This window comes from Methylomonas koyamae (genome assembly GCF_006483455.1).
GTDB lineage: Bacteria > Pseudomonadota > Gammaproteobacteria > Methylococcales > Methylomonadaceae > Methylomonas > Methylomonas koyamae_B.
In genome coordinates this window covers 1-57,671 of sequence record NZ_PPPU01000011.1, presented here as the reverse complement: position 1 = coordinate 57,671, position 57,671 = coordinate 1, and the positions used below count along the sequence as shown (strand labels likewise).

Annotated in this window: 45 protein-coding genes and 1 tRNA gene (1 of these 46 running past the window's edge); 29 read left to right on the top strand and 17 right to left on the bottom strand. The window is 55.5% G+C overall.

Going from position 1 to position 57,671, the window contains the following annotated elements; genetic code table 11:
• Positions 1–2,259: the 3' portion of a PAS domain S-box protein gene (locus C2U68_RS05760; protein WP_140911564.1), read on the top strand. Its footprint begins 2,199 nt before the window's first position; the window shows 2,259 of its 4,458 coding nt (coding positions 2,200–4,458); the start codon falls outside the window, past its left edge; it ends in the stop codon at positions 2,257–2,259.
• Positions 2,260–2,303: 44 nt separating this feature from the next.
• Here C2U68_RS05760 and C2U68_RS05755 read toward each other — a convergent pair whose 3' ends face one another.
• The 4 genes from C2U68_RS05755 to C2U68_RS05740 form a co-directional block, all read right to left on the bottom strand.
• On the bottom strand, positions 2,304–3,371 hold the full coding sequence (locus tag C2U68_RS05755; protein WP_140911563.1) for an SGNH/GDSL hydrolase family protein: 1,068 nt from the start codon (positions 3,369–3,371) through the stop codon (positions 2,304–2,306).
• Positions 3,372–3,495: 124 nt separating this feature from the next.
• Positions 3,496–4,704 (bottom strand): glycolate oxidase subunit GlcF, encoded by a 1,209-nt coding sequence (gene glcF, locus C2U68_RS05750; protein ID WP_140911562.1) that lies wholly within the window; start codon positions 4,702–4,704, stop codon positions 3,496–3,498.
• A 4-nt stretch (positions 4,705–4,708) separates the two neighbouring features.
• On the bottom strand, positions 4,709–5,758 hold the full coding sequence (gene glcE, locus C2U68_RS05745; RefSeq protein ID WP_140911561.1) for a glycolate oxidase subunit GlcE: 1,050 nt from the start codon (positions 5,756–5,758) through the stop codon (positions 4,709–4,711).
• Entirely contained in the window at positions 5,758–7,215 is a 1,458-nt protein-coding gene (locus tag C2U68_RS05740) for an FAD-linked oxidase C-terminal domain-containing protein (RefSeq protein WP_140911560.1), read from the bottom strand. Before C2U68_RS05740 ends, glcE begins: the two co-directional genes overlap by 1 nt.
• On the opposite strand from C2U68_RS05740, the gene C2U68_RS21525 reads away from it, so the two are divergent.
• The gene (locus C2U68_RS21525) at positions 7,214–7,345 is read left to right on the top strand and encodes a hypothetical protein (RefSeq protein WP_260839229.1); all 132 of its coding nucleotides are present in this window, start codon (positions 7,214–7,216) and stop codon (positions 7,343–7,345) included. The two genes, C2U68_RS05740 and C2U68_RS21525, sit on opposite strands and share 2 nt — an antisense overlap.
• Positions 7,346–7,471: 126 nt before the next feature.
• Here C2U68_RS21525 and C2U68_RS05735 read toward each other — a convergent pair whose 3' ends face one another.
• A complete protein-coding gene (locus C2U68_RS05735; RefSeq protein WP_140911559.1) occupies positions 7,472–8,470 on the bottom strand; it encodes an HD domain-containing phosphohydrolase in 999 nt (332 codons plus the stop codon).
• Between the two features lie 3 nt (positions 8,471–8,473).
• The gene (locus C2U68_RS05730; RefSeq protein ID WP_140911558.1) at positions 8,474–14,554 is read right to left on the bottom strand and encodes a PAS domain S-box protein; all 6,081 of its coding nucleotides are present in this window, start codon (positions 14,552–14,554) and stop codon (positions 8,474–8,476) included.
• Positions 14,555–15,245: 691 nt separating this feature from the next.
• On the opposite strand from C2U68_RS05730, the gene C2U68_RS05725 reads away from it, so the two are divergent.
• The 3 genes from C2U68_RS05725 to C2U68_RS05715 all read left to right on the top strand — a co-directional run bounded on the left by C2U68_RS05725 (position 15,246) and on the right by C2U68_RS05715 (position 17,268).
• Complete coding sequence (locus tag C2U68_RS05725) at positions 15,246–15,701, top strand: hypothetical protein (protein WP_140911557.1); 456 nt, start codon at positions 15,246–15,248, stop codon at positions 15,699–15,701.
• Between the two features lie 488 nt (positions 15,702–16,189).
• Positions 16,190–16,651, top strand: coding sequence for an amine oxidase (locus tag C2U68_RS05720; RefSeq protein ID WP_140911556.1), 462 nt, complete (start codon positions 16,190–16,192; stop codon positions 16,649–16,651).
• Positions 16,648–17,268, top strand: coding sequence for a glutathione S-transferase (locus C2U68_RS05715; protein ID WP_222101872.1), 621 nt, complete (start codon positions 16,648–16,650; stop codon positions 17,266–17,268). Before C2U68_RS05720 ends, C2U68_RS05715 begins: the two co-directional genes overlap by 4 nt.
• Before the next feature lie 310 nt (positions 17,269–17,578).
• Here C2U68_RS05715 and C2U68_RS05710 read toward each other — a convergent pair whose 3' ends face one another.
• From C2U68_RS05710 to C2U68_RS05700, 3 genes are read right to left on the bottom strand one after another with little or no spacing between them, the layout of a single operon-like run.
• On the bottom strand, positions 17,579–18,541 hold the full coding sequence (locus tag C2U68_RS05710; protein WP_140911600.1) for a GNAT family N-acetyltransferase: 963 nt from the start codon (positions 18,539–18,541) through the stop codon (positions 17,579–17,581).
• 42 nt (positions 18,542–18,583) lie between these two features.
• A complete protein-coding gene (locus C2U68_RS05705; protein WP_140911554.1) occupies positions 18,584–19,582 on the bottom strand; it encodes an HD domain-containing phosphohydrolase in 999 nt (332 codons plus the stop codon).
• A 23-nt stretch (positions 19,583–19,605) separates the two neighbouring features.
• Positions 19,606–21,378, bottom strand: a complete 1,773-nt coding sequence (locus tag C2U68_RS05700; RefSeq protein WP_140911553.1) for an ATP-binding protein — start codon at positions 21,376–21,378, stop codon at positions 19,606–19,608.
• A 372-nt stretch (positions 21,379–21,750) separates the two neighbouring features.
• On the opposite strand from C2U68_RS05700, the gene C2U68_RS05695 reads away from it, so the two are divergent.
• From C2U68_RS05695 to C2U68_RS05685, 3 genes are all read left to right on the top strand, one after another.
• Entirely contained in the window at positions 21,751–23,649 is a 1,899-nt protein-coding gene (locus tag C2U68_RS05695; protein WP_140911552.1) for a GspE/PulE family protein, read from the top strand.
• An 18-nt stretch (positions 23,650–23,667) separates the two neighbouring features.
• Entirely contained in the window at positions 23,668–24,504 is an 837-nt protein-coding gene (locus C2U68_RS05690; RefSeq protein WP_140911551.1) for an HDOD domain-containing protein, read from the top strand.
• Positions 24,505–24,605: 101 nt separating this feature from the next.
• Positions 24,606–26,135: a hypothetical protein gene (locus tag C2U68_RS05685; RefSeq protein WP_140911550.1), complete on the top strand. Its 1,530-nt coding sequence runs from the start codon at positions 24,606–24,608 to the stop codon at positions 26,133–26,135.
• Positions 26,136–26,253: 118 nt separating this feature from the next.
• Here the strand turns inward: C2U68_RS05685 and gpmI are convergent, their stop codons facing one another.
• Complete coding sequence (gpmI, locus tag C2U68_RS05680; protein ID WP_140911549.1) at positions 26,254–27,897, bottom strand: 2,3-bisphosphoglycerate-independent phosphoglycerate mutase; 1,644 nt, start codon at positions 27,895–27,897, stop codon at positions 26,254–26,256.
• A 583-nt stretch (positions 27,898–28,480) separates the two neighbouring features.
• Here gpmI and C2U68_RS05675 point away from each other — a divergent pair.
• Together C2U68_RS05675 and C2U68_RS05670 are read left to right on the top strand one after the other, a co-directional pair.
• A complete protein-coding gene (locus tag C2U68_RS05675) occupies positions 28,481–29,563 on the top strand; it encodes a DUF4297 domain-containing protein (RefSeq protein WP_140911548.1) in 1,083 nt (360 codons plus the stop codon).
• A gap of 54 nt (positions 29,564–29,617) precedes the next feature.
• Positions 29,618–31,339, top strand: coding sequence for a hypothetical protein (locus C2U68_RS05670; protein WP_140911547.1), 1,722 nt, complete (start codon positions 29,618–29,620; stop codon positions 31,337–31,339).
• 195 nt (positions 31,340–31,534) lie between these two features.
• On the opposite strand, the gene C2U68_RS05665 is transcribed toward C2U68_RS05670, so the two are convergent.
• Together C2U68_RS05665 and C2U68_RS05660 are read right to left on the bottom strand one after the other, a co-directional pair.
• Positions 31,535–32,116 (bottom strand): ANTAR domain-containing response regulator, encoded by a 582-nt coding sequence (locus C2U68_RS05665; RefSeq protein ID WP_140911546.1) that lies wholly within the window; start codon positions 32,114–32,116, stop codon positions 31,535–31,537.
• A gap of 2 nt (positions 32,117–32,118) precedes the next feature.
• Positions 32,119–33,597, bottom strand: coding sequence for an MFS transporter (locus tag C2U68_RS05660; RefSeq protein WP_260839228.1), 1,479 nt, complete (start codon positions 33,595–33,597; stop codon positions 32,119–32,121).
• A 429-nt stretch (positions 33,598–34,026) separates the two neighbouring features.
• Here C2U68_RS05660 and nirB point away from each other — a divergent pair, with 429 nt between their 5' ends.
• The 3 genes from nirB to C2U68_RS05645 are packed head-to-tail and all read left to right on the top strand — an operon-like array spanning position 34,027 to position 37,821.
• Entirely contained in the window at positions 34,027–36,567 is a 2,541-nt protein-coding gene (gene nirB / locus C2U68_RS05655; RefSeq protein WP_140911545.1) for a nitrite reductase large subunit NirB, read from the top strand.
• Positions 36,567–36,899 carry a nitrite reductase small subunit NirD gene (gene nirD / locus C2U68_RS05650; protein WP_140911544.1) on the top strand — a complete coding sequence of 111 codons (333 nt, stop codon included), beginning with the start codon at positions 36,567–36,569 and terminating at the stop codon, positions 36,897–36,899. The genes nirB and nirD overlap by 1 nt, the downstream gene beginning before the upstream one ends.
• A gap of 4 nt (positions 36,900–36,903) precedes the next feature.
• Positions 36,904–37,821, top strand: a complete 918-nt coding sequence (locus C2U68_RS05645) for a PhzF family phenazine biosynthesis protein (protein ID WP_140911543.1) — start codon at positions 36,904–36,906, stop codon at positions 37,819–37,821.
• Between the two features lie 50 nt (positions 37,822–37,871).
• Here C2U68_RS05645 and C2U68_RS05640 read toward each other — a convergent pair whose 3' ends face one another.
• The 4 genes from C2U68_RS05640 to C2U68_RS05625 all read right to left on the bottom strand — a co-directional run bounded on the left by C2U68_RS05640 (position 37,872) and on the right by C2U68_RS05625 (position 42,508).
• A complete protein-coding gene (locus tag C2U68_RS05640; RefSeq protein ID WP_140911542.1) occupies positions 37,872–39,602 on the bottom strand; it encodes a DEAD/DEAH box helicase in 1,731 nt (576 codons plus the stop codon).
• 121 nt (positions 39,603–39,723) lie between these two features.
• Positions 39,724–40,698 (bottom strand): COX15/CtaA family protein, encoded by a 975-nt coding sequence (locus C2U68_RS05635; RefSeq protein WP_140911541.1) that lies wholly within the window; start codon positions 40,696–40,698, stop codon positions 39,724–39,726.
• A 12-nt stretch (positions 40,699–40,710) separates the two neighbouring features.
• Positions 40,711–41,553: an HDOD domain-containing protein gene (locus C2U68_RS05630; protein WP_140911540.1), complete on the bottom strand. Its 843-nt coding sequence runs from the start codon at positions 41,551–41,553 to the stop codon at positions 40,711–40,713.
• A gap of 13 nt (positions 41,554–41,566) precedes the next feature.
• On the bottom strand, positions 41,567–42,508 hold the full coding sequence (locus C2U68_RS05625; protein ID WP_140911539.1) for a YgfZ/GcvT domain-containing protein: 942 nt from the start codon (positions 42,506–42,508) through the stop codon (positions 41,567–41,569).
• Between the two features lie 63 nt (positions 42,509–42,571).
• Between C2U68_RS05625 and C2U68_RS05620 the strand changes: the two genes are divergently transcribed.
• From C2U68_RS05620 to C2U68_RS05590, 7 genes are all read left to right on the top strand, one after another.
• A complete protein-coding gene (locus C2U68_RS05620) occupies positions 42,572–43,006 on the top strand; it encodes a protein YgfX (protein ID WP_140911538.1) in 435 nt (144 codons plus the stop codon).
• Positions 43,003–43,872 (top strand): HDOD domain-containing protein, encoded by an 870-nt coding sequence (locus tag C2U68_RS05615; RefSeq protein WP_140911537.1) that lies wholly within the window; start codon positions 43,003–43,005, stop codon positions 43,870–43,872. Before C2U68_RS05620 ends, C2U68_RS05615 begins: the two co-directional genes overlap by 4 nt.
• On the top strand, positions 43,869–45,062 hold the full coding sequence (locus C2U68_RS05610) for a sensor domain-containing diguanylate cyclase (protein ID WP_140911536.1): 1,194 nt from the start codon (positions 43,869–43,871) through the stop codon (positions 45,060–45,062). The genes C2U68_RS05615 and C2U68_RS05610 overlap by 4 nt, the downstream gene beginning before the upstream one ends.
• Positions 45,063–45,174: 112 nt before the next feature.
• The gene (locus C2U68_RS05605) at positions 45,175–45,492 is read left to right on the top strand and encodes a hypothetical protein (RefSeq protein ID WP_140911535.1); all 318 of its coding nucleotides are present in this window, start codon (positions 45,175–45,177) and stop codon (positions 45,490–45,492) included.
• A 41-nt stretch (positions 45,493–45,533) separates the two neighbouring features.
• Positions 45,534–46,295, top strand: a complete 762-nt coding sequence (locus C2U68_RS05600; protein WP_186289506.1) for a complement resistance protein TraT — start codon at positions 45,534–45,536, stop codon at positions 46,293–46,295.
• A 153-nt stretch (positions 46,296–46,448) separates the two neighbouring features.
• Positions 46,449–47,540 carry a redox-regulated ATPase YchF gene (gene ychF / locus C2U68_RS05595; protein ID WP_140911534.1) on the top strand — a complete coding sequence of 364 codons (1,092 nt, stop codon included), beginning with the start codon at positions 46,449–46,451 and terminating at the stop codon, positions 47,538–47,540.
• A 54-nt stretch (positions 47,541–47,594) separates the two neighbouring features.
• Positions 47,595–47,671: transfer RNA gene (locus C2U68_RS05590), tRNA-Met, on the top strand.
• Between the two features lie 94 nt (positions 47,672–47,765).
• Here the strand turns inward: C2U68_RS05590 and nadB are convergent.
• Positions 47,766–49,412, bottom strand: coding sequence for an L-aspartate oxidase (gene nadB / locus C2U68_RS05585; RefSeq protein ID WP_140911533.1), 1,647 nt, complete (start codon positions 49,410–49,412; stop codon positions 47,766–47,768).
• Positions 49,413–49,541: 129 nt separating this feature from the next.
• Between nadB and rpoE the strand changes: the two genes are divergently transcribed.
• The 9 genes from rpoE to C2U68_RS05540 are packed head-to-tail and all read left to right on the top strand — an operon-like array spanning position 49,542 to position 57,577.
• Complete coding sequence (gene rpoE, locus C2U68_RS05580; RefSeq protein ID WP_140911532.1) at positions 49,542–50,132, top strand: RNA polymerase sigma factor RpoE; 591 nt, start codon at positions 49,542–49,544, stop codon at positions 50,130–50,132.
• A gap of 10 nt (positions 50,133–50,142) precedes the next feature.
• Entirely contained in the window at positions 50,143–50,646 is a 504-nt protein-coding gene (locus C2U68_RS05575; RefSeq protein ID WP_140911531.1) for a sigma-E factor negative regulatory protein, read from the top strand.
• A 4-nt stretch (positions 50,647–50,650) separates the two neighbouring features.
• Complete coding sequence (locus C2U68_RS05570) at positions 50,651–51,592, top strand: MucB/RseB C-terminal domain-containing protein (RefSeq protein ID WP_140911530.1); 942 nt, start codon at positions 50,651–50,653, stop codon at positions 51,590–51,592.
• 38 nt (positions 51,593–51,630) lie between these two features.
• Positions 51,631–53,034, top strand: coding sequence for a DegQ family serine endoprotease (locus C2U68_RS05565; protein ID WP_140911529.1), 1,404 nt, complete (start codon positions 51,631–51,633; stop codon positions 53,032–53,034).
• Positions 53,035–53,047: 13 nt separating this feature from the next.
• Positions 53,048–53,956 carry a cysteine synthase A gene (gene cysK, locus C2U68_RS05560; RefSeq protein ID WP_140911528.1) on the top strand — a complete coding sequence of 303 codons (909 nt, stop codon included), beginning with the start codon at positions 53,048–53,050 and terminating at the stop codon, positions 53,954–53,956.
• A gap of 41 nt (positions 53,957–53,997) precedes the next feature.
• A complete protein-coding gene (locus tag C2U68_RS05555; protein WP_140911527.1) occupies positions 53,998–55,245 on the top strand; it encodes a hypothetical protein in 1,248 nt (415 codons plus the stop codon).
• The gene (locus C2U68_RS05550; RefSeq protein ID WP_140911526.1) at positions 55,238–56,299 is read left to right on the top strand and encodes a hypothetical protein; all 1,062 of its coding nucleotides are present in this window, start codon (positions 55,238–55,240) and stop codon (positions 56,297–56,299) included. The genes C2U68_RS05555 and C2U68_RS05550 overlap by 8 nt, the downstream gene beginning before the upstream one ends.
• Positions 56,286–57,005 (top strand): hypothetical protein, encoded by a 720-nt coding sequence (locus tag C2U68_RS05545; RefSeq protein ID WP_140911525.1) that lies wholly within the window; start codon positions 56,286–56,288, stop codon positions 57,003–57,005. The genes C2U68_RS05550 and C2U68_RS05545 overlap by 14 nt, the downstream gene beginning before the upstream one ends.
• 29 nt (positions 57,006–57,034) lie before the next feature.
• Positions 57,035–57,577: a hypothetical protein gene (locus C2U68_RS05540; RefSeq protein ID WP_260839227.1), complete on the top strand. Its 543-nt coding sequence runs from the start codon at positions 57,035–57,037 to the stop codon at positions 57,575–57,577.
• Positions 57,578–57,671: the final 94 nt, after the last annotated feature.

Below are 57,671 nucleotides of genomic sequence, written 5' to 3'. Positions count from 1 at the left end.
GGCAACGCCGCTTACGCGGATTGGTTCGGCATCGATCCCGCAGTGATGCGGGGTAGACACATGGGCCAAGTGTTGCCGGAGGGGGTTTATCCGAGCAATCTGCCTCGGGTTGCAGCGGTGTTGCGCGGCGAAAAACAGGTATTCGATACCGAATACCCGGCGCGTAACGACCGCCCGGGACGTCATGCCATGGTGCAATACATTCCCGATATCAGGGACCACGAGGTCAGGGGATTTTATGCAATCGTTTCCGATGTGACTCATCTGAAGCAGGCCGAAGCCGAACTGGAAAAACACCGGTTTCATCTGGAGCGCCTGGTCGAAGCCCGCACCGGGGAAGCCAGGCAAGCGGAACAACGCTACCGGCAAGTGGTCGAGTCGGCCGCGGAAGGCATATTCGAACTGGATGCCCAGGGTTTGGTGCGGATGGCGAATCCGGCCGCGGCGCAATTGTTGGGCTATGCGGTCGAAGACATATTGGGCCGCAACGTGCACGACGTGATTCATTACCGGCGGGCCGACGGCCGGCGTTGTGCTGCCGAAGCCTGCCCTTTGTTCCATGCGGTTGTTGCCGGTAAGGAGTTGCGGCTGGACAGCGAGGTGTTTTGGCGTGCCGGCGGCCATGCGCTGCAAGTTTCCGTTGCCACGCAGCCGGTTTGGAACGGCGACTGCTTGTCTGGCGCGGTAATGAGCTTCTACGACAATACCGAACGTTACTTGGCGGATCAGGCCAGGGAAGACGCGCGCCGGGCCGCCGAGCAATTGGCGCGGCTGAAAAGCGAGTTTTTGGCCAATATGTCGCATGAGATCCGCACGCCGCTAAACGGCGTGCTCGGTTTGGCCCAGATCGGTTACCGCGACAGTGTGGGCCGAGGCGAAACCCAGGAGATATTTTCCCGTATTCTCGATTCCGGCAAATTGTTGCTGACCATCATCAACGATATTCTGGATTTTTCCAAAATCGAAGCCGGCAAGCTGGAAATCGAAAGCGTGCCGCTCGATCCCGGCTATTTGGCCGACACCGCCTTGCAAACCTTTGCCGAGGCCGGCGCCGTTAAGGGACTGAAATTGCTAGTCCAAAACGACGCATTGCCCAAGGCCTGCCTGGGCGATCCGGTCAGAATTTCCCAGATCCTGATCAACCTGATTGCCAACGCCATCAAATTTACCCAGACCGGCGAAATCTGCCTAAGCGGCAGCTGCGAGGGCGGCGAGTTGGTGTTTCGCGTCCGCGATACCGGCATCGGTATTGCCGAATCCAATTTGGCTCGATTGTTCGAGGCGTTCGAACAGGCCGACAGCGCCACCACCCGCAAATTCGGCGGCACCGGCCTGGGCCTGGCGATTAGCCGGCGTCTGGCGCTAATGATGGGCGGTACGCTCGAGGTCGACAGCAGACTGGGTGTGGGTAGCACCTTTACTCTGCGCCTACCGCTACGGCTGATCGATCACTGCGACAATCCGGTTGCCATCACCCGCACTACCGGCGAAAGGCGTCTGGCCGGCCTGCGGATACTGGCCGCCGAGGACAATGCGATCAATCAGTTGGTGCTGGAGGATTTTCTGCGCCAGGAAGGCGCCGAGGTGCAGATGGTCGCTAACGGGCGTTTGGCCGTCGAAGCAGTGCAACACGCGGCGCAGAACTTCGATCTGGTGTTGATGGATGTACAGATGCCGGAGATGGACGGGCTCGAAGCAACTCGGCTCATCAGGCAAATTGCGCCGGCGCTGCCGGTGATCGGCCAGACCGCTCACGCCCTGAAAGAAGAACATAGGCGCTGTTTGGCGGCAGGAATGGCGGCGACTTTGACCAAACCGCTCGATATCGAAACCCTGGTGTCGGCCTTGCGCGATCAGATTGGCAATGCCGGTGCCAATCCGGGCTTGGCGCCGTTGAGTTTAGGCCAAGCGGAGCCGACGCCATTGCCGGCAGTCGATTGGCCGGCGCTTGCCAAAAAGTTTCCGAATCAAACCGATTTCGTCGACCGTTTGATTCGTATGGCGGCCGAGCACCACGCAGGCGATGCCGAACTATTGCGCCAAGCGCTGGCAAGCCGGGATTTAGAGGTAATCAAGGAGATGGCTCATAATTTAAAAGGCATGGCCGGCAATGTCTGCGCGCCGGAGTTGGAAGCGGTTGCGATTCGGGTGTTGCGTTCGGTCCGGCTTGGCGACGAGCATGCGTTGCGCCAAGCCGAAGAGTTGATCGAGGCCTTGCAGCGGGCCATCGCCGAGTTGAATCGAGGCCGTCCCGGTTGACGCCCTGCGGCCGGCTGCTTGAACCGGCCGCAACCAACTAGAGCTTATGCGCTGGCCGGCGCGGTAAACCGGAGGCGGCGACACAGCGCTAACCAGCCGGCGGCGAACAACCAGCCGGCAGCCGGCAACGGTACCTGGCTGACCATGGCGTTGGCGACCAGCGCATGCATCGCCGCCGTCGGATGGAAATCGTCCCAAAACACATGATTATTCGGATCGGCGCAGGCGTCGGGTAAGCTGACGCAGGCGCTGACCGCGTTGCCGAAGCCGAATCCGGCCGGATTGGCGACGATGGCATTGAATAAACCGAACGAGTCGAATTCGACGATGTCGGTGGCGGCGAACTGGTTGTCGACCAGACCCAATAAACTGGTCAGGGTTTGGTTGAAGGTCAACGAATATTCGCGCGCCGGGTCGATCACGTCCTGGCCTTGGCTGGTGACGAACGGCGTCAAGCCCAAATCGGGCAAGTTGGGCACCAGGATGGTTTCTGCGCCGAAAGCCGCCAACGCACCGACGTAACCGGCGATGTTGGTTGCGGCGGTTTGTGCCGCTTTTTTGGCGACCGCGCTGGGGTCGAGGCCGGATTGAGTTGCCAGCGGGATATAGACGTCGGTCAGATAGTCGTTGGCACCGCCCCAGACGAAGTGCAGCGCATTGGCGGCCGGGGCGGCGGTGTTCAGATAAAAACCGATTTGTTGGGCGATGCCCGGTAGAGCGAAACCGCCGGGGGCCGACTGCGAGCCGCCGTCGCCGAAGTTACCGATGCCGCTGGTGGCGCCGGAAACCGAGTAATTGAAAAAATTGCCGGCGTTGGCGCCACCGGGCAAAACCGCATTCGCCACCCGCTCCACGGCGGCAGGGCCGTTGGAATAGCGGCCTTCGAAATAGGGCGGGCAGGGATGGTTGGAATCGCAATTGCCGTTGGGATTGATCGGCCCCGGATAACCATTTAAAAAATTGTAAATGCTCCAGACCGACGAGGCGCTTTTGCCGCTGTCGGACAGCGAGTCGCCGAAGGCATAAACGCTGGAAAAATTTGCCGCCTCGCTTCGGCCGGCGGCGGTTGCCGCGATCAGAATCAGGGCGGCGACGGATAGTTTGTGGTTCATGGGATGCTCCCTTTTGGCAGTTTAAGTTAGGCCTTCCCGGCGGATTTTGCTCCTGAATTCGTGCGTTTTACCTCGCCGAAACGGCTGCGCTTTGATCGGCGTCAAACCTTCGCAATACACGGCTTTACCGATCCCAGCCGTCCAGCAATTCTATCCAGTGCACCACCGGCAGTTGCGCCGTTTCCCGTAAGTGCAACAGGCAGCCGATGTTGGCGCTGGCGATCAATTCCGGTTGCCCCGCTTGCAGTGCGGTAAGTTTGGCCAGGCGCAGGCGGCCGGAAAGTTCCGGTTGCAACAACGAGTAGCTGCCGGCCGAGCCGCAGCACAAGCCGGCATCGGCCACCGTCGCCAACTCGAAACCCAGGCCGGTCAGCAGACTTTCGACGACGCCGGCCAACGCTTGGCCGTGTTGCAGACTGCAAGGCGCCTGAAACGCAATTTTGCGTGGGCAGGCCGCCAATTTGGCGGTGTCCTCGGCTCGAATGATTTCGGCAATATCCTTGGCTTTGGCCGCGACTTGCGCCGCCTTTGCGGCATAGTCCGGGTCGTCGCGCAGCAGATAGCCGTAATCTTTGATCATGGTGCCGCAGCCGCTGGCGGTGATGACGATGGCTTCCGCCCCGGCCTGCAATGCCGGCCACCAGGCGTCTATCCGGCGCCGGATCGCGTCCAGTGCCGCTTCGCGCTCGTCCAGATGGTGAGCCAGCGCGCCGCAACACGCGCTTTGGCCTTGAATCACGCTGATGCCGAGACGGTCCAGCACCCGCGCCGTGGCGGCATTGATGCGCGGCGCCAGCGCCGGCTGCACGCAGCCTTCCAGGATCAGCATCCGCCGCCGGCGGCTTAGCGGCGGCCAGGTTTCCGGCGTCGGTTTGGCCGGTACCTTGGCCCGTAACGCGGCCGGTAGCAACGGTTTCGCCAGCCGCGCCAGTGCGGCCAGCGGCGACAGCCGGCGCGGGTAGGGCAGTATCGCCAGCAAGGCCCGGCGCAGCCAGCGCTGCCGCCACGGCCGCGCGATCCGGCCGGCGGCGATTTCCCGGCCCACATCGAGCAAGCGGCCGTACTCGACGCCGGACGGGCAGGCCGATTCGCAGGCGCGGCAGCCCAGACAGCGGTCCAGATGGTGTTGGCTGGAGGCGGTGGCGTTCTGGCCCTCCAGCAGTTGTTTGATCAGATAAATCCGGCCGCGCGGCCCGTCCAGTTCGTCGCCTTGCAAACGGTAGGTGGGGCAGGCGGCATTGCAAAAGCCGCAATGGACGCAGCGCTGCAACGCCGCTTGAGCGGCGTCGATACCGGGGTGGCCGGCCAGGCTTGGATCGATGCGGGTTTGCATGGGCTTAATCCGGGAGGGGGACGAACAGGCCGAGCGGATCGAAGGCCTGACGCACGCGGCGTTGCAGCGCGGCCAATTCCGGCGCGATGCGCTGCCGGTCCGCACCGGCCTCGCCGCGAAACAGCCGTGCCTGGGCGCCGGCAGCGGCGCAGGCCCGATGCACCGCTGCGGCCGATTCGCCGGTTCTCAGCCAGCGCTGGGCGCCGCCCCAATCCAGCAACCAATCGCCGGCCAGTTGGGGTTGCGATGCGGCCGGCGCCATCGCAATCCGCCACAAATTGCCCGGCTGCTGGAAAAACGGCAAACGCTGTTCGCGCAAGTCCTGCCAGAACGCGTCGCCGTCGGCGTCGATATCGCCGCCGATCTTGGTTGCGGCGGCGCTCACCGCGGCTGAGGCGCCGGACAGCCTGGCCCGGACCCGGCCGCCGGCGTAAGCCAGCGCCGACAGCGGCCAGGGCCGGCCGGCCAGACGGTTCATGAACTCGATCGCGGCGGCCGCTTCGGCCGGCGCGAATGTCACGGTCGTCTCGGTTTCCGGCCTGGGTAGCACCCGCAACGAGCACTGCAACAACAGACCCAGGCTGCCCAGGGCGCCGACCATCAGCCGCGACACGTCGAAACCGGCCACGTTTTTGATGACCTGGCCGCCGAAATTCAGCTCCTCGCCGAGGCCGTTGACGATCTGGCAACCCAACACGAAATCGCGGGCGCTGCCGGCGAATGGCCGGCGCGGGCCGGAAAAGCCGCAGGCCAGCGTGCCGCCGATGGTGGCGTCGGCGCCGAAATAAGGCGGCTCGAAGCCCAACATCTGGCCGTGTCCGGCCAGCGCCGCTTCCAGCTCGGCGAGGCGGGTGCCGGCGCGGACCGTCACCACCAGTTCGCTGGGTTCGTAACCGATGATGCCGGTGTGTCCGGCTACTTCCAATAGTTCGACGTCTGCTGCCGGTCCGGTATAAAAGGCTTTGCTGTTGCCGCCGACGATGCGCAGCGGCGTGTTGGTCGCCGCGGCCCGTTCGATGTGCTCGCGCAATTCGGCGCTGATATCGGCGGCCATCAGAATCGCTCCAGATCCGGATGCGGCAGTTCGCCGCGATGGACGTGCATCCGCCCGAGTTCGGCGCAGCGGTACAAGGTCGGCACCGCCTTGCCCGGATTCAGTAGAGCGTAAGGGTCGAAGGCGCGTTTCAAGCGCAGGAATTGCTCCAATTCGCCGCTGCTGAACTGCACGCACATATACGGGATTTTTTCGCTGCCGACGCCGTGTTCGCCGGTGATGGTACCGCCGACCGCGACGCACAGTTCCAGTATTTTGCCGCCGAAGGCCTCGGCTTTGGCAAATTCGCCGTCGACGCCGTTGTCGTACAAAATCAAAGGATGCAAATTGCCGTCGCCGGCGTGGAATACGTTGACTACCGCCAGGCCGAATTCGGCCGACATCTCGGAAATTCGGCGCAATACCTCGGCCAGGTGTTTGCGCGGAATCGTGCCGTCCATGCAGTAGTAATCGCTGGCAATGCGACCGACCGCCGGAAACGCGGCCTTGCGGCCGGCCCAGAAGCGTTTGCGTTGCGCTTCGTCGTCGGCGCTGCGGATTTCGCTGGCCCCGGCCGCCGTCAGCACCGCGATGGCGCGTTCGCTGTCGGCCGCCACCTGTTCCGGCAAACCGTCCAGCTCGCACAGTAACAATGCCGCGGCGTCGAGCGGATAGCCGGCGTGGACGAAGGCTTCGGTGGCGCGGATGGCCGGGTTGTCCATCAGCTCCAGGCCGGCCGGCAGCAAGCCGGAGCTGATCACGGCCGCCACCGCCGCGCCGGCTTGCTCGACGCTGGGAAAAGCCGACAACAGCACCCGCGTCGCCGGCGGCAACGGCAGCAGCCGGACCGTGGCTTCGACCACGATACCCAGCAAACCCTCCGAGCCGATCGCCAACGCCAGCAGGTCGTAGCCCGGCGCATCGAGGCCGGGGCCGCCCAGCGTCAGCAGTTCGCCGTCTATCGTCGCCAATTTGATCTGCAACACGTTGTGCACGGTCAAGCCGTATTTCAGGCAGTGCACGCCGCCGGCATTTTCGGCGATGTTGCCGCCGATGCTGCAGGCGATTTGCGACGAAGGGTCCGGTGCGTAAAACAAGCCGTGCGCTTTGGCGGCTTCGGAAATGGCCAGGTTTCTGACGCCGGGCTGGACCGTGGCGGTGCGGTTCAGCGGATCGAGCGCCACGATGCGGTTCATCTTGCTCAAACCAATGACGATGCCGCCGGCCACCGGCATCGCGCCGGCAGCGAGACCGGTACCGGCGCCACGCGGCACCACCGGCACCCGCTGCTCGCGGCATAAGCGCATCAACGCCAGGACTTGCTCGGCGGTTTCCGGCAGCGCCACCAGCTCCGGCAGGGTGCGGTAGGCGGACAGGCCGTCGCATTCGTAAACCCGCAAGCGCTCGGGCTCGGTGACGACGTTGGCGGCACCGAGCAAGTCGAGGCATTGGCGGGTAAAGGCGGCAGATAAAGGCATGGCCGATTATAACCACAACTCGGCGACCGGCGGCCAGGGTATGAATACCGAGCTGGGGTCTGCGGCTCCGGCAAAAATCGGTCTGGAACGGATTTGGATTACCCGCAGGGTGTCAGGCAGGACGCCCTGACATGAATCCATGCCGGAATGACGGCCTTCGGTAATTTGAAATCTGACAAAGAATTAGTCGGAATTGGTTATTTGCGGTTAGCGGAGGGCGCGCAGCGGCAGCGCCAATTCGGCTTTGGCGGAGGGATCAGGCGCCTTGCTGTGCTTCGCGGCTGTCCCAACCGGCCTTGATTTCCAAAATGCGCGGCAGGCAGGATTCGAATGCCTCGACCAGGGTAGGGTCGAAATGGCGGCCCGCGCCTTCGCGCAAGGTGTCCATAGCCCGTTCCACCGACCAAGCGTCTTTATACGGGCGTTTCATGGTCAAGGCGTCGAACACGTCGACCAGCGCGACGATGCGCGCCGATTCGGGAATCGCTTCGCCGCGCAAGCCGTCGGGATAACCGCTGCCGTCCCATTTCTCATGATGGCGAAGTGCGACCTCGGCGGCCAACACGAATACCGGCGCGTCGCTGCTGGACAGGATTTCGTAGCCTATTCGGCAATGGCTGCGCATGATGGCCCATTCGTCGGCATCCAGTTGGCCGGGTTTGCGTAACACCGAGTCGGGAATGCCGATTTTGCCGGTGTCGTGCATCGGCGCGGCTTGCTCCAGCAACACGCAATTCTCTTTGGGCCAGCCGACGGCCTCGGCCAGTTGCCGGGCGTAAGCCGCGATGCGCCAGATATGCAGCCCGGTATCGCTGTCGTTGTAATGGCCGGCTTTACCGAGCATGGCGATGGCCTCGCCGTAGGTTCTCTCCAAGCGTTTGGCCTGCACCAGCGATAGGTGGGTCCGCACCCGCGCCCGCACGATCCGGGGGTAAACCGGTTTGATCAAATAATCGACGCAGCCTGCGTCGAAGCCGGCTTCCTCTTTTTCCAATTCGGACAGCGTGGTGACGAAAATCACCGGGATGGCCTCGGTCGCCGGATTGGCTTTCAGGGCGCGGCAGACCGCATAGCCGTCCATTTCCGGCATTTGGATATCGAGCAGGATCAGACAGGGATGATGCTTGCCCGCCAGCTCGAGCGCTTCTGCACCGTTTCGAGCCAGCATTAACCGGTGCTCGTCTTTCAGCGTACGGCGTAGGATGGCCAAATTGGTGGGCTCATCGTCGACGATGAGAATAGGGCCGTAAGGCATGGCTTACTCCGGTATCGATAAATTCAGGTGCTGCACCAGGCTGCGTACGGCGGCCTCCGCCCCGCGGAAATCGAAGTCGGCCAGCAGCGCGTCCAACTCGGTCAGTTGGATGGGGTCCGGGTGCTGCCGCAGCCGGTCCAGCCAGATTTCGGAATCATCGGGATCGTTACGGTCGAGCGCTTCCAGCATGCCCGCGAACAAATCAAGCAAGCCGTCCCCAAGCGGGCCGGCAGCCGGCTCCGGCTCGACCGCGGGGTTTTCGGTTTCAGGCCAAGCGTGGACTGCCGCGCATACCTGATCTATCGCGGCTTGCAATTCTGCCGCCAGTTTAAATGCCGCTTCGCCCCCATTCAAGCGTGTTTCCAGTTTGCGGGACAGCTCGGCGACTCGGGACAGCCGCAAAGTTCCGGCCACGCCGTACAGTTTATGTGCCAGATCCCCGGCAGTTTTCAGGTCGCCGTCATGGCAGGCGGCGGCGATAGAGGTTCCGCACACCGCGTACGCGGCGACGAATTTGTCCAGATAAGTGCGATAGACGTCGAGCTGGCCCCATTGGCCGCGCGCGGCCGCCAGATCGATAGCCGGCAATTCGGGTTCTCCAGCGCCGGTCGCCGGCCGCGGCGGCGATACACTTGCCGAGCCGACGGCCACGCTTGCGCCGCTAACGCCCGAGATGGCCTTTCCTGCCGAGCATCCGGTCCAGCGTTGAATGGTTTCCATCATTTGCGCCACGTTGAACGGTTTGGCTACAAAATCGCTCATGCCGGATGCCTGCGCCGCATCGCGCAATTCCTGGAAGGCGCCGGCGGTCAGTGCGACGATGGGTAACTCCCGCCAGCGTTCATCCTCGCGGATAATGCGGGTGGCGGCATAGCCGTCCAGGCGCGGCATTTGTAAGTCCATCAATATGATATCCACCGTATCGGGGTGGACTCGCAGCCATTCCAGCGCGTCCTGGCCGTCGCAGGCCGTATCGACGATTGCGCCATCTGCTTCCAGGATGCCTTTTGCCACTTCCCGGTTGATATCGCTATCGTCGACCACCAGTACGCGCACGCCGGGAATGCGGCGATTGCCGGCGGCGGCGATCGGCGGCGGATCGGGCCGAAATAGCCCCAGACCGCGTTGGTTTAACGAGTCGGCGACGGCAGAGTAGAGCGTCGAGGCGGTGACCGGCTTGCTGAGTACCTTGGCCACTGTCTCGATACCCGGTTGGGCCAATAATTCTTCGCGCAAATGAGCGGCGACCATCAGTAGTATCGGCGGGTCCAAGTCCTGGCGTTTTTCCTGAAGCGCTTGGCGTATGGCTTTAGCGGCACTCAATCCGTCCAGCCCCGGCATTTTCCAATCTAATACGATGGCATCGTAAAAACGTTGGCTATCCATCCTGGTCAGTGCTTGCATCAGGGCGGATTCGCCGGAAGCGGCGGTATCGGCCGGCCAACCCAAAGAGTTAGCCACAACGGCCAGCGCCTCGCGCACGCTGGCGCAGTCATCTGCGATCAGCAGTTCGAGCCGAGCCAGTTCGCTAGGCCGGCGTTCCACGCGCTGGTCGCGCTGCAACGGCAACACGAACCAGAATTCGCTACCCTGGCCGACTTCGCTGGTCACTTGCAGGCTGCCGCCCATCAGTTCCACCAGTTGCATGCTGATGCTCAAGCCCAAGCCGGTGCCGCCGAATCGGCGGCTGATGCTGCTATCGGCTTGGCCGAAAGCCGAGAAAATCAGCGACTGCTGTGCGCTGGAAATGCCGATGCCGGTATCGCGCACCCCAAAACGCAGCTGACATTGTTGTTTGTCCGCAGATTCCACGCTAACGCGCAACTCGACCTCGCCGCGTTCGGTAAATTTGATCGCGTTGCTGAGCAAGTTGATTAATATTTGCTGGAGGCGCAAGGCATCGCCAACCAAGGCGTCGATTTCGGCGGGTGGGGTGATGATCAATTCCAGGTCTTTATCGTGGGCGGCCGTCGCCATGATAGCGGCAAGGTTGTCCAGCATTTCGGTCAGTTTGAACGGCGCGCGCTCAATATCCAGCCGCCCAGCCTCGATCTTGGAAAAGTCGAGGATATCGTTGATCAGGGACAATAGCGTATGCCCGGCATTGTGGACTTTGCGCACCAAGGCCAGCGATTCGCCGTCCAGATGACGTTGTTCCAATAGATAGCAAAAACCGAGCACGGCATTCATCGGCGTGCGGATTTCATGGCTCATATTGGCCAGGAAGGCGCTCTTGGCATGGTTGGCGGTGTCCGCCAAGGCCTTGGCTTTTTCCAGTTCTTCGGTGCGGCGGGCAACCAATATTTCCAACTGGTCGCGGTGTTGCTTGAGTTCTTCCTGAAAGAGTTTACTGTCGGTAATGTCTTGAATGACGCCCACGGCGACCTGGCTTTTGCCGTCCGTTCGGTGGATGCGATAGCGGCCGGCGACCATGATCCAGCGGATTTCGCCATCGGTACGCCGAATCCGGCATTCGAATTTGCCTTCGCCGCCGCTGGCAAACGCCTCTTGCAGCACTGCCGCGACCCTGGCCCGGTCTGCCGCCAGCACATGCTCCAGGAATTTGTCGACCGACCATGCCGACGCGGTGTCGGAATAGCCGAAAATACGGGCGTGTTCGATTGAGCGATACGCCGCGTGCGTTTCCAAATCCACTTCCCAGGCGCCGGTATTCGACATCTCCAAAGCAAAATGCAGCCTGGTTTCATTTTCACGGATAACGGTTTCCGCTTCTTTTAACTCCTGAATGTCGGTACAGGTGCCGTACCATTTTTCGATTTGCCCTTGTGCGTTTAACAGTGGCATGCCCCGGGCCAACCACCACCGGTATACGCCGTCTGCCCGTAGCAAGCGAAATTCCACGGAGTAGCTGTCATGATGCTGGGTCGCGCGTTGCCAGGCTTCCCAGGCACGTTGCCTATCATCAGGGTGAACTTGTTCTATCCAGCTATGACCATAACTTTCTTCAAGTGTCAGACCGGTATATTCGACCCAGCGCTGGTTATGATAGACATTCCAGCCGTCAGGGCGTGTCGCCCAGACAATTTGCGGCATGGCCTCGGTTAGAACTCGAAATTCGCGCTCGCTCTCGCGCAAGGCATTTTCAGTCTGCTTCAGCTGGGTAATGTCATAGATGATGACAATGATGCCATCAATTTCTTCGCCATCACGTATCGGCTCGTAGATGACGGTGTATTGTCTTGGCGCGGCCTCAGAGGCAAGTGGCCGAATCAATTCGTATACCACCTTTTCACCGGCGAAGGCTCGGTCGAGGCGTGGCGAAATCTGCGTCGCATAGCTGGATGCAAGTACCTCGGACGGCGACCTGCCAATCAGCTCGTCGGCTGACTGAGCAAGGCCAAGAATACGGACATAGGCAGGGTTAACGAACCTGTATTGCCGATGGCGATCAAGCGTGACAATACCGATGGATATGTTATCCGTAACAGACCGCAGCCGCGACTCGCTCTCGCGCAGCGCCGCCTCTGCTTGTCTGCGTTCGGTTATATTGCGGCTGACAGTTGCCCAGCCGATGGGCATGCCGGCGGCGTCGTAGACACTGAACAGGTAGTAGTTCATCCAAATCGGTTCGCCGGTCTGAAAGTGCCGTAAGCGGATCTCCACGTCGCCGTGCCCCTCCCGTTGCACGCGCGGGAAGAACTCCGCAGCGATGAAACGCCGATCTTCCGGAAAGAAGTAGTCCTGTACCTTGACCCGGCAGGCGGCGGCCATATCCGGTAGACCGACCATGCGCCGACCCTCGGGATTAACATAGAGGGGATTCATATCGAGGTCGCACATGCCAATGAATTCGCTGCTGCTTTCAGCCAGCAGGAAGAATTTCTGCCGCTCAATCTCAAGTTGTTTACGCCCGGTGATGTCTTCTACTACAGAGATGAAGTACCTCGGCTGTCCGGTATCGCCACGAACCAGGGCGACGGTCAGATTGATCCAGACGACGGCGCCATCCTTACGCAAATAACGCTTCTCCAAGGAGTAGGTATCGATCTCTCCGATCAGCATCCTCTGCATATAGCCGAGATCGGTATGGAGATCATCCGGGTGAGTGATGTCTTGAAATGTCTTCGTTACTAGTTCTTCCCGAGAATAGCCGACGATGTCGCACAGTTTTTGGTTGACTCTCATCCACCGTCCATCGGGACTGACTTGCGCGATGCCCACGGCGGCCAGATCGAAAAAGGCGCGAAATTCGCGTTCGTTTTCCTGGATACGTAACTGGATTTCAGCCTCTTTGCGTAGCCGTGCTGTTTCAATGTATGCCCCAACACGAGCCAGTAGTTCCCGGGCGCTGAAGGGCTTGGTCAGGTAGTCGTCGGCTCGGTGTTTCAGGCCTTCGATGCGTTCTTCTTCTCCGGCCCGAGCCGAGAGCAAAATGACCGGAATCGTGCTGGTTTCTTGATCTTCCCGCAGGGCGCTCAGCAAACCGATGCCGTCCAGACCCGGCATCATAATGTCGGTGAGCACCAGATCCGGTCGGCGCTGGCGTACTGCTGCCAGCGCCGCTAAGCCGTCGCGCACCGCTGTTACGTCGTAGCCTTGTACCCGCAACAGCCGGGCAACATAACTGCGCATGTCGGCGTTATCATCGGCAATGACAATGTGTGCGCTCACGCCCGCAGTAGACCCTATCGATTCAACCGAATCTATGTGCGGACCGAGGGCATTTTCATGTTCCGCTCCCACTTCCCAACGCCACGCTTCATCGGCCATAAATTCCGCGCCAGTGCAGGCAGAGAAGGGCACTTTGGCAGGGTGAATATGGTCAGCCGGCAAGTGTGCTGTGCCGGTCGGGATGACAACGGTAAAGGTGCTGCCGAAACCCTGCGTGCTGGTGACCGAGATGTCGCCGCCGTGCAAGCGGACCAACTCGCGCACCAGAGCCAGGCCGATACCGGTTCCCTCGTGATTGCGCGAGCGCACGTTCGGCACCCGATGGAAGCGTTCGAACACATGGTTAAGCTGGTCAGCGGCAATGCCGACACCCGTGTCGCGCACGGCCAGCTCAACCCTTTGTCCACATTGACGTAGCGAAACTTCAATTTCGCCGGCAAAGGTATACTTGAAGGCGTTGCTCAGCAGATTAATGACGATTTTTTCCCACATTTGCCGATCGACATACACCGGTTCGGCCATTGCCGGGCACGACACGATCAGCTTCAACCCCGCTTTTGCAGTGGCGGAGCCGAATACGCTCGCCAGCTCGGCGGTATAGGTCGCCAAGTCCGTCGCTTCATAGGACGCATCCATGCGACCGGCTTCGATACGCGAAAAATCGAGCAACGCATTCACCAATTTGAGTAGGCGCAGGCCATTGCGATGCACCAGATCAAGTTGTTCATGCAAGGCAGCGTCAGGGCTTGAACTCGTTGGAGCAAATTGGGCCAGCAATTCTTCCAGAGGCCCTAGCATCAGCGTCAGCGGCGTGCGAAATTCATGGCTGACGTTGGCAAAAAACTGCGTTTTGAGTTCGTCCAACTCCAAGGTTTTGGCGTACAAGCGGGACAGTTCCTCGTTGGCGGACTTTAACTCCGCGCTGGCGGATGCAACTTCCTTGGTGCGGGCGAACAGCTCAACTTCCATTTTTACGGCCTGGGCGCGCAGTGTGTCGTTGAGTTGGCTTTGCTCAACGCCCAGTTGTTTGACGCGGATAAACTCGGTTAAATCTTCCGCGCGATGCAGCACATAGGCAATATTGCTGTCCTTGCCGAGAATGGGGATATTGATCGGGCTCCAGTACCGCTGCTCAAACCCCTTGCCGTCGGGTCTAGGGATGTCGTATTTCTGTACCGGCATGGTGTCGGGTTTTCCGGACAACAACACCCGCTGCAAGGACGCGCGCAAGTTGCGCTGGCCTTCCGCCGTCGGGTCGTCGGGATTGTCGGGAAAAATTTGAAACATCGTTTTCCCCAATATGTCTTCCCGGCGAGTCAAGGTGGCGCGGGTATAGGCATCGCTGGCGGCGACGATTTCCAATTGTGGATTTAACACCAGGTAAAGGTCGGGCGACGATTCGAACAGTAAGCGGAAATCCAAATCATCAAGGCTTGGGATGGAATCATTCATTATTCGAAGCACCCGTCAGACTATTCCTACGGTTTCGGAAACCCTGAATTTTAGCCGGTTATTCAAATTGTTCTATCGAACGCTGGCCTATACCACATCTAACACCAACCGCGGCTATCGCCGCTGTCTGTCTTTGTTTCATCTGGAACGAGTCGTTGACGTGTGTTGTGTGCCTTTCGTGCCTTCTAGGGCATATATGCTGAGCAAGATCGAAGCATGAGTGGCTCACAACACGCTGGTCCGTTGGGTGAATCAAAAATCCCGCCCATCCTTCGAATCTCAGCACGAACGGGCTCTATTTCGGCTCAACTGCTTTTTCTAGGTTTAACGTTTCCTGACCTATCCGCTATGTTCGATTTGCCCGACGTGCACAGCCGGCCCGAGTAATTCCGGCTACAGAGCGTTGGGGTTTAACCGGGTGCGCCTTACCGGCGCACAATGCAAAGCCGACAAATTGTCGTGTCCGAACCTGCAAAACACGATGGGCGCGGGCCATTATCGGGCTGCCAATGCCGGATTTGCGCTAAGGATGATGGCTAAATCCTTGTTTTTAAAAATATCCTGAAAGCGGCAATCCCGCTGCCCGGCTAACCGAGAATTGGCCGCGAATTTGCTTGCAGTGTCGATGTCCGGGAATGCCGTTACCCGCCTTCCCGTAGGTTTCGTTCAACTGTAATTGGAGAAAGGCAATATGTTCGAGCACAAAGCATTAGATGGCCAATGGAACCGGGTGGTGCCGGCGACCGAGAGTTTCGTTAACGGCGAGATTCTGGAATGCCGCGACAACGTCGGCGACGAACCGGGAAAAATCAGCCGGCGCCAGTATGCGGTGATCGGGGACCGTCTGGTGGAGCGCTGCCTGCCGCCGGAAGCGATCGGCGATTTTTGGAGTCACGATGTTGCCCAATTGTCGTGGTGGGGATCGGTCATGAATCCGCCGCATTGCGGACTGCTGGCCGATTTCAACACCCAGTATGGCGGCTTGCACCGCAGGGATCTCGATGTCGGTCACAACGTGGTCGGTTACGCCGCTGCCGGCGAGGAAATCACCTTGGGCAAAGCCGGTTATGCGGTGAAGCGCGCCAGCGATAGCGCCGAGTTGGTTGCGGCGTCGATGCTGGAATTACGCAAGCTGTATTACGCCTGAGGCAGCGGCCGCCAGGGCCGGCGTTGCCGATCCGGTTACTGGTCAGCGGACAAAACTCGGCATTCGCCGCAGACAATCCAGGATTCAGCATAGTGGTTGCAAAACGGGGCTAAAGAATCGCAAAGGCCAGGCAGCCTTTGCGCCCAGCTTCAAGTAAATGCAATGTTTGGGGTAGCGGCGGTTTTTGGCGTCGCCGCGAAGTCTTGCGAATAGCGGGATTATCTGGACTTAGGCTGATTTTGGTTTGCAGCCGACGTTTTGCTATGTCGCAAACCCCGCAACTCCCGGGAATATGTAGCATCTGCAATGCGGCTTGTGTCGGATCGGCAGTAGCGGGAAGTGATCTGCTTATACTGCAAGCGGAGGTAAGCTATTGATTTTATTTAAAATAGTTTTCAGTTGGCGGTTGCGGTCCGGGCCGGTCGCGGCCCTTGCAAACTGGTCCGTATCTTGTTTGTCAGTTCGGTAAACTCGGTACAGATCGCACCATGGATACCCAATTGAACGCCAGGCTTTTGCAAGACTTCGCTTGTTTTATCGCCGAAGCCAAACCGCTCTTGCAGCGCCAATATCAACAGCGCTTGGCTGCCGATTTGGCGAGCCAACAGTGGCAGGGTTGCTTTCAGCGGAATCTGGTGGCGGTGTTGGCGGCATTTTATCCTCAGGCCTTGCAACAGCTGAAATCCCTGTCGTTCGACGCCAGCCAGGTCGGGGTCGAAAACGGAATGAGCGAACTAACCGGCCAAGTCTTGACCGCATTTGCCGGATTTAGCGACGAGTTGATTTTGTTTGCGGTCGATAAGCACCGTACTTCCTGCGCGCTGTCGAATTTTGCGGAAGAACATAAACCGGACCGGGATTACCTGAATGCGACGCGTCGGGAGATTGCCGGTTTGTGGAAAACTTTCGCGCTCGATTTGAACCGGCATTTTCTGGAGGGCCGATGCTGAAACTGTATATGACGCCCGGTTCCTGTTCGACCGGCATCCATATTTTGCTGGAAGAACTGGACTTGGTGTTCGAAGCGCAAATCGTCAATCTGCTGGCCGGAGACCAGCACAAGCCCGAGTTTTTGGCGATTAACCCGAAAGCGACGATCCCGGTTTTGGTTAAAGACGACGGTTCGGCCATCACCGAATTCCAGGCCATCGCCTATTGGCTGGCGCGAACTTACCCCAAAGCAGGGCTATTGGCGACCGGTCCGGATCAGGCTGCGCAAGCGATCGAATTGATGGATTATGTGGTTGCTACGATTCACGGCCAGGGTTTCCAGCGCCTATTCGTGCCGGAGAAATTTGGGACCGATTCTGCCCAGTACGACCAAGTCAAACGGCAGGGGACGGCTATCGTCAATCAGGCTCTGGCTTTGGTGGCGCGGGCTTTGCCGGAGCAGGGCTATGCCGTGGGCGGTTTCGGCATTGCCGACGCCGCGCTGTTTTATGTGGAATTCTGGGCCGACCGATCGGATATCGAGTTGCCGGTGCGTTGTCGGCAGCATTATCAGCTGATGTTGACTCGCCCGGCCGTCAGGCGGGTTTTGATGGAAGAAGGGTACCGTCCCGGCTGAAGCGCCGCAGGTTGCTGCCGAGATTCGGCCGGGCGCAAAAAAAGCCTCTATCAGGCAGCGATAGAGGCCGTAGAGTGCGCGGTGCAGGAGTTCACCGCTGTGAGCGAGGGAACGTTAGCGGGATTGGCCGGGTGCGGCTGGCGCCGTTTCGAACCGAATTGCGCTAACGACGGTTTCACTATAGCCCGGCTGGATCAATTTACAATATGTGCTTGAATGCATTGTTTATTTCGCGAGAGAAAACAATTATGGGCTGGAATTCGCCGGGCTTTGTTGTTTTAATTGCGAGATTAAGTGACTTGTCGGCTTCCTAAAGTGCCAAGGCGCGGAACTCGCTGCAAATCCGCGCCCTTTGCCATACCCGTTCGAATTCCTCGCTCAATTGCCGGTTTTGCGCCGGTAAATTCGGGCTCCAGTGTCCGTCGTAGCGGTCGCTCTGCAATTGAAACAAATAACCGCCGTTGTCGTTGGCGATGAATGCCGGCCTAAAATTCAAATCCTCGGCTTCGACCGCTGCCCTGATCGCAATATAAGACGGCAAACGTTGCGCCAAATCGATTAAAGGAAGTTGTTGGCCGCGAATCGCTTCCGGTTCCTGAACGATGATGCGGACTTCGGCGCCGCGCTGGTTACGCAACGCGAATTGTTTCAAGGCTTCTACCAGCGGTTTTTGGCTGTAGAGCCGCGAATCCAGGTTGCGGCTGTAGATGCAGAGCAGGCGGCGGGCTTGCTGGACCAAAGCCAAGGCTGCTTCCGCCGCCGCTTCCGGCGTTTGCAGGCGTATGGCGGGTACGCTTGGTTCAGGCGCGTCCTCACTCTGGCGGGACATCGGCGCCGGCGCGGCAATGGTCAGACGGATTGCGGTATGCGGAATCCCGGCTTCGAGGAACTCGGCGCCGACGGTTTGGAAACCGTAGCGCCGGTAAAACCCCAGCGCTGCGGTTTGGGCGTGGGCGGTGACTTCGCTTAGCCCCAAATTGCCGGCCAGTTCGATCAAGCCGCGCAATAGCGATTCGCCAACCTTTTGCCGGCGCCATGCCGGCAGTACCGCCATTCGGCCGATTCTGCCGGTCGGCGACAGACGGCCGCAACCGATGGGCCGCCGCTCGGCGTCGCGGGCAATCAGATGCCGGCAATCCCGGTCCAAATCGTCGAATTCGATTTCCGGCGCAATACCTTGCTCGACGACGAACACTTCGGTTCTGAGGTAATGCAGGTCGGGAAAGTCAGCGGCATAATTGGCGGGTTCCAGATAGAAACTCGGGATGTTCATCATGTGAATCGATATTTGCGGTTGGACTGGTGGCTGCGCCGTTCAAACCGGCAGTTGGTAATGCTTTTCTTGGAACAGAGCCAGACAGGCATCGACCGCAGCGGCGTCGTAGAGCGTGTTGCGGTGCTCGGCAATCTCCCGTAAAGCGGCGGCTATGCCCAGGCCGGGCCGGTAAGGGCGGTGGGAAATCATCGCTTCGACCACGTCGGCGATAGCCAGAATCTTCGCTTCCGGCAGAATGTCCGCCCCGGTTTTGCCTTGCGGATAGCCCGATCCGTCCAGTCGTTCGTGGTGTTGCAATACGGTCTGGGCGATCGGCCAGGGAAAATCGATCGATTTCAGAATTTCGTAACCGGTTTGCGGGTGGAGTTTGATCAGGCCGTATTCCAGTTCGTCCAGCTTTCCCGGTTTGCATAAAATTTCGGCCGGCACTTTGATTTTACCGATGTCGTGAACCACCCCGGCCAGGCTTAGGCCTTCGATTAAATCCGGGCCGAGTCGCATTTGTTGGGCGATTGCCGACGCCAGATGAGCCGTGCGGCGTTGATGGCCGGCCGTGTATGGATCGCGCATTTCCACCGTCGATGCGATCGCGGTGACGAACGACAGCATATTGGCTTTCAATTCCGCGGTGCGTTCGTTGACCAGAGATTCCAGGCCGTTTCGCAAGCGCGCCATTTCCAGATGGGTGCGGACCCGGACCAACAACTCCTCCCGCTGGTAGGGTTTGGTAATAAAATCGACGGCGCCCAATTTAAAGCCGTCGACTTTTTCGTTGATCTCCGATAACGCCGTAACGAAGATGACCGGCACGCTGCGGGTTTGCGGGTAGGCTTTCAAGCGGCGGCATACCTCGAAGCCGTCCATGTCCGGCATGCGCACGTCGAGCAGGATCAATTCCGGCGGATTGAGTAACGCCGACTGCAAAGCCAGTTCGCCATTGATGGCCGAGCGGATCTCGTAGCCCTCCGACTGCAACAGTTGGGTCAACAATTTTAGGGAATCCGGGGTGTCGTCGACGGCGAGGATTTTTCCGTTCACTGGCGTAGTTGTCCAGAGCAGCTTTACAGATATTTAAGAATAGCTGGATAGTCGAAGTTGTCGACCAGTAGCGCCAGGGTTTTTTGTAGCGGCCGATCTACGCCGCCGATTCGTTCCAAGACTTCGGCTATGCGCGCTTGTTCCAGGCTTTCCAGTGCCGTTTTCAAGTCTTTCCGCAATGGTTCCGGCAGGGCGGCAATCATCGCCGGGTCCAAGCTTGCGTCCTGGGCAGCGGCGATTTCCGTCCGGTAAACGAATTCGACGCCGAGGTGTTTGGCCAGACAGGCGTAAATTTCTTCGGCCCGGTAGGGTTTGCGGATGAAGTCGTCCATACCGGCTTGCAGCATTTCCTCGCGCTGCTCCATAAACGCGGAGGCGGTGACCGCGACGATCTTGACCCGATCACCGCCTGGCAACTGCCGGATGGCTTGGGTGGCTTGCATGCCGTCCATGTGCGGCATGCGCCGGTCCATCCAGATCAGGTGCGGTTGCCAGGATTCGAACACTGCCACGCCTTGCGCGCCGTCTTTGGCTACCTGGATTTGCATGCCGATATCGGTCATCAGCCGGCCGAGTAGCAGCTGGTTTTCCAGTTGATCCTCGACGATCAAAATCCGATATTGCGGTTGGCCGGGGGCCAGTCCGGTCACTTCGCCAAGGCTATCCGCTGCGCTGGCACGGACCTCCGGCTCCGCCAACTCCGGCAGCGGTAAATCGATGCGGAACAACGAACCCTTGCCGACGCTACTTTCCAGCGTCAGCTGTCCGCCCATCAGTTGCACGAACTGGCGGGTAATGGTCAAGCCCAAGCCGGTGCCTTTACTGTCGCCCTGGTCGCCGAGTTGCACGAAGGGCTCGAAGATGTGCTCCCGCTCACTGTCGGCGATACCGGGACCGGTATCTTCCACTTCGATCCTTAGATGGCTGTGGTTGTTTTGTTGTGTGCCCAGACGCAGTGTGACGCCGCCTTGCTGGGTAAATTTCAAGGCGTTACCGAGCAGATTGATCAACACTTGGCGCAGACGCGCCTCGTCGCCGCAAACGAAGCGCGGAAATTCCGAAGTTTGGTCGATTAACAATTGCAAACCCTTGTCGCGCGCCCGCATCGACATCATGTCGCTGACGTCGCGGATCATGGCGCCGAGATCGAAGCGGCTACGTTCCAATTGCAGCCGGCCGGACTCGATTTTTGCCATTTCCAGTACGTCGTTGATCAAGCTCAACAAATGTTCGCCGCTGCGGTTGATGATGGCCAGATTGTGGTGTTGGCTGGCCGGGAGCTGCGGATCTTTTTGCATCAGGCTGGAAAAACCGAGAATGGCATTCAGCGGTGTGCGCAGTTCGTGGCTCATGTTAGCCAAAAACACGCTTTTGGCTTTGTTGGCGGCTTCGGCCTGATCGCGGGCGCGCTGCAATTCCGCCGGGCTTGGCAATTTCAGCGCGCGCGGTATGACCCACCAGATCGCGAAAGAGGTGGCGATGCCCACCAGGGCGGATACGGCTTTGACATAGGCATCCAGCCAGTAAAGCGGAATCCAGACCGTCACCACCGATAACAGATGGGTGGCGGCGCAGGTCAGAATGAAGGTGATAAAAAAGCCGAGGTACAGCCAGCGGTAGGACAAGTCTTTCCGTTTCCAAACGAAGTAGGCGATGCCGATCGGATAGGTAAAGTAGGCCAAAGCCATAATCGCATCGGAAGTCACCATCAGCCAGAGCAGGCCCGGACTCCAGGCCAGGCAATATCCGTGCGGCATAAAATCCTTGGTCCCGAAAAATTCGGCAATGCTTTGCATGATAAAGACCTCCTGCGGCGAAAGCGGGTTTGTGCTGGAGTCCGCCGTTGGCGGACTGGAGTGGCAGAATATTGCCTAATCAATTATAAAGACAGCGAGTTACTGGTGTCGCGGTGTTCCTGGCGGCCGGGCTTATAAGCTAGAGCCAAAAATGCCCTCTAGGGCGCGTAAACTGTTGTTTTCGAATGGGTCGGTGCCGGGCTCAACGGCAACCGCTTGGCGGTCGTAAAATTTACGCGGGTTTGTAACAATATAACGCTGTATTGGACCGTCAAAATCTAGTAACTTAGTATTCTTAGTATTCATGGAAAGCGGAATTTGTCCCGTGTCTATTACGCACGGACTCCGATCGGTCTTCAGTTCAAGGTGAGAATGAAATCCCGCGACGTTAGCTCTGCCGATTCCGGCACTCAATTCATCGATTCCTTCCTCCAACTTTTAGTCGAGCAGGAGGTGCTTGACGGCGCCAAATTGAAATATGCGCAGCGCGTGCAGGGCAAGCTGGAATCGCCCAAGCCGATTCTGGTGGTGTTGTGCGATTTGGGTTACGTCACCCATGCGCAGTTGGTCGAGGTGTTCCGCAGTCATCCGTTAAAAGTCAAATTGGGCCTGTTTCTGGTCGAATTCGGTTTTATCAGCGATAGCGATTTGCAACTGGCTTTGGCCCAGCAACAGCAGGCAGGCGGAGGCAAACGCCTGGGCGAAATCCTGGTCGAGCGCAATCTGATTTCCGAATCGAGAATGCTGGAGGTTCTGGCCGATCTGATGGGTATATCCGTGATCGACCTCAGCCTCGCCAACGTCGATCAGAGTCTGATGACCAAACCGATGCTGAAGTCGGCGAACAAGCACTGCTTTCTGCCGATCGAAAAACAAGTCGACGGTGTGTTGGTCGCGTTCGGCGACCCCATGGATCAAACCGCGATCGCAACGGCACGACACGTGCTTGGTTCCGAGGTGATTCCGGCAGTGGGCCGTTATTCCCAGATAATGCGTTTTTTGCTGAATTACGAACGTAATGCCCGGGAGGAGAAAGCCGCCTTCGGAGAGCAGTCTGCCGTTGCTTCGGTCAATGAAATTTTCGAGGATGCAATCCGCCAAGCGGCCAGCGATATCCATATCGAGCCGTTGGAGCATAAGTTGCGCGTCCGTTTTCGGATCGACGGCCTGATGGTGCACTATCGGGATTTTCCGGTTGCAATGGCCCAGGCCATGATCAGCCGGATCAAGGTCATGGCCGGCGCCGATATCGCCGAAAAGCGCCGGCATCAGGACGGCCGGGTATTGTTCGAGCAGGTCGCCACCCATCATGTGATCGACATGCGGGCGTCGTTTTTCAGTACCATCAACGGCGAGAAGATCGTACTGCGCTTGTTGAATCGCAAAACCGAATTGCTGGATATTCATGAAGTGGGGATGGCGCCGCTGATGTTGGAGCGGTTCCTGCTGGATTCGCTGGATGTCCCGACCGGCGTGATTATCATTACCGGGCCGACCGGTTCGGGCAAAACCACGACCCTATACAGTGCGGTCGACTATTTGAATGGTCCAGAAGTCAGTATCGTTTCGGCCGAAGACCCGGTGGAATACGTGATCGATGGCGTTGCCCAGTGCTCGATCAACCCGAAAATCAATTTGACCTACGAAGAAACCCTGCGCCATATCGTGCGCCAGGATCCGGATATCATCGTACTCGGCGAGATTCGCGACCGATTCTCGGCCGATACGGCAATCCAGGCCGCGCTGACCGGCCACAAGGTATTGACCACATTCCATACCGAGGACAGTATCGGCGGCCTGTTGCGTCTGTTGAACATGGAGATCGAGGCGTTTCTGATCTCGTCGACCGTGGTGTCGGTGGTTGCCCAGCGTTTGTTGCGCCGAGTCTGTAAGCATTGCGCCGAACCGTTCCAGCCCGATCCGGCCCTGCTCCGACGGCTGAATTTGACGGCGGACGACGTGATCGGCGCCCATTTTCTGTTGGGCAAGGGCTGCGATAAATGCCGCTTTACCGGTTACTCCGGGCGGGTTTGCGTGTTCGAGTTGTTGTCGATGAATGAGTCGGTCAAGGATGCGATCTTACAACGCAAGACGTCCTACGAAATCCGCCGCGTCAGTCTGGAGACCGCCGGTTTGGTGACTTTAGTCGAAGACGGGCTGGTCAAGGCTGCGGCCGGAATTACTTCACTGCAAGAAGTGATCCGCAACCTGCCGCGCTTCGGCAAGCCCCGTCCCCTTTACGAGCTGCGCCGTTTGCTGGGCAGCCGCTGATTTGATGAACTAACTAACATGAGCGAAAAATCATTAACGGATATGATCGATGAATCCATCGCCAGCGGCGCCGGTGCGCTGCCGGTGTTCCCGCGCGCGGTAACGGAATTGCGGCAGGCCTTGCAAGACGAAAACCGTTCGCTGGATAACATCGCCAAACAATTGGCAATGGACGCCAGCTTGGCCAGCCAGATCCTGCGGGTAGCGAATTCGTCGTTTTATGCCGGCCTGAGTTCGGTCAACACCGTCAAAGACGCAGTCGTGCGTTTGGGCTTGCCGCGTATCGTCCAGATTGCGACGTTGGTAATGCAAAAGGGCATGTTCAGCGCGCGGGACTCTGCGACTGAAAAATACATGGCCAAGCTGTGGCAGCATAGCGTGGCGGTGGCGTTGGGCGCGGAATGGTTGGCGAAACGGCTGTCCTTCCATGCGATCGCCGAAGAGGCCTTCATGGCCGGCCTGTTTCACGACATCGGCGAATTGCTGCTATTGCGCTGCCTGGATGATTTGCGGACTCAGGATCCCAAACTGAATCTGCCGGAGGATTTGCAGCTCGAATTGCTGATTCGCCAGCACGAAGCCAGAGGCGCCTGGCTGCTGCGGTCCTGGAATCTGCCCGAAACCTATTGTAACGTCGCCGAGTCGCATCATCGGCCGGTTAACGAGGATACCGGTACCGTCGAATTGGTGGTGCGGATAGCCGACATGGTGGCGTACAAGCTGGGTATTGCCTCCCAACCCCAACCGGACTTGGTGGTCTCCAGCAGCGAAGAAGCGGCCCGGCTCGGTTTGTCGGAAATCGCACTGGCCGAGCTGGAAATTGCTTTGGAAGATTCGTTGGCCTTGTCGGCCTGAGCTGTCGATACGGTCGCTAATTGCGGCGGCTTTGCATTAGAATGCGCGACAGGCCGCGTGCTTGGGCGCGGACTTCCTTTCTCTACCAACCCGTAGGAACAATGACCATCGAATTTCTGATTAATTTTGCGATTCAGTTGCTGGGCGCCGCGGCAGCCGCGGTGCTGGCCTACCGTTCGTTTCAAAAGCGCCGGATCCAGCTTGGCGCGGAACCGACTCTGCCGCAATACTTCATTCGCCGCAGCACCTACTGGACCGGAATCGGTTTGTACTGTGCCTTGATGGCGGCGTTGTTTTGTTTGTTGACCTGGCAATGGCTGCCGCTGGAGCCGTTGGTGACCTTGGTCGTCAGCCATTTGCGGGCCGGTAGCCTGGTCGAGCTGTTGTACGGTTTGGACGGCAACAAGTTGCTGCCGCTGATCGCCGCCGGTGTCGTGCTGTTCTTGATCGGTTGGGAAAGCGCGTTCAATCCGCTGCTGATTTTGCGCGATAGCATACACGATGCATTCGCGATCCCGACCAAAGCGGTCGAGGTCTACAACGCCTTGATCAAATCCCGGCTATCGGCGGTGGACGACAAAATCAAAGGTCAAATCGCCGACCGCCTGTTGGTGCAAAGCATCGACGCCGGCGATTTCGACAAAGCCGGTGCCACGGTCGAGTACAAATGGGCCCATAACAGCCTGTTGTTCGACCGAATTCAGCATTATGCCGACCAATCGTCTTACCGGCGGCTGTTCAGCGAACCGTCGCTGAAATGGGGCGAAATCTGCATTTCCTATAACGCGATGTCGGAAAAGGTCGCGGTATGGAAGGAGGCCGAGCCGCACTACACCAAGACCGTCAATCTATTGAAGGAACTGGACCGGCTCAGTGGGCTGCTGTGCCGGTTGCTGGCGGCGCTGGTTGTGTTCGGCAGCGCCAATGAGAACGAAATCTGGGCCACCGTGAAGGAACTGGGCGGTAACGTCCATGAGGCGCGGCTGAAGCATACCTATAAATACCTGCTGATTTTTGCAGCCGCGACCACTTTCGGCGTGATTTTGGGGCGCGAGGTCTCGGTAGCGTTGCACAACGTGTTTTTGTTTCCGGACAAGCCGCTATCCCACTTCAGTTACACCACGTTACGCTGGATTGCCTATTCGATTGCGATTTACGTGTTGCCGATCGCCCTGGTGTTCGTATTGCGTAGCGTCGCTTTCCGCCACCAGCAGGAGCCGGCCGACCGCTACTACGGCTTTTATATGGCGATGATGTTCGTCGGTTTCGTGGTCAGCACCTCGATATCCACTTTCATCCTGGAGCTGACGTTCTACCATCGCGGCGACTTCAATTTCCTGGACAGTTTCCTCGACCATGCCCGGTGGGGGATCATGCCGGCGTTGATCAGCGGCTTCGTCGCCTACCGGATGGATGCGCCGGCCAGCGACGCCGAAACCTTGAGCCAAGCTGCCATAGCTGCCGGATTGCGCTTTCTGGCCTGGGGCGGTATTGCCGTGATCTTCATGCTCTATGCGACCGACGATCTGGCGTTGGAAAAACTAAATCTGCGCTTTACCTTGGTCGGCACAGCCTTCTTCGTCACCGGCTTGCTGGGCGCCGCGACCCGATTCAAGACGGCAAGCGACTAATCAGCAAAAAGGGCCGGAATTCCGGCCTTTTTCATTTGCGCATTGCTGAGCTCGGCAGCCCGGCGAACGCTAAAGTTGCCGCGGCGGGAAATGGCGCCTCCCGCCGCGGTCGCAAGGCTTATGCCGGCACGATCAAACTTGGATCGTAATCTTCCGGCGCTTCGTAGCCCAGCAGATTCAATACCGTCGCGGCGATGTTGGACAGGCCCGGCGCCGCCAAGTCGTCGCGTAGCTTGTAGGCCGGATCGGCTTCGCCGGAGACCAGTACCAACGGCACCGGGTTGAGCGTGTGCGAGGTTTTGGCCTTGGTGCGGCCTTCGGCGTCGCGGGTGACGTTGCCTTTCTTGTCCAGTTCGTACATTTCGTCGGCGTTGCCATGGTCGGCAGTAATCAATGCTACGCCGCCGGCCTGCAGAATTACCGGAATCAAGCGCGCCAGTTGCAGATCCAGGCCTTGCATCGCGGTCACCGCTGCTTCGAAGTTGCCGGTGTGGCCGACCATGTCGCCGTTGGCATAATTGACGCGCAGGTATTTGTATTGGCCGCCTTGAATGGCTTCGATCAGCGCATCGGTAATCTCCGCACATTTCATCCAGGGACGTTGCTCGAACGGCACCACGTCGCTGGGGATTTCGACGTAAGTTTCCAGCGCATCGTCGAACTTGCCGGAGCGGTTGCCGTTCCAGAAATAGGTGACGTGGCCGTATTTTTGCGTCTCGCTGATCGCGTATTGGGCGACGCCGTTTTTGGCCAGGTATTCGCCCATGGTTCTATCGATGGCCGGCGGTTCGACCAAAAAGCGCGGCGGCAATTTGGTGTCGCCGTCGTATTGCATCATGCCGGCATAGGTCACTTTCGGCAGCGGACCGCGCTGGAACGGCGCGAAGTTTTCTTCGGTGAAGGCGCGGGAAATCTCGATGGCGCGGTCGCCGCGGAAGTTATAAAACACCACGGCATCACCGTCGACGATTTTGCCCAGCGGCTGGCCGTCTTTGGCAATCACGAAACCCGGCAAGTCCTGGTCGATGACTTTCAGTTCGTTGCGATAGGTTTCGATCGCTTCATGGGCGCTGGCAAACTGGCGGCCTTCGCCTTTGACGTGGATGTCCCAGCCGCGTTGCACCATGCTCCAGTCGGCTTCGTAGCGGTCCATCGTGATTTTCATGCGGCCGCCGCCGGAGGCGATGGCCACGTCGAAATTAGCGTCGCTTAAGTCCTCCAGATACGCTTCGAACGGATCGACGTAATCCAGCGCAGAGGTTTCACCGACGTCGCGGCCGTCGAGCAGAATGTGCAGCCGCACTTTAGACACGCCTTCCTGTTTGGCGCGATCGATCATCGCTTTCAGATGGTCGATATGTGAGTGTACGTTGCCGTCGGAAAACAAGCCCAAAAAGTGCAGGGTGCCGCCTTGCTTGGCGGCGGCAACCACTTCGTGCCAGGCGTGGCCTTGCCACAGGTGGCCGCTGGCGATCGACTCGGCCACCAGTTTGGCGCCTTGGGCGAACACCCGGCCGGCGCCGATGGCATTATGGCCGACCTCGCTATTGCCCATGTCCTCGTCGCTGGGCATGCCGACGGCCTTACCGTGCGCCAACAATTTGGTCATCGGAAAGTTGGCCATCAGCTGGTCCAGCATCGGCGTGCGCGCGGCTTTGACGGCATCGCCGTCGTCGCGCGGCGAAATGCCGACGCCGTCCAGAACGATCGTAACGACCGGGCCTTGGCAAGGGGAGAAGCGGGAAGATTTTGCTAGTTTCATACTGTTGTCGGATCGATGGAAAAAAGAAACCGTTGGAATAGGGCACCCGACTGTCTGCCGGATCAACCCGTCGCTGAACGATACGGCTCGCCAGCAAATAAGCCGGATATGTTAACTCCGATGGCAGCATCAAGGAAATCGGGATGGCGGCAAAGACCAAAGGCTGACCAGTTGGCGTGGATGCGGGTTAGGGGCGTTGGTGAGAATGTAACCCGTGTGGTGCTGATGTCGCTGAGGTGTTTGATGTTTTCGACCCTGAAGCGACGTTCGCTCCAGTTTTACTAATGTCCGCAAATTGATAATAAGTTGATGTGTGGTTTGCAGTGGTAGGCTGGGTTGAATGATAATGAAACCCAGCCTAGAAGTGGTTAAGTTTTCTAAGACTTAAGAGCAGTTCGAATGTAAAGAAACTAGGTTATTTCAAAGCAATTGCTGGGTTTCACCTTACTCTAGCCAGTCTACGACCCTCAGATTTGGCATTGGTACAAGTGGGTAAAAGGAAGAATTGACGACTGTATCGGCGGATGATGCTTCGATTATCCGCCATACAGCCCTGCGCGACCATAGATGATTAGGATTCAAAATGGATGAAAGTAACACAAACCCATTAGGCCTAGACCCTAAAAGGGAAAAATCTGGTAGTGAAACTTTTCGTAAGTATAACTACCAATATCACTGGGCTTTCTGTCGCATGCTGGATGAGCACGAAAAGGGTAATGAATTTGCTCTTTTTATAGAAGCGCACGAGGATGTCACTATTGCGAGTTCTTTAGATGCTGACAAAACTACATTTGAGTTTAATCAAGTCAAAGAAACATCAAAAACTTATACCGTTGATAACCTTACAAAGAAATCCAAAAAAGATCCTAAGTCTATAATCGAAAAATTGGCAATTAGCTGCTGTGATAGGTCCTATACAGATAAAATAACAAGAGTAAACTTTGTTTCAACTGGGGGATACAGTTTTGATTTTAACAAAAAAGGATATGCCTTTGAGGTACTCGATTCTGGCCAATTGAGCAAAGAAGAAGAAGAAAAGATTAAAGAATGCATAGCGCATATTAAAGATACATCGGGATTCTTTGAAAAATTAGCCTTCATAATACCCGGCCTACCTGATAAAGGATTTGATCATGTGGTTGAAGGAAGAATCAGTTCGTTGATAAGCAAGCTAGTACCAGGTTTAAAATATGACTCTAATTCTATCTACACATGCATTATCAGAGACTTGAGCAGAAAAGGAGAAAATATATTCGATTATCAAAATTGGGATGATGCGCTTAGAAAGAAAGCAATAACACATATTCAACTGGCAGAAGTTATTGAACACCATATAAGTCGAAAGCCCGACGAGAATATTGCAAATGAATTAATGTATATTCTAGCATCAGAATATTCACTAAATTCTATAGAGAGAAGGAAAGTTCGTAACGCTTTCGATCGTTATTACTTGAAAAGGGCGGCAAATAGAGAGCCCTTGATAAAATCTGTTTCAGACGACCTGATTACTAATATTAACAATAATATAGAAGGCTGCTCTAGCGCAAAGGATTTAGAGACAAAAGTAATAAAAAATCTCAATGAGAAAACTTTGTTATTTTTCTCAAACTCAGAAGACCTCACTGGTGCCTTTCTGTATGAATTTCTGGGGAGCGTAAAAATATGAGTCGGGATAATTTTAGCTATAAGCGACTAGTAAGAAGTCTAAGGAAAATATCTAATGAGAGAAATGTATTTCAATCGACTGACTATAATAAGCAAAACTCAAAGGAAAGCAGCTCAGTTCGACTTCTCAAGGAGCTACAATTTAATACTATCAAAAGAAAAAAATAGTGTTGGAAAATCATCTCTTGTTAAGAGTATATTTTGGTGCTTTGGTTGTGAGCCGCAGTTTGATGATAATTGGAAAGCTCTTGATAGCAGAGTGATATTAGAATTTGATATTAATGAAGAATCATACCTTTTGGCTAGACATGGTAATAGATTTATTCTGAAGGATAATCAAAATAACCATAAGGTTTTTTCCTCTCTGGGAGGAGATGGTTTTTCTTCCGCCTTGATGCGCCTAGTTAATTTCAATGCTCTATTAGAAGTACGTGATAAAGATGAAGTTACCACGCCTTCGCCGGCTTACTACTTTTTGCCCTTCTATATAGATCAAAAATTGAGTTGGGCGAATGCTTGGGCAGGCTTCCTTAATTTAAGCCAATTTGCAAACTGGAGAAAGACAATAGTTCCTTATCACACAGGAATGATTAAAAAAAATTACTTTGATACCACTGAAAAAATTTATTCAAAAAAACTTGAATCTACCGAAGTCAAAAAAGCCATTGAGCGATTAGATACTGCAATTTCCGTATTATGCGATATTCCATTTTTAAGTGGCCTAGTCTTGGAAGAAAAGGAGCTTAATGAAGTAGAAGAACAAATTAGTGTTGAAGTTATGGATTTATACTATCAGCAAGAAATTCTGTTTGAGGAGTTGGCTTCTTTAAAAGCGGAAAAAGCTCATGTGGAGTGTCAGATCATTGTGGCTGAAAATTCATTTATCGAGGCTTGCGAGGATTACGAATTTGCAGAATCTCTAGATGAAGATATTGAATGCCCTACATGTGGCGTTATCCATGACAACTCTATTGTAAATAGATTTACTTTGCTGCAAGACAAAAAGCAAGCTGAAGCCATAGTCCAAAGACTACATTCAGAGTTGATTCTATTGAACGAAAATATAGAGAAAAAAGACGTTGAATTTAAAAAACTTAGAGCACACATTAGCGAGCTTGATCAAAAATATTCGTCACCGGAAAACCAAAATAATTCTTTCTCCACCATCCTTGAATCAATTGCATCGAATTCGGTGAAAAAAAAGGTTGAAGGGGATAGATGCGTGCAGATTGAAAAATTACATAATCTTACTACCGATGAGCAACGTCTGATTAACGAAAGAACCAAGGCTTCTAAAGATAGCAGAGAAAAGATTAAAGGGGACTTTCAGGATTTATTTCCACGCTACGTTACTAAACTCAAGGCTTTTGGGGTTAATACTAGCCCTATAAAATCCCCAGAAAATTATTCCAAAGTTGCTGCAAGCGGCGGTGCAGCAGAGTCAACGAGAGCAATGCTTGCTTATTATGTCAGCATATACAATTTGATTTATAAGTATGGAGAGCATGTTTTATGCCCTTTTGTCATTGATACTCCGAATCAACACGAGCAAGCAGCAAAATACTACGATAGTATTGTCTCGCTACTTCTTGATGAGCTGCCTAAAAAATCGCAACTATTTGTATGTGGAATGGATTCCGAAAAGTTAAAGCCAATAAAGGATCTAGCAAAAGTAATATATTTGGATGTGGAGCACGCCCTGCTGAATAACACTACATATAACAGAGTCGAATCAGGATATTCCTATATATTTGAATCAGATTTTAATAGCGGATAACATGTTGCCTAACTAGATCCACCCTCGGCCAGCTTATGAATATCTTCTGTAGTTGGCGCTGTGTTCTACTGGATCGCTTAGCAAGGCGTTGACGGCTGCTCTTAGGCTTTCCTTGTCGTACACCATAAACTCCTGTTTGTCTCTTAATGGCCGAAAACGACCTATTTCGTGCCCTCAAACAATCACGAGTAGCCGCTATTTACCAAACAACTCCGCCATCGAAATCACATTCTTGGCCATTTCGCCGATCGGCATGTTGCGGTCCATCGCCAGCTTGCGCAGGGCGTGGTAGGCCTGGTCTTCGGTATAGCCTTGCGATTTGATCAAGATGGCTTTGGCCCGGTCCAGCAATTTGCGGTCTTCGAGCTGGGTTTTGGTTTTTTTCAGTTCTTCTTTCAAGGCATGCTGCTCCTTGAAGCGGGCGATGGCGATATCGACGATGGCCTTGATCCGTTTCGGCTCCAGGCCATCGACGATGTAGGCGCTGACGCCGGCTTTGATGACTTTGTTGATGGTGTCGGTTTGCTGGTCTTCGGCGAACATCACCACCGGTAACGAAAAACTCTGGTTGATTTCGACGATGGTCTGCAGGACCTCATCGGTTGGGGTATACAGGTTTAATACCACCACGTCGGGATGCAGGGTTTGCACGATCTGCAGCATGTTCAGCTCTTTTAGCCTGAGCGTGACCACCTCGCAGCCGTGTTGGCGTAACGCCGCTTCCAGCAGGCGCTCGCTATCGAATTCGTCGACGACTAAAACGTTCAATCCGGCCATGGTTAATCCAATGCGATTTTCAGCAACGAGCCGTCAGGCATGATTTCGGTAATGTAGTTTTTCGGTTCTTCCAGGTAGTAGATCAGACCGAGTAGTAACAGGCAGCAGGCGCTAAGAATCAGGAAGAAGGCGGTCGCCGAGACGAAGGTCAGTAAAATCAAGAACACGATGGCGCCGGCATTGCCGTAAGCGCCGACGATGCCCGCCACCTCACCGGTGATCGCGCGTTTGACCAAGGGCACAAAGGCAAAAATTGCGCCTTCGGCCGCTTGCATGAAGATCGAACACACCAAGGTGACGACCACGGTAACGGCAATCGACCATTGCGGCGAAATGAAGGCCATCAGGAGGTAGCCGCCGGCCAAGCCGGCTGAAAATAGCGTTAACGATAATTTGCGACCGATCTTGTCGCTAAGCCAGCCGCCTGCGGGGCGGGCAATGACGTTGGTCACGACGAAACTGGAAGCCAGCAGGCCGGCATCCAGCATGCCCAGGCCTTGGGTTTGGTTGAAGGTTTTGTAAAAAAATATCGGCAGCATCGACAGTACCGCCAGTTTGGAACCGAAGGTCACCAAATAGGCAATGGCTAGAATGAAGACCTGTTTGTAGCGGTAATGGTGGATGCTGGCGATCGGCTGGCTGAGACGGTCGGCGTTGTTGTTGACCAATTGGTAGCAGTGAATCAGGAATAGCAGCCAAACCACGCTATGTAACATCAAGGTGTAACCGGGGCTGATGACGGCGATTTCCGGCGTCGATAGCTTCCAGGCCAGCAGCGACATTGTGGTGTACAGCGGCGCCAGACTTAACATGTACAAAAACAAATCGCGAATGCTGGTGACTTCCATTGTTGCCGAGCGCCGGGTTTTCAAGGCGGCGATTTCGGGCGGGAAGTTTTCGACGCTAAAGTAGTAAATAACCGAATAGACCAGGGCGATGCCGCCGGTTAAAGCAATCGCCGTGCGCCAGCCGTGCTCGGCGCCGAAGTAAAATGCCAGTCCGGGCAGGAAGATCGCGGCGAAAGCCGAGCCAAAATTGCCCCAGCCGGCGTAAATTCCTTCTGCGGTACCGACCTGGCTGGCCGGGAACCAGTCGCCGATGATCCGCACCCCAACCACAAAACCGGCACCGATGAAACCAAGCAGGAAACGCGACCAAGCCAATTCGGCGAAATTCTCGGCGCTAGCGAACATGAAACAGGGGATGCTACATACCGCCAATAACACGCTGTAGCTGATTTTGGCGCCGAACCGGTCTACCAGCATGCCGGTGATGACCCGCGCCGGAATAGTCAACGCCACGTTCAGCAACAGCAGGATTTCGGCTTCAGTCTCGCTGATCCCGACATCTTGCTGAATCAAGACCAACAGCGAGGCGTGGTTGAACCAGATGACGAAGCTGATGAAGAAAGCTATCCAACTCATATGCAGGACTTTAGCTTTGCCCTGCATACTCAGCAGTTTAAACGGGGTAAATGACATGCGAATTCCGGGGTTGTCGATTCGGTAACTGTTAGCAGCTAGTATGCCAGCCCTGGCGGATAGCTGGGGCGGTCGTTTTGATCGGCTGATTGCTTCAATTTGGTGCAAAACCGCGCCAAGCTCGCCTTATTTGGGTGCAATGTTTAGGGGTTTGCGCTAGATAAGATCAAGTAGTGCCATTTTATCAATGCTTTATGAGTTGGCATGTATTTTGTTTTCCAATTCGCAAGTCTTGTCTACAGGCTTACCCCCCCGTGTTAAATACTGGACAAAGGCGTCCTGCTCGAACGAGTGTACTCGTTTCGTCAGGACGCCTTTTTTTTGGCCGGAAGTTTGGGTGCCGGGACAAGTTGCGAACCCTTTCGCCGAGTAGCCACAGAATGGTTAACTCGGCGCCTACGGATTAATCTGAATCGACAGAGGCCTGAGATGAGTAACAAACAAACCCTGGTTGTGATTGGCAACGGCATGGTTGGCCAGCATTTTTTGAGTAGTTTGGCGGGCAGTGCGGCGCTTGCAAACTACCGGGTAGTCACGTTCTGTGAAGAACCGCGTCCTGCATACGACCGCGTGCACTTGTCGGAATATTTTGCCGGCAAAACCGCGGCAGACCTGTCTCTGGTCGAGTCCGGTTTTTTTGCCGAGCACGGCATCGAAATTCATTTGGGGGACAAAGCCGTCGAGATCGATCGCGCCGCCAAGCAAGTCACCTCGGCGAAAGGCTTGACGATAGCTTACGACAAGTTGGTATTGGCGACCGGCTCCTACCCGTTTGTGCCGCCGGTGCCTGGCCACGAGCGGCCGCAGTGCCTGGTATACCGTACCATAGAAGACCTTGAGGCGATTCAAGCCGCCGCAGCGCAGTCTAAAGTGGGCGCCGTCGTTGGCGGCGGGTTGTTGGGTTTGGAAGCGGCAAAAGCGCTGAAGGATTTAGGTCTGGAAACCCACGTCGTCGAATTTGCCCCGCGCTTGATGGCGGTGCAATTGGACGAAGGCGGCGGCGCGATGCTGAAACACAAAATCGAAGCCCTGGGCGTCAACGTGCATTTGAACAAAAACACCACCTTGATCGACGACGGCATGCAGTGCCGGCACAAAATGAATTTTGCCGACGGTCAAGTGCTGGAAACCGACATCGTATTGTTCTCGGCCGGGATCCGGCCGCGCGACGAAATTGCCCGCCAATGCGGGCTGGAAGTCGGCCCCCGCGGCGGCATCGTCATCGACAATCAATGCCGAACCTCCGATCCGGACATTTACGCGATCGGCGAATGCGCACTGTGGAACGGCCAGATTTTCGGTCTGGTCGCGCCGGGTTATACCATGGCCAGAACTGTCGTCGCCGCATTAAACGACGACGCGGCCAGCTTTACCGGCGCCGACATGAGCACCAAACTGAAGCTGATGGGCGTCGATGTCGCCAGCATCGGCGATGCTCACGCCAAGACGCCGGGAGCATTGGTTTACACCTACCAGAACGGTTCAGACGAAATCTACAAACGCTTGGTGGTCAGCCAGGATCAAAAACACCTGCTCGGTGCAGTGTTGGTCGGCGATGCCGCCGGCTACGGCACCTTGTTGCAATACTGCCTGAACGGTATCGAGTTGCCGGAAAATCCGGATTCTTTGATTTTGCCGCAGCGCTCCGACCAATCGGTGGGACTGGGGCCGGATGCGCTGCCGGCGTCGGCACAAATCTGCTCTTGCCACGACGTCAGTAAAGGCCAGGTCTGCGGCGCGATCGAAGCCGGTTGCCTGACGTTGGGCGATTTAAAAGCGCAGACCAAAGCCGCCACCGGTTGCGGCGGTTGTTCGGCGCTGTTGAAGTCGGTATTGGACTGCGAATTAGGCAAGATGGGCGTCGCGGTCAGCACCGACCTGTGCGAACACTTTGCCTACACCCGCCAGGATTTGTACAACCTGATCATGGTCGGCCAGATCAAAACCTTCGACGAATTACTGGATAAACACGGCAAGGGCTTGGGCTGCGAGGTTTGTAAGCAAGCGGTCGGCTCGATTCTGGCCTCTTACTGGAACGACTACATCCTGGAAAAACCGCATATCGGTCTGCAGGATACCAACGACACCTTCCTGGCCAATATGCAGAAAGACGGCACTTATTCGGTGGTGCCGCGGATCGCCGGCGGCGAAATCACCCCGGATATGTTGATCGTGCTGGGACAGGTCGGCAAAAAATACAATTTGTACACCAAAATCACCGGCGGCCAGCGCGTCGACTTTTTCGGTGCCCGGCTGGAGCAATTGCCGGCGATCTGGCAGGAACTTACCGATGCCGGTTTCGAATCCGGCCACGCTTATGGCAAGTCGCTACGCACCGTCAAGTCCTGCGTCGGCAGTACTTGGTGCCGCTACGGTGTCGACGACAGCGTGGGTTTGGCGATCGAACTGGAAAATCGCTACAAGGGTTTGCGGGCGCCGCACAAAATCAAATTCGCCGTGTCGGGTTGCACCCGTGAGTGCGCAGAGGCCCAGGGCAAGGATATCGGCGTCATCGCCACCGAGAACGGTTGGAATCTGTACGTTTGCGGCAACGGCGGTATGAAACCGCGCCATGCCGATTTGTTCGCCACCAATCTGGACAAGGAAACCCTGATCAAATACATCGACCGGGTATTAATTTTCTATGTGCGTACCGCGGCCCGGCTGCAACGCACTTCGGTCTGGATGGAAAACATGGAAGGCGGTCTGGACTATTTGAAGTCGGTGGTGATCGACGACAAGCTCGGGATTGGCGGCGATCTGGAGCAGCAGATGCAGCGTGTCATCGACACCTATCAATGCGAGTGGAAAACCACCTTGCAGGACGAACAACGCCTGAAACGGTTCCGCCATTTCGTCAACAGCGACCAAGCCGACGACAACGTGGTGTTTGTCGAGGAGCGCGGCCAGATTCGGCCGGCCAACGATTTCGAGCGCAAACATTTTAAACTGGTTGAGGAGGCCGCCTAATGAACAATTGGATCGATGTCTGCAGTATCGACGATTTGCAGCCGGATTCCGGTATTTGCGCTCTGGTCGGCGGCCAACAAGTGGCGATTTTTTATCTGCCGCGGCGGCAAGCGGTTTACGCGGTCGGTAATTTCGACCCGTTCAGTCGCGCGAATGTGTTGTCGCGTGGCATGATAGGCGACATCGGCGGTGAGCCGATGGTGGCGTCGCCGATGTATAAGCAGCATTTTCATTTACATACCGGCGTCTGTTTCGAAGATCCCAGCGTCGCAACGCCTGCATACCGGGTCAGAATCGATCGCGGCAGGGTAGCGGTGCAGTTGCCGGAGTAAACCGATGAAATACCGCTATTACATTGCCGACGTATTTACCCGGCAAATCTTTAATGGTGCCCAGATTGCGGTGTTGCCGCAGAGTAACGGTCTAAATACCGAAACGATGGTTGCCATCGCCAAGGAATTGAACCTGCCGGAAACCGTGTTCTTGTTTCCAGGCCAGGGTGCGGGTAGCGGTCGGCGAATGCGTATCTTTTCTCCGTTAGGGGAGATTCAGTTTGGCGGTCAGTCCATTGTGGCCGCGGCCTATGTGATGGCCGCTTGCGGCGATATTGCGTTGGCCGACCCGGTGACGCCATTGTTGCTGGAACAAAACGTTGGCGTGATCGAAGCCAATATCTCCAGCGTCGGCGGTAAGCCGACGTTGGTGCAGTTTAGCCGGAGCATTAGCGCCGTCGTCGACCGTTTTGCCCCGAGCGATGAAGAGCTGGCCCAATTCCTCGGTTTGCAAATCGCCGACTTGGACCATAAGAAATATTCGCCGCGCCTGGTTTCCTGCGGATTTCCGTATCTGGTGGTGCCGGTGTGGAGTTACGAATCGGTGCGCAAGGCCCGATTCAATTATTCGGCATGGAGCCAGTCCAGCGCCCCGCAAACCGCCGCTCAGGAAATTTTGTTGTTCGCGCCGAAATCGCCGAACCCGGAAGCCGATTTCACCTTGCGTTTGTTGGGACCGAACATCGGTATGCATGAAGACCCGCCGGTCGGCAGTGCAACGCCGGCTTTTTGCAGCTATCTGTGTTCCTTCGAACACACGCGTAAGGGTACCCATGTGTTCGCCGTCGAGCGCGGCCACCACGCCGGTCGCCGCAGTTTGATACAGTTGGAAATGGACAACAAGCAGCAGGAGTATCTGACGGTCCGGGTTGGCGGACAGGCGGCAATATTTGCCGAAGGTACTATCGATTTGTCGGATTGAACCGACGTATGACAGCCGGCGCGTGCCCGCAGCCGGCTGCATTTGCCGGCTTATTCCCGGCTTTTAGCGCGTTTTGAGGTTGAGCCGACGCGTTTTTTGCTTTTGTCTTTCTTGACCAAAGCGGCGTCGAAACGGGAAATGTTCAACGGCTTGCCGGCCACGCGCACTTTTTTCAAAGCTTGAAATAAGTCTTTCGGCATGCCGGCCGGTAACTCCACGGTGCTGTAGTGTTCCTCGATTTTGATACGGGCGATGTGGTCGCCGTCAATGCCGGTTTCGTTGGCAATGGCGCCGACGATATTGCCGGGTTTGACGCCGTCGGCGCGGCCGACTTCAATGCGGAACATTTCCATTTCCACCGCGCCGACGCGGCCTTTTTCCCGGCGCGGGCCACGTTCGCCCCGCTCGGTTTGCGGTTTGCTATCGGCATCTTTGCGCGGTTTTTTGCCGCTGTCTTTGAGCAGTAACGGCGTATCGCCCTGCAACAGTCTGGCCAGGGCCGCGGCGATGTCCATCGCCGGAACGTTATGTTCCACCTGGTATTGGTTGATCAGCTGCGTATAAAAACTCAGTTCTTCGCCGGCCAGCGTGTCGGTGATGCGCTGTTTGAATTTGTTGATCCTGGCGTTGTTGATGAATTCGGTCGACGGCAGCTGCATTTCCTCGACTTTCTGTTTGGTGGCCTGTTCGATATTGGCCAGCAGGCGTTTTTCACGTGGCGAGACGAACAGGATCGCGTCGCCGGTGCGGCCGGCGCGGCCGGTGCGGCCGATACGGTGAATATAGGACTCGGTATCGTAAGGAATGTCGTAGTTGACGACGTGAGTGATGCGGTCGACGTCCAGGCCGCGGGCGGCAACGTCGGTGGCGATCAGAATATCCAGCTTGCCGCTTTTCAGGTTGTCGATGGCACGTTCGCGCAGTGCCTGCGACATGTCGCCGTTGATTGCCGATGCGGAAAAACCGCGTGCCTCCAATTTTTCGGCCACTTCGATGGTCGCGGTTTTGGTGCGGACGAAAATGATCATGCCGTCGAAATTTTCCGCTTCCAGAATCCGGGTCAAGGCGTCCATCTTGTGCAGGCCGCTGACAAACCAATAACGTTGGCGGATGTTGGCTGCCGTGGCGGTTTTGACCTTGATTGTGACTTGTTCAGGGTTGTTCAGGTATTGCTGGGCGATTTTGCGGATCTCGCTTGGCATCGTTGCCGAGAACAATGCGGTTTGCCGGGTCGGCGGAGTTTGCTCCAGGATCCATTCCACGTCGTCGATGAAGCCCATCCGCAGCATTTCGTCGGCCTCGTCCAGCACCAGGGTTTGCAATTGGTCCAGTTTCAAGGTGCCGCGACGCATGTGGTCCATGACCCGGCCCGGTGTGCCGACGATGACATGCGCGCCCCGGTTCAGTTGGCGCAATTGGCTGGTGTAGTCCTGGCCGCCGTATATCGGTAACACATGGAAGCCTTTGATGTGAGCGGCGTAGCATTGGAAGGCTTCGGCCACCTGGATTGCCAGTTCGCGGGTCGGCGCCAGCACCAGGGCTTGCGGGTCTTTTTGCTTGATGTCGATGCGGTTCAGGATGGGCAGGGCGAAGGCGGCGGTTTTACCGGTACCGGTTTGGGCCTGGCCCAACACATCTCGGCCGGCCATGACGAACGGTATGATTTGAGCCTGAATCGGCGAAGGGGTTTCGTAACCGACGCTTTCCAGCGCTTTGAGTATGGGATCGGTGAGGTTGAGATCTTTGAAGGAAGGCGCGGTTGCGGAGGGCGTATCGGACATTAAAAATACCTGTAGATGAAAAGAGATCGGCCGGCTAGGAGCACAGTCATAGCCGGCATTGTAACGCAGTTCGGTTGAATCTTGCTTAACTTATTGATAATTACAGAAAAATATCGATACGCTATGCTGCCCGGTTTGCCGAATAGCTCAGGCAAATAAACAGAAAAAATTGGGCGCCGAAAATCAGGTTCGCCATCAGCAAATGCACCGGTTGTGCAAACGCCGGGAAGCCTAAACGGTCCAATGTGACACCGGCCAGAATAGCCGTCACGATTAAGCCCGCCAGGACATAGCCTAGCCGCAACAACAGGTTGCCGGCGGCCGCTTGCTCGCGGATTTTCCAAACCAGCCACAGGTTGGTAAACAGAATGATCGACGAAAACGAGCGGTGGACGTAGAAGATGATTGGAAAACTGTCGCGCCAATATTGGCGGTCAATGTAACTGTGCTCGTGAGCGATGTAATCGACTGCTTCCCGTACCTGGGTGCCCATCGCGATTTGCAGTAAGGTCATGCCCATGGCTACTTTCAAAACCGTCGCGAAACGCGGCGTCAGCCAATGTGTGTCTATCGCCTGGAGCAGAGGTTTCTGCGAGCGGGCGATGGCATAAATCAACAGTGCGACGATGCCCAGGGCCAGCAGCATGTGCAGCGTAATCATCAGCGGTTTTAGGTTGCTGGCTACCACGGCCGAACCGAGCCAGCCTTGAAAACCGACCAACAAGAACACCGACAGCGCCAAATAAAAAATAGTCTTGTCGGCTTTCAGATAAATGCGCGAGGACCAAGCCGTCAGGAAAATCAAGAAACCTATCGTCACGCCGACCAGGCGGTTGGTGTATTCGGTCCAGGTCTTCACCGGATTGAAGGCCGTATTCTCGTAACCGCGCGCAGCATATATTTCGTGGTAATTCGCCGGAAGCTGCGATTCGTCGGTGGGTGGGACCCATTGGCCGAAGCAGGTCGGCCAGTCGGGACAACCCATGCCGGCTCCGGAGGCGCGGACGATGCCGCCCACCAGAATCACAAAATACACGGCGAATATTGTCAGCGCGCCTAGGCGACGGAAGCGGGCGGCAGCCTGATCGTCTATCATGGTGTGGCGGGGTTATAAAAACATGGACTGGGCCAATTCGATCTCTTCGGAAACCCCTTCGATTTCCAAAATTTCGGCATCGGCTTGCAGGCCCAATTTGGCAAAAGCCGGCACCGTACTCCAATCGACCCGGCAGGCGGGATGATCGGTACCGGCGATGCTTTGTAAGAAGGCAACTTGTACCAAGTCCACATAGTCGGCTTGCGGACCGGAGTCCCGCTGAAAATCGACGTATTCAGACGGCACCCGCTTCAATTCTTCCGGAAAATTCCAGGTATTCATGATGAGTTTACCGACGTGCGGATGGGCCTTTTCCAATAGTTTGTCGAGTCGGGAGGGGCTGTCGCGGAATTCCGGAATTTTTTCCACCAAGGTCAGTATCGGCAGTTTGCCGATTTGGTGGATCAGGCCCGCCAGCATGGCTTCGTCGGCGTTCAAGTGTGGAACGAAAGAACTCAGGGCGCGGGCGATCGCCGAGACGTTCACGCCCTGTTCCCAGGTGCTGCGGAAGTAGCTTTCCAACAATGCGCTGGCAGGCGTAAACATCTGCTGCATGATCAGGCTGGTGATCAGAGTCCGGATCGTGTTGTTGCCGAGCCGGGTTACCGCCATTTGAATGTTTTTGATTTCAACGGTGCCACGGTACAAAGGACTATTGGAAACCTGAATCAGACGTGCCGAAATTGCCGCGTCGGTGGCGATGATTTCAGCCAGACTTTGCGCGGTGGCGTCGCCTTTGGTAACAGCTTCTCGGACTTTGATGGCAACGTCCGGCAGCGTCGGCAATACCAGACGATTGGCGTCCAATTCCGCTTGTACGTGGATCAGAAAGTCTTGAACTGATTTGAATTGCATGAATGAATTTCCGTTATTGGACCGAAATCAGCGTCAGTTGCGCGTGGTTATCGCCGTCAAGTATAAGGTGTTTTGGCATACCATCAACTATTTGCAGGACCAACAATAGGCGCGTGCTGTTTTCCCAGGTGGCGGCAGTGAGGACGCTTCCGACCGTTTGTGTGTCGCCGTCCAAAACGGCGGCGCCAGGCTGCGGTTGGCTGGCGCCTGAGCAGGCTGCCACGAACAACGCGCGTTTAACTTTACCGAGGTAATGAGTCCGCGCCACAATTTCCTGGCCGGTATAACAGCCTTTGTTGAAACTGATACCGCCGAGTCGGTCGATATTCAGCATTTGCGGGATGTGCTGCTCGGACTGCTCCGGACCGAACCACGGTAAACCTGACGCTATATCGTGGTAGCGCCATTCCGCCGGGCTCCCGTGGGTAAAACCGGGCTGACCAGTCAATTTTTCTACTTGGCTAGCGACTTCGTGTTCCGGCACCAGCCACAAAAACCGTTCGCTGCCGGGTAGCTTGAGCAAGAGCTCCGGGCCGGTAGACACTGCAAAATCGGCCTGAAGCAACGTTCGGTCGTTGAAGTTGCTGGCGCAACCGGTGATGCCGAATATTTTCAGCCGGTCGTCCATCGTCAATTCCACTTTGGAACGCAGCACATACATGCGTAGTTTGCGGTAAACGCTGTCCCTTAGCGCGAGCGGCAGAATCAATAAGAATCCTGGTGGCGTTTTGACCACTAACAGCGTACTAATGACCCGGCCCTTGGCGTTACAAAATGCCGCGATGCTGGCTTGCGATTCGCTCAGGTCGAGCACGTTGCAGGTGAGTTGGCCTTGCAAAAAGCCGGCGGCATCAACACCGTTGACGCCGATGGCAGCCAACCCGGTGTCGGCGTATAGTTTTTGGGGAAGTTTCGCTGGTTCTGCCGCTACGGCCGGAGTAGGGTCTACAATCATAAGGCTGTTAAAACCGAGAATAATTTGATTAGTTTACCTTAGGTAAGGCCGGGTGAAGGTTTTGTGACCAAAAATCTCGAGCAAAGCGTGGATTTTAACTTTGGCGTTTCCCGACAGCGCCGGATATGTGTTAGCGTCTTGCACAGCTTGGCGTTGGCCGGTTGTTGGCTGAATGGGTTACCGGCGGGTTGCCGGGTAAGTCTGGCGGCGTTGGTGGTTTTGAGCTGGGCCAAAGCAATTGTGGCCGAAAAGGTCGGGCCAATCCAGTTACGCTTCCATTTGAGCCGAGGCTGGTCGGTACGAGAAGGGCGAGGCGAATTTCTCCCGATTCGCTTGCTGCCCAGCTCCGTTGTTAGCCGGGTGGTGGTGGCGGTGCATTGGCGCGACGGGAGTGGAGTCCGCAACTCACTCGCGGTGTTCCCTGACATGTTGCGACGCGACCAGTTCCGCAGGTTGTTGGTGTGCCTGAAAATTTCCCAAATTGACCAAACCAAATGAACGCTACTTCTCGAACCATCGCGTTAGAAATAGGTGCATTGAAAAACCTGCCGGCCTTACCTGAGGCCAGTGTCAGAATACTTGCTGCCGTGAATACGCCGGATATTTCGATAGATAGGCTGAGCTCGGTGTTGGCGTTGTCACCAGCGCTGGTAGCCAGACTGTTGGGATTGGCCAATTCTGCCTATTTTTCCCGCGGTGGTGTTGTCAGTGATTTGCGTACCGCGATTTTCCAGGTTTTGGGTATGGACTTGGTCAAGTCGTTGGCGTTAGGGATTGTGTTCAACGCCCAATTCGATACCACTAAGTGCCAACATTTCGATAGCGAGCGCTTCTGGAGCGAGTCGCTATTGATTGCGATTGCGGCGCAAAAATTGGCGACGGAAAGCCGCCATTTGCATGGTTTCTCGGTATCGACGGTTTATACCAGCGGTTTATTGTTGAATATCGGTTTGCTGGCGCTCGGATTTTTGCTGCCGGAGCAGCTGAACGCGATCCTGGAAAAATGCAAAACGTCCGGGGAAGCGGTCGGTGACGAAATCGCCCGGGAATTTGGGCTTAGCCATTACCAATTCGGCTACGTGTTATTGAATAGATGGCAATTGCCGGTGGTGTATCAGACCGTACTGGCGAACTTCCGGCAACCGAATTTTAGCGGCCCGGAACGGCCTTTGCTGGTACTGCTCGGTTTGTCCCGCCAGTTAAGCGCCCGCATTTATAGCGGAACGGCGGTAAATAGCGGCGTGGTGGATGCGGCTTGTCGCGAAATCGAATTATCGGAACCAGCTATCGAAAACCTGGTGGATTGGCTAGCTCAAAACAAGCAGGCTTTAGATAGCTTGGCCGGCGTGATGGGGGCGCGATGAATTCGCAATCCGAAGGCTCAAATCCTAGTCAAGCCGGCGGCATTCATGACTTGGTGATGGATTTGTTCAACGCCTTGTCGGCGATTAAGCAGTTGTCGGAACTCGACTGCCAGATCGACGACGAAGCCCTGCTGGTAAAACAAGCGCTCACCGGTTTGATTCAGTATCAGGACATGGAGCGCTGCTCGTTTTTTATGCTGGATGATTTGGGATGCCTGACCAATTTAGCCGGAACCAGCATTCAAGAGTCACTGCAGGTGGTAGAGTCGGTACCGGACACGCCGCTAACCTTCAAAATCGGCGAGGGGATAATCGGTGCGGCTGCCGCGACCGGTGAGTTGCAGTATTGCCGAAATTGCCTGGAAGATCCGCGTTTCGAAAGAACGACGGATGCTACGCCGCCGGGTTCGCTGATCAGCGTACCGGTGTTCACCTTGAATCGGCAGCTGATCGGCGTGTTGAACGTATCGCATCCGCAACCGTTTTACTTCAACGATTGGCACATCCGTCTGCTGGAAATCTACAAAAATATCCTCGGTCAATTGATTACTAGCCAACGTTTGGTGCGGCAAATGGAGCGACGAATCGCGTCGCGGACGGCCGAATTGGAAAGTCTGGTCGCTGAAACCAATCAGCTCAAAGAACATTTCGCCAGTATGTCGATGCACGATCAGTTGACTGGCCTGCATAATCGGCGATTTTTTTACGATCAGGTCGAAATTGTTGTCGCCCAGCATATGCGTTATCGCAACAGCTTGTGTTTGTTGGTGCTCGATATCGATCATTTCAAAGTTGTTAACGACCGCTTCGGCCACTTGTTCGGTGACCAGATACTGGTCGGTGTCGCTTCCGCATTAAAACGCCAAGTCCGCAGTACCGATATATTGGTGCGTTTCGGCGGCGAAGAATTTGTATTGATTTTTACCAATACGGCGAGCGAGAGCGGTAAGGTTTTCGGCGAGCGGATTCGGCAGGAAATCAGTAAATTGGAATGGAAATTGGGCGGTCAGAAGGTAAACGTGACACTGAGTATCGGCCTGTTTTGCTTGGCAGCCGACAGCTATTCGGATAACTTGGCGCCGGACATCGACGAGATGATTAACTGTGCCGATGCGGCGCTTTACCAGGCCAAAGCCAATGGCCGCAACCAATTAGTAGTATTCGACGACCACATAGTGCGCGGCGATTAACGTTGTCGGCTCAAATCGGTTGTTCGGCGGCATTATCGATTCTAAAATCGGCGCGATTGTCATCAAAACGGAGAACGGCGTTGTGTTCTCTTGGTATCTGGGAGGAGATCGAATGAAACAAATGTTACCGCAGTGCGTTTTATCGCTGGGATTGATATTAGCAAGTTGTGTGGTGCAGGCCGATCAGGCCAGCGACATGCAAAAAATGCTCAACGATCAGGTTATGGCCAAACCCTTCAGCGTTGAGGACGAAGCCAAACTCAACAGCTACATCGAAGAAGCGACGAAAAGAGGTACGCCACCGAAGTCCGAGCCCAGTAAATACTGGCGCCGCGGTTACACCTGCAACGATTTACGGCGTTACTCTTGGAACGATTACCGGGATTGCAGTTATTACTACCGTTATTACGGCTATTATTGGCCTTACTAAATTGCAGTTTTATTTTTGGATCAATTCATTTGGAGATATAGATGGCTATTGCTCGAAACACATTCATGAAACTTGCCGGTGCGGCGGCTGTGGCCGCAATGTTGGGCGGGTGTGCCGCCGTACACACATCGATTGCCAAAAAGGACCTGGACGTCCAAACCAAGATGAGCGACACGATATTTCTCGATCCGGTCGGGCCGGAACAGCGCACCATCTTTCTCGATGTGCGCAATACCTCGGACAAAGCCAATTTCGACGTGATGTTACCGGTGAAACAAGCTCTGCAGTCCAAAGGTTACATCATTTCCACCGATCCGGAAGCGTCGCATTATTGGTTGAGAGCCAATGTGCTCAGTGTCGATAAAGCCAGTCCCACCGCGGCGGAATCGGCGTTGCATTCCGGCTACGGCGGTTCGTTGGCGGGCGCGGCGGCCGGTGCGGCAATCGGCGGCGGCCTCGGCGGTTGGTCGGGAGCCGGTATTGGCGGTTTGGCCGGTGTCGCGGTTGGCGGCGCCATCGAAACCATCGCCGATGCTGCAGTCAAGGACGTAACCTACATGGTGGTCACCGACATCGAGATCGCGGAAAAGGCCAAAAGCGGTGTTGTCGTCAGGCAGGACAGCCAACAGGACGCCAAGCAAGGCATCGGCGGTTCGCGCCGGCAAACATCTTCGGAAGTCAGCGACCGAAAAAAATACCGTACGCGGATCGTCAGCACTGCCAATCAGGCCAATTTGGAATATGAGGCGGCGGCGCCAAGCTTAACCTCCGGTTTGGTTAGATCGATCTCCGGTTTGTTCTAAAACGCTTTTGCTTCTATCCGATACCTTTGCTGCGCCAGAGCTGTCCAGGCGAGGGTATCGGTTCTCAATTCGTAAAATCGCTGTATAATCCGCCGCCTCTCCAACCCGGCCGTGTTGTGCCGGACATTCCTGTCAAATTTCGAAATTATTGCTATGGCACTTCATTGTGGAATCGTCGGCTTGCCCAACGTCGGCAAATCAACCCTGTTCAACGCGCTGACTAAAGCGACCATCGCTGCCGAGAACTATCCTTTCTGCACCATCGATCCGAATGTCGGAGTGGTTCCGGTACCCGATCCGAGGATGGATAAACTGGCTGAAATCGTCAACCCGGAGCGGGTATTGCCTACAACCATCGAGTTTGTCGACATCGCCGGACTCGTGGCTGGCGCCTCGAAGGGCGAAGGTTTGGGAAACCAGTTTCTCGGCAATATCAGAGAAACCGATGCGATCGTGCATGTGGTGCGCTGTTTTCATGACGATAACGTGATTCACGTTGCCGGTAAGGTCGACCCGGTCAACGATATTGAAGTCATCAATACCGAATTGGCCTTGGCCGACATGGCTTCGGTGGAAAAAGCCTTACAGAAATCGGCCAAGGCTTCCAAATCAGGTAACAAAGACGAGTTGGCCAGAAAGCAGGTGTTGGAACGGGTCCTGGAACACCTGAACGCCGGTGAACCGGTCCGCACCTTGGGGCTGAGCGAAGACGAAGCTAAATTAATTAAGGAATTGTGTTTGATCACGATCAAGCCCACCTTATATGTGGCGAACGTCCAGGACGACGGCTTCGAAAATAATCCGTTGTTGGATAAGGTAAAAAACTTTGCCGACGGCGAAGGCTCTAAAGTGGTGCCGGTATGTGCTGCGATCGAGGCCGAAATCGTACAGTTGGACGACGCGGAAAAGGTCGAGTTTCTCGCGGATTTAGGCTTGGAAGAGCCCGGGTTGAACCGGGTGGTGCGAGCGGCTTACGAGTTGTTAAATCTTTCAACCTACTTCACGGCAGGGGTCAAAGAAGTCAGAGCATGGACAATTCCGGTCAATGCGCTGGCGCCGCAAGCAGCCGGCGTGATTCATTCGGATTTTGAAAAAGGCTTTATCCGGGCCGAAGTAATTTCGTATCAAGATTTTGTCAATTACAAAGGCGAACAAGGTGCGAAAGATGCCGGCAAATGGCGTCTGGAAGGTAAGGAATATAAAGTGCAGGACGGCGATGTGATGCATTTTAGGTTCAACGTTTGACAAGGTTTTGACGCGTCAGTATAATGATCGCTTGTTTCGTTGAACAAGATTTGTGGCGACATAGCTCAACCGGTTAGAGCGCGGGATTCATAACCCCGAGGTTCCAGGTTCGATTCCCGGTGTCGCCACCATTTAAAGCAAGGGCTTGAGATTTTCTCAAGCCCTTTTTTTATGCGCGTTCGTCGTCGTGCAGCCCGTGGGCAAGGCTTTGTCAGGGTTGGTCGATTATTGGTTGGTCTGTTCGGGGGTTAGTACCGTGTTAGTCGGGACGCGGCTGTTGTCCGGAGCCGGGTAGTCCTTGGTGTAATGCAGACCGCGGCTTTCCTTGCGTTGCTGTGCGCAGCGAATGATCAGTTCGGCAACAATTACCAAGTTGCGAAGCTCTAGGAGGTCGCTGGTAATGCGGAATTGGCCGTAGTATTCTGCGATTTCGTCTTTCAGCAACACCAGTCGATTCATTGCCCGTTCCAGACGCTTGTTAGTCCGGACGATACCCACGTAGTCCCACATGAAGCGGCGTAATTCGTCCCAGTTGTGGGCTATCACTACTTCCTCGTCCGAGTCGCTGACTTTGGATTCATCCCAGTCGGGCAATGCTATCGGCTCCGGCAGTTGGTTGAAAATCCGCCGGATATCCTGGTTAGCTTGTTCGGCGAAAACCAGGCATTCCAATAACGAGTTGCTGGCCATTCGATTCGCACCGTGCAGGCCGGTGCAGGCAACTTCGCCGATGGCGTATAAACCCGGAATGCCGGTACGGGCATTGGCGTCGGTAACCACGCCGCCGCAAGTATAATGAGCGGCCGGAACCACTGGAATGGGTTGCTGGCTGATGTCGATATCCAATTCCAGACACTGCATGTAGATGGTCGGGAAGTGCTTTTGAATGAACTCTCGGGATTTGTGGCTGATATCGAGATACACGCATTCGATACCGTGCTTCTTGATTTCGCTGTCTATGGCACGGGCGACGATGTCGCGCGGCGCCAATTCCATACGTTCGTCGTAGCGGCGCATGAAGCGTTCGCCGTCCGGTAAAATCAAATGACCGCCTTCGCCGCGTACCGCCTCGCTGATCAAGAAAGAACGGGCAGTGGGATGATAGAGGCAGGTCGGATGAAACTGCATGAATTCCATGTTTGCCACTTTACAGCCCGCCCGCCAAGCCAGCGCGATACCGTCGCCGGTAGAAATGTGTGGATTGGTTGAATATAAGTAGACCTTGTTGGCGCCGCCCGTGGCAAGTACCACGATCTTGGCCGCAATGGTCTTGATTTTTCCGGTCTTGCTGTCCAGAACGTAGGCGCCGCATATTCGCTGTTGCTTAGCCCCCAGCTTGGTCGCGGTGATTAATTCCACGACATTGTGGTATTCCAGCAAATTGATGTTGGGATGAGCTTTAGCGCGGTCGATCAAAGACAGCGATACGGCTTTGCCAGTCGCGTCGTCACTGTGTACGATACGCCGGTGGGAGTGTCCGCCTTCCCGGTTAAGATGCAATTGTTTTACACCGTCGGCGCCGTGTTCTTCGGTAAAGTTGACGCCTTGAGAGCGAAGCCACTCTATACTTTGCCGGCCCTGGGCGACGCTGAGGCGGACTATGTTAGGGTCACACAGCCCGGCGCCGGCGATTAACGTATCCTCGATATGAGATTCGATGGAGTCGTGACGGTCGTCGAATACCGCTGAGATCCCGCCTTGGGCGTAGTAAGTGCTGCATTCGGTCAGCGCAAATTTCGCCAGCACTGCGACTCTAAACCGATCCGCCAAATGTAGTGCCAAGCTCAGTCCGGCGCCACCGCTGCCGGCAATCAAGACGTCGTAGTGAAGGTTTGCGTTTGGGACGGTATTGCTATGGGTCAAGGTCGTCAAGTGGATCAGCGAAGGAAAAAGTTCAAACCGGCCGGGAATAATATCTTGTTTTATCTGGCCGGCAATTTTTTTTGTATTGCCAGAACTAATAAGGTTTAATTCTGTCTATCTCATCAGAAAAATAGAGCAGTGAACGAACAAATTAGCAACACCGAAGATGTCGATCAAAGCTTGGTGCGGAGGGTGCAGCAAGGTGATAAATCCGCCTTCGATCTTTTGGTTTTAAAGTATCAGCATAAGATCGTCCACTTGGTGAATCGTTACGTTAAAGATCCCAGTGAAGCGCAGGATGTGGCACAAGACACCTTTATCAAAGCCTACCGGGCTCTGGGCGATTTCCGCGGAGAGAGTGCCTTTTACACCTGGCTTTACCGGATCGCGATAAATACAGCTAAGAATTATCTCTTGTCGCGCTCCCGTCGCCACTCTGATTATGAGATCGACGTTCAAGATGCGGAGCAGGTGGAAAACGCGCCGCAATTGAAAGATATAGAAACGCCCGAGCATCAACTGATGAACGAGCAAATTGTCGCTGTAATACGAGCGGCTATTGAAAATTTACCGGAAGAAATGCGAATAGCAATTACTCTCCGAGAATTCGAAGGGATGAGCTATGAAGAAATAGCCGAGGCTATGGATTGCCCTATCGGCACCGTGCGTTCGCGGATTTTTAGAGCCCGCGAAGCCATTGACCAAAAATTAAACCCATTGCTCGACTAAAGGTGTATCGATGCAGGAACAACTTAACGAAAAACTATCGCAATTCATAGACGACGAACTGGATGGCGCGCAATCGCTGGAGTTGCTGACAGCCGTTAGCGAAGACGACGCCCTGAAAGACAAGCTAAGGCGCTATCAAATTGCCAGTCAAGTGTTGAAAAGTAGTGAGTATTCGCTGGTGAGTAGCGATTTTGCCGACAAAATCCATCAGCAATTACGTCATGAACCGATTTATTTCATGCCGCGGCAGAAAGCGGCGATAAAGTGGCAAAAAGCCGGGCTTGCGATCGCTGCATCTACAGTCCTCGCCGTTGTCTGGCTAGCCAGTAAAGTCGAGCCTAGGCAAGCTAATCCGTTCAGTGCCGTCGGCGTGGTGGCGCATAGCGGTTCGGAGTCAACTGAAATGCACGCCCGTTTTAAGGACTATTTGCAGGCTCACGACAACACGCTTTACGTAAACACGGTGCAGGCGGCGCAACCTTATGCGCGGGTGGTGGGATATTCGCAGGAATAAGGACGTGAGATTATTACTGGTTGTTTTGATCGGCTTGATCGCCGAAACCGCTGCCGGCGACAATCTTACGGCGGTGCAATGGTTGGATAAAATGAATCTGGCGATGAAAACCCTCAATTACGAGGGTACCGTAATTTTCATGAAAAACGGCCAGATCGAAACCATGAAATATCGACATAGCGTCGATAACGGTGTCTCGCAGGAACGCTTATCTTCCTTGAACTCGCCGATGAGGGAGGTGACGCGCAAATCCAACGAAGTCACTTGTGTGTTCAAGGAAACCAGCGAAAAGGTGATTAACCACCATCCGTTGGACAGTTCTTTTATCATTAATATGCCGAGTAGTGCGGCGATGTTACAAAAGTCCTACAACTTGGAACTGGCTGGTCAGGAATCCGTCGCGATGTTGCCGGCGCAAATCGTTGCGGCGCAGCCGAAAGACCAACTGCGTTACCCGAGAAAAATTTGGATCAACACCCAAACCTTTCTGCCGTTGAAAATCGAAGTTTATGGTTTGGAAGGGCATGCTCTGGAACAAGTCATGTTCACCGACTTGAACACGCAGGCTGGAGCAGAACCCCTCAACGGCAATAACGTTGACGATAAGTTCCACACTAAACACATCCACAGCGCACAAGCCGAGCCTTTGGACAGCGCTACATTCGTTTTGAAAAATTGGCCTCAGGGTTTCGAGCCAGTCTTTTTTATCCGCAACTCGATCCAACAGTCGCAGAAAGCCGTAGACCATCTGTTGGTCAGCGACGGCTTTTCCACCGTTTCGGTTTACCTCGAAGCTAAGGAAGCCGATGGCATCAACGGTTTGCATAGTTTGGGAACTGTCAACTCTTTCAGCAAAGTGATAGACAATACCCAGATTACCGTGCTCGGCGAAGTTCCTGCGGAAACAGTCGAACTGATTGCCGGCGGCATCGCGTTTCGGCAATAAACGTCTTCTTATATTTCATTCGTACGTTTGGAGATTACATGCTTAATAAGCTGTTTTATGGATTTCTTATAATGCTTTTGGCGATCAACTCCGGTTACGCCCAACTGCCTGACTTTACCGAAATGGTGAAGACCAACGGCGATGCCGTGGTGAATATCAGCACCACCCAGAAAGCGACCGATTCGCAAGCCGGGGCCGACCCTCAGCAAATGCCGCAAGACATGCCGCCGGAGATGGAGGAGTTCTTCCGCCATTTCTTCCAGGGGCCGGGCCGAGGCTACACGCCACGGGAAACCAATTCGCTGGGTTCCGGCTTCGTCATCTCGCGCGACGGCTATATCCTGACCAATCATCACGTGGTGAATAATGCATCGGAAATCGTGGTCAAATTAAAAGACCGCCGGGAATTGATCGCCAAATTGATCGGTTCCGACGAAAGTACCGATGTGGCTTTATTGAAAGTCGACGCTAAAGACCTGCCGGTGGTGGAAATCGGCGCACCCGACCAATTGCAAGTCGGCGAATGGGTATTGGCGATCGGCACCCCGTTCGGTTTCGACCAGTCGGTCACCGCCGGTATCGTCAGTGCCAAGGGTCGCAGTTTGCCGGACGGCAACTATGTGCCTTTCATTCAGACCGACGTGGCGATCAACCCCGGCAACTCGGGCGGCCCGCTGTTCAACATGCAGGGCAAGGTGGTCGGCATCAACTCGCAGATCTATAGCCGCTCAGGCGGTTACATGGGATTGTCGTTTGCGATACCGATAGACGTGGCGATGAACGTGGTCGACCAAATCAAAAGTAAGGGCAAGGTTTCGCGCGGTTGGTTAGGCGTGCAAATTCAAGACGTTACTCGGCAATTGGCGGAGTCGTTTGGCATGGACCGTCCGCACGGCGCGTTGGTATCAAAAGTGATTCCCGGGGGTCCGGCCGAGAAAGCCGGCATCCAGATTGGCGACATCATTGTCGAATTTAACGGCCAAGTCATCGAAACCTCAGGCGAATTGCCGCCGCGGGTAGGCATGACGCCAGTCGATGAAAAAGCTAAAGTCAAAATCATTCGCCAGGGCGACAAGCAAGACATTACGGTAAAAATCGGCTTGTTGCCGGCGCAGCAAAGCATGGCGGCTGCCGGACCGTCGGCGGCTCCGGAGACTGCGGTGAACCGGTTGGGGCTGGCGGTGGCTGATCTGACTGCTGAACAACGCCAACAGTTGCAGGTGGAAAAGAATGGGGTCCTGGTCCAGAAAGTCGGTAAAGGGATTGCCTTGGATGCCGGGATTCAGCCGGGCGATGTGATTTTGCGGATTCAAAACACCGTGGTGCGCGATGCCGCTGAATTCAACAGCATCGTAGCCAAATTACCGGTTGAAAAATCTATTGCGCTTTTGGTACAACGTAACGGCAGTCCGGTGTTCTTGGCTTTCAAAATCGAAAAATGATTGAGGTGACTCAATGCCTGCCGCCAGTAATGTAACTCAATTGATCGGCAACACGCCGTTGGTCAAATTGCAGAAAGTCGTCGAGGAAAACTCGGCGACGGTATTGGTCAAGCTTGAGTCGAGAAATCCCGGTGGCTCTGTAAAGGATCGCATCGGTTTAGCCATGGTGCAGGCGGCGGAAAAAAGTGGTCAACTGCGAGGTGGCGGGATCATTGTCGAACCCACCTCGGGGAATACGGGGATTGCGTTGGCGATGGTGGCCGCAGCTCGCGGTTACCGCTGCATTCTAACAATGCCGGAGACCATGTCGGTCGAGCGGCGCCAGTTGTTGGCACTTTACGGAGCGGAAATCGTATTGACGCCCGGTGCGGACGGCATGAAAGGCGCAATTGCCAAGGCGCAGGAGATCGTCGCCAACCATCCCGGTGCATTTATGCCGCACCAGTTCGAAAATCCGGCCAATCCTGAGGTGCATCGACAGACCACCGCTCAGGAAATTTGGTCAGCCACCGACGGTCAAGTCGATGCGTTCGTCTGCGGGGTCGGTACCGGCGGCACCATTTCCGGCGTGGCCGACGTGATTAAAAACCGCAATCCGCAGTTCAAGGCTATTGCAGTGGAACCGGCCGAGTCGCCGGTCATTTCCGGCGGCAACCATTCGCCGCATAAGATTCAAGGTATCGGAGCCGGTTTCGTGCCGAAGAACTTGGAAGTGGATTTGTTGGACGGCATCGAACTGGTCAGTACCGAGCAGGCCTTTGCGATGCGCAAGCGCCTGATCGAGGAGGAGGGTATCATGGCCGGCATCTCTTCAGGCGCCAGCGTCTGCGGTGCCGTCAGAGTGGCGGCGCAACTGGGCCCCGGGAAAACCGTTGTCACCATCGTCCACGACACCGGCGAACGTTATCTCAGCATGAGTTGAACCCGAATTCGGGTTTCACGCTGGTCATTAGAACAATAATTATGAACGACACCAGCAACAAGCACCGCCCCGGCGGGCCCGGCTATTTTCTGAATCGGATTCAGACTCTATTCGTCAGCATGCTGCGCATCTGGACGATACCCATTGTTCTGATGCTGAGCGTTTCCTCCGGTTTTACCACCTATTACGGTCTGTCGCATTTCATCACCCCGTGGATCGCGCTGGTGATCACCGTCGCCATTCAATCCATCATCGTGATTTGCTCGCTGGAGATGGCCGGGATTCATTGGACAGCCAACCGGATTCGATATTTCTCGGTGGTGGCGTCGTTGACCGTGGCGATCGCCGCCTCGATCACTTTTTCTTATTTCAAGTTTTACGAAATATCCGAGCGCGAAACTCTACACATTAACCGTCTGAATCAGTTGCGCCAGCAGAGCAAGGACTATCTGGACGCCGTAATGCAGCTCAAGAGCCGAATCTCGCTACAGCAAAAACAGGATTTGGATAAAGCCTCGCTCGACGCCAGCCAAGCCTATTTCGGCACCCATAATCAGATCGGTCCCGGCTACAAGAATCAGGTCGGCGAAGGCCCGTTCTGGCGGCATTACAACCAGATTTACCAGGAAAAAAAGCAGGCGTTGCAACAGCAGGAGCAAACCTTCCGCGAGCTGGACGAGCACATCCGCCAATTACACATAAATTTGAATCAGCTGGATGTGAGCAGCGACGAAGCTACCTACGCCCAATTTTTGAAGCACTACCAGGATATCCAACTGGGCGTGAACCAATTGGCCAGCAGCATGGGCGTGAGTCCGCCGGATGCGCCGTTGCCGATGACCTTCAAACAATTCGTCGAGGACGTGAAACCGTCGTTTGCGATGTGGCGCGGATTTTCCTGGTTCGCTTTCGTCTGCGCGGCCATGGTGGATTTTTTTACCGTGCTGCTGTCGTACCGATTGGAGTTCACCGCGCCTGGGCCATTGACGGTGCAGGAGGAAGAATTGGTATTCGAGTGCCTGCGCCAGTTCACCGAGTTTCGCATCAACCAGAATGACGAGCTGGAAATGGTGATCGAAAAATCCGATCTGGAAAAGGCCCGGCGCTATTCGGATTGGACCCGGATGTTTGTGGTCGGCCTTCTCCTTAGCCGCGGATTTTTGCGCAAAGTGGACCACCGTACTGTGGAATTCGCGCCCAACCTGTATCCGTTGGTTGCCGAGAAAATGTCGGATAAAATCGCGGCTCTGAAACAAAAGGCGCTCACTGCGCCGGCCGGCCATGAATAGCTCAGTATCCGAACTGGATGCCTGGCTCACCGGCAGCGATCTGCAGGATGATTTAGGTGCCGATGACAGCTACTGGTTGGCCGGCTTCGATGCCGACCGCCAAGTAGTCCTGGTTAAGTTGGGGCCTTATCAAAAGCTGTATTTGCGGCCGAAGCAATTCATCAGGCGCTTTTACCACACGCTTTATCCGCTGCCGGTGGAGTCCTGGCCTTACCGCCGACAGATAACGCTGTTCGAAGGGTTTTGCACGCTGGACTTGGCGCTGGATTTGCGGTTTCAGGCAACGTTCGATTACGCACTCAAAAATGCCGAATTGTTGCCGGATATCAACGCCCATATCCGCAATGTCTACGCCGCTATGGTCGAGGATGCCGTCAATCTGGAGTTGCAGACTCTGGCCGACGGTAACTGGGTCCATACCGGTCTGGCCGATGCCGAAAAACGCATCGCCCAACGCATCAACGAATTATTGGCGCAACAGCAGATTCAGTCTTTGGCGGTTTGCAGGTTGAACGCCGGTTTTGCCGAATTTCCCGATGCCCAGTTGGGGCGCGACGCCGTTTACGTTAACGTGCTGAAAAAAACCTTCGAATTGAACCAGACCAAAAATCTGGAGTTGTCGCGACAACAGCGCTTGCTCGAAGAAGAGGAAATTCACGAAAAACGCCAGCAATTGGAACATTTGCGGCGGATGATCGATCTGGAACAACAGATGCAGGCGCTCGAAGCCGAAAAACAGCGGCGTTTGGCTGAAGACAAATTCGAGCAATTGACTCAGCAACTGGCAATCGAAAAACGGCTGCATGCCGAACAACTGCGGCACGATACCGAGTTACAGGAAATGCGCTTCGAAGCCGAATTGCTCAGCCAGGAAAAACGCCAGGTCCGGCAACGTAGTGCCGAGAACCGGCAATTGACCGACCAATTGGCGCACCGGGCGGGATTGCACGAGCAAGAAGTCTTGGCCGAACTTCGTATGCAGCAGCGGGCTCGAACTTTGATGCAGGAACACGATTTGGCAGAGCCAACAGGAGGCGAGCATGGAGAGGCTTAATTCGATGCTATTGATCGTCGTATTCGGCGTATTGATGGCAATGTTGAGTGGTTGTAGTGTTAATTCGACGCTACAGTTCCGTACCGAAATCGATGCATTGGCCGCGCCCGGCGCAACGATCGGCAACCGTTTTCTGGTATTGCCGGGCAATCCGGGCGGTAACGAGCAGGATTTGCAATTCATCGAATTCAAAGGTTATATCGAAAAGGTACTGGCTAACCGCGGCTTCGTCAAAGCGGCGACAGCTCAGGACAGCGATCTGGTAGTGTTTCTCGGCTACGGCGTCGGCCAGCCGGAAGTGCACCAATACGCTTACGACGTACCGATGTGGAACGATTGGGGCTACTTTTACCCGTACCGAAGATCATTTTATTACCGCGGGTTTTATCCGGGTTTTGCCGGCACCGGATATACCCAACGCATCGACACATACACCACTTTTCGCCGCTATCTGACCTTGGAAGCCTGCGAAACCGGACCTTATTTGACGCAGCAGCAACGCAAACAACTGTGGAAAACCAGCGTGCAGAGCGGCGGCGCCAGTAACGATTTGCGCTTGGTGTTTCCTTACATGGCTGCCGCGATGCAAGGCTATATTGGCGCCAATACCGGCCATATGGTGACGGTGGATATCGACGAAACCGATCCGTTGGCGCGCAGTTTATTGGGGCCGCTCCCGGCCGCCGCACCGCTGCCGCCGCGATAAAACACAATAATCACAGTCAGGAGTTCGCCATGAACAGATCGAACCTTTGCCGATACGGATTGGCTGTCGCTATCGGCCTGCTGAGCGAAACCGCATTTGCCGCCAAATACAACTTGGAACCGGGCGATGCGGTGCTGACCAATTGCCGCGACATTTACACCAAAGGCGAAATCAAGGCCAAAGTCGACGACGGCTACACCGTGCATTTTCCGAAGCACAGCGGACCTATCCATTGTCCGCCCTTCCGCTGGCATGCGGAGTTTGTATTGCCGTTCCAGTCGGTGCCGGAGTATCGCCTGGAATTTCTGGGCGGGTTGAAACGCGATATTGTGTTCAAGCTTGGCGAACCGGTGACGTTTCGGGTGGAAACCGACAAGCGCGTCGTCAAAAACAGGAATTCGATCGATATTGACGCCCAAATCACCGATATCAGCGCCAACGGTGCGATTGCGGTCAAATTGCTCAGTACCGACCCGGAAGCAGCCGCGACTTTCTGGCAATGGATAGGCGGCAATTACGTCGATTTGCGCCACAAATACTTGGAACCGGAGCGGGCCAAGCGTTCTCGCTAAGACATCGGTTCGCCTTGCCACCGTTGCAACAGTGCGCGGTGGGCTGTCTTATCGGGTAAGCCGGGGCGGGCGCCCAAGCGGGTGCAACATAACC

What these genes read in the sequence shown, in the direction of transcription:
- C2U68_RS05755 (WP_140911563.1), bottom strand. Translation starts at nt 3,371, where the DNA reads ATGAACCACAAACTATCCGTCGCCGCCCTGATTCTGATCGCGGCAACC.
- glcF (WP_140911562.1), bottom strand. Translation starts at nt 4,704, where the DNA reads ATGCAAACCCGCATCGATCCAAGCCTGGCCGGCCACCCCGGTATCGAC.
- glcE (WP_140911561.1), bottom strand. Translation starts at nt 5,758, where the DNA reads ATGGCCGCCGATATCAGCGCCGAATTGCGCGAGCACATCGAACGGGCC.
- C2U68_RS21525 (WP_260839229.1), top strand. Translation starts at nt 7,214, where the DNA reads ATGGCCGATTATAACCACAACTCGGCGACCGGCGGCCAGGGTATGAAT.
- C2U68_RS05740 (WP_140911560.1), bottom strand. Translation starts at nt 7,215, where the DNA reads ATGCCTTTATCTGCCGCCTTTACCCGCCAATGCCTCGACTTGCTCGGT.
- C2U68_RS05735 (WP_140911559.1), bottom strand. Translation starts at nt 8,470, where the DNA reads ATGCCTTACGGCCCTATTCTCATCGTCGACGATGAGCCCACCAATTTG.
- C2U68_RS05730 (WP_140911558.1), bottom strand. Translation starts at nt 14,554, where the DNA reads ATGAATGATTCCATCCCAAGCCTTGATGATTTGGATTTCCGCTTACTG.
- C2U68_RS05725 (WP_140911557.1), top strand. Translation starts at nt 15,246, where the DNA reads ATGTTCGAGCACAAAGCATTAGATGGCCAATGGAACCGGGTGGTGCCG.
- C2U68_RS05720 (WP_140911556.1), top strand. Translation starts at nt 16,190, where the DNA reads ATGGATACCCAATTGAACGCCAGGCTTTTGCAAGACTTCGCTTGTTTT.
- C2U68_RS05710 (WP_140911600.1), bottom strand. Translation starts at nt 18,541, where the DNA reads ATGAACATCCCGAGTTTCTATCTGGAACCCGCCAATTATGCCGCTGAC.
- C2U68_RS05700 (WP_140911553.1), bottom strand. Translation starts at nt 21,378, where the DNA reads ATGCAAAGCATTGCCGAATTTTTCGGGACCAAGGATTTTATGCCGCAC.
- C2U68_RS05695 (WP_140911552.1), top strand. Translation starts at nt 21,751, where the DNA reads ATGAAATCCCGCGACGTTAGCTCTGCCGATTCCGGCACTCAATTCATC.
- C2U68_RS05690 (WP_140911551.1), top strand. Translation starts at nt 23,668, where the DNA reads ATGAGCGAAAAATCATTAACGGATATGATCGATGAATCCATCGCCAGC.
- C2U68_RS05685 (WP_140911550.1), top strand. Translation starts at nt 24,606, where the DNA reads ATGACCATCGAATTTCTGATTAATTTTGCGATTCAGTTGCTGGGCGCC.
- gpmI (WP_140911549.1), bottom strand. Translation starts at nt 27,897, where the DNA reads ATGAAACTAGCAAAATCTTCCCGCTTCTCCCCTTGCCAAGGCCCGGTC.
- C2U68_RS05675 (WP_140911548.1), top strand. Translation starts at nt 28,481, where the DNA reads ATGGATGAAAGTAACACAAACCCATTAGGCCTAGACCCTAAAAGGGAA.
- C2U68_RS05670 (WP_140911547.1), top strand. Translation starts at nt 29,618, where the DNA reads ATGAGAGAAATGTATTTCAATCGACTGACTATAATAAGCAAAACTCAA.
- C2U68_RS05665 (WP_140911546.1), bottom strand. Translation starts at nt 32,116, where the DNA reads ATGGCCGGATTGAACGTTTTAGTCGTCGACGAATTCGATAGCGAGCGC.
- C2U68_RS05660 (WP_260839228.1), bottom strand. Translation starts at nt 33,597, where the DNA reads ATGTCATTTACCCCGTTTAAACTGCTGAGTATGCAGGGCAAAGCTAAA.
- nirB (WP_140911545.1), top strand. Translation starts at nt 34,027, where the DNA reads ATGAGTAACAAACAAACCCTGGTTGTGATTGGCAACGGCATGGTTGGC.
- nirD (WP_140911544.1), top strand. Translation starts at nt 36,567, where the DNA reads ATGAACAATTGGATCGATGTCTGCAGTATCGACGATTTGCAGCCGGAT.
- C2U68_RS05645 (WP_140911543.1), top strand. Translation starts at nt 36,904, where the DNA reads ATGAAATACCGCTATTACATTGCCGACGTATTTACCCGGCAAATCTTT.
- C2U68_RS05640 (WP_140911542.1), bottom strand. Translation starts at nt 39,602, where the DNA reads ATGTCCGATACGCCCTCCGCAACCGCGCCTTCCTTCAAAGATCTCAAC.
- C2U68_RS05635 (WP_140911541.1), bottom strand. Translation starts at nt 40,698, where the DNA reads ATGATAGACGATCAGGCTGCCGCCCGCTTCCGTCGCCTAGGCGCGCTG.
- C2U68_RS05630 (WP_140911540.1), bottom strand. Translation starts at nt 41,553, where the DNA reads ATGCAATTCAAATCAGTTCAAGACTTTCTGATCCACGTACAAGCGGAA.
- C2U68_RS05625 (WP_140911539.1), bottom strand. Translation starts at nt 42,508, where the DNA reads ATGATTGTAGACCCTACTCCGGCCGTAGCGGCAGAACCAGCGAAACTT.
- C2U68_RS05615 (WP_140911537.1), top strand. Translation starts at nt 43,003, where the DNA reads ATGAACGCTACTTCTCGAACCATCGCGTTAGAAATAGGTGCATTGAAA.
- C2U68_RS05610 (WP_140911536.1), top strand. Translation starts at nt 43,869, where the DNA reads ATGAATTCGCAATCCGAAGGCTCAAATCCTAGTCAAGCCGGCGGCATT.
- C2U68_RS05605 (WP_140911535.1), top strand. Translation starts at nt 45,175, where the DNA reads ATGAAACAAATGTTACCGCAGTGCGTTTTATCGCTGGGATTGATATTA.
- C2U68_RS05600 (WP_186289506.1), top strand. Translation starts at nt 45,534, where the DNA reads ATGGCTATTGCTCGAAACACATTCATGAAACTTGCCGGTGCGGCGGCT.
- ychF (WP_140911534.1), top strand. Translation starts at nt 46,449, where the DNA reads ATGGCACTTCATTGTGGAATCGTCGGCTTGCCCAACGTCGGCAAATCA.
- C2U68_RS05575 (WP_140911531.1), top strand. Translation starts at nt 50,143, where the DNA reads ATGCAGGAACAACTTAACGAAAAACTATCGCAATTCATAGACGACGAA.
- C2U68_RS05565 (WP_140911529.1), top strand. Translation starts at nt 51,631, where the DNA reads ATGCTTAATAAGCTGTTTTATGGATTTCTTATAATGCTTTTGGCGATC.
- cysK (WP_140911528.1), top strand. Translation starts at nt 53,048, where the DNA reads ATGCCTGCCGCCAGTAATGTAACTCAATTGATCGGCAACACGCCGTTG.
- C2U68_RS05555 (WP_140911527.1), top strand. Translation starts at nt 53,998, where the DNA reads ATGAACGACACCAGCAACAAGCACCGCCCCGGCGGGCCCGGCTATTTT.
- C2U68_RS05550 (WP_140911526.1), top strand. Translation starts at nt 55,238, where the DNA reads ATGAATAGCTCAGTATCCGAACTGGATGCCTGGCTCACCGGCAGCGAT.
- C2U68_RS05545 (WP_140911525.1), top strand. Translation starts at nt 56,286, where the DNA reads ATGGAGAGGCTTAATTCGATGCTATTGATCGTCGTATTCGGCGTATTG.
- C2U68_RS05540 (WP_260839227.1), top strand. Translation starts at nt 57,035, where the DNA reads ATGAACAGATCGAACCTTTGCCGATACGGATTGGCTGTCGCTATCGGC.